Origin of the sequence: Hoeflea sp. (genome assembly GCF_039975035.1) — a bacterium.
GTDB lineage: Bacteria > Pseudomonadota > Alphaproteobacteria > Rhizobiales > Rhizobiaceae > Hoeflea.
In genome coordinates this window covers 1-57,385 of record NZ_JBDWHW010000151.1, presented here as the reverse complement: position 1 = coordinate 57,385, position 57,385 = coordinate 1, and the positions used below count along the sequence as shown (strand labels likewise).

The 57,385-nt window shown below is 60.1% G+C and carries 51 protein-coding genes, 2 tRNA genes and 1 other RNA gene (1 of these 54 cut by a window edge); 30 read left to right on the top strand and 24 right to left on the bottom strand.

The annotated features are described in order from the left end of the window. Together ABJN75_RS13475 and ABJN75_RS13470 are read left to right on the top strand one after the other, a co-directional pair. Window positions 1-806: the 3' portion of a type II secretion system F family protein gene (locus tag ABJN75_RS13475; RefSeq protein ID WP_348440103.1), read on the top strand. It extends 205 nt beyond the left edge of the window; only the last 806 of its 1,011 coding nucleotides appear in the window; its start codon lies beyond the left edge, outside the window; its stop codon occupies window positions 804-806. 13 nt (window positions 807-819) lie between these two features. After that, complete coding sequence (locus ABJN75_RS13470; protein WP_348440102.1) at window positions 820-1,833, top strand: type II secretion system F family protein; 1,014 nt, start codon at window positions 820-822, stop codon at window positions 1,831-1,833. Window positions 1,834-2,155: 322 nt separating this feature from the next. Here the strand turns inward: ABJN75_RS13470 and ABJN75_RS13465 are convergent, their stop codons facing one another. Continuing rightward, the gene (locus ABJN75_RS13465) at window positions 2,156-2,971 is read right to left on the bottom strand and encodes a tetratricopeptide repeat protein (protein ID WP_348440101.1); all 816 of its coding nucleotides are present in this window, start codon (window positions 2,969-2,971) and stop codon (window positions 2,156-2,158) included. Between the two features lie 143 nt (window positions 2,972-3,114). Between ABJN75_RS13465 and ABJN75_RS13460 the strand changes: the two genes are divergently transcribed. The 3 genes from ABJN75_RS13460 (at window position 3,115) to ABJN75_RS13450 (ending at window position 5,807) form a co-directional block, all read left to right on the top strand. Next, window positions 3,115-4,509, top strand: coding sequence for a leucyl aminopeptidase family protein (locus ABJN75_RS13460; RefSeq protein ID WP_348440100.1), 1,395 nt, complete (start codon window positions 3,115-3,117; stop codon window positions 4,507-4,509). A 73-nt stretch (window positions 4,510-4,582) separates the two neighbouring features. Then, complete coding sequence (locus ABJN75_RS13455) at window positions 4,583-4,945, top strand: MarR family winged helix-turn-helix transcriptional regulator (protein ID WP_348440099.1); 363 nt, start codon at window positions 4,583-4,585, stop codon at window positions 4,943-4,945. 1 nt (window position 4,946) lies between these two features. Then, entirely contained in the window at window positions 4,947-5,807 is an 861-nt protein-coding gene (locus tag ABJN75_RS13450; RefSeq protein ID WP_348440098.1) for an NlpC/P60 family protein, read from the top strand. A gap of 6 nt (window positions 5,808-5,813) precedes the next feature. On the opposite strand, the gene ABJN75_RS13445 is transcribed toward ABJN75_RS13450, so the two are convergent. The 6 genes from ABJN75_RS13445 to ABJN75_RS13420 all read right to left on the bottom strand — a co-directional run bounded on the left by ABJN75_RS13445 (window position 5,814) and on the right by ABJN75_RS13420 (window position 13,372). Continuing rightward, entirely contained in the window at window positions 5,814-6,779 is a 966-nt protein-coding gene (locus ABJN75_RS13445) for a glyoxylate/hydroxypyruvate reductase A (RefSeq protein ID WP_348440097.1), read from the bottom strand. Window positions 6,780-6,787: 8 nt separating this feature from the next. Further along, complete coding sequence (locus ABJN75_RS13440; RefSeq protein ID WP_348440096.1) at window positions 6,788-8,437, bottom strand: ABC transporter ATP-binding protein; 1,650 nt, start codon at window positions 8,435-8,437, stop codon at window positions 6,788-6,790. Beyond that, window positions 8,434-9,585 (bottom strand): ABC transporter permease, encoded by a 1,152-nt coding sequence (locus ABJN75_RS13435; protein WP_348440095.1) that lies wholly within the window; start codon window positions 9,583-9,585, stop codon window positions 8,434-8,436. Before ABJN75_RS13435 ends, ABJN75_RS13440 begins: the two co-directional genes overlap by 4 nt. Next, window positions 9,582-10,685 carry a microcin C ABC transporter permease YejB gene (locus ABJN75_RS13430; RefSeq protein ID WP_348440094.1) on the bottom strand — a complete coding sequence of 368 codons (1,104 nt, stop codon included), beginning with the start codon at window positions 10,683-10,685 and terminating at the stop codon, window positions 9,582-9,584. The genes ABJN75_RS13435 and ABJN75_RS13430 overlap by 4 nt, the downstream gene beginning before the upstream one ends. Window positions 10,686-10,844: 159 nt before the next feature. Then, on the bottom strand, window positions 10,845-12,650 hold the full coding sequence (locus tag ABJN75_RS13425; protein WP_348440149.1) for an extracellular solute-binding protein: 1,806 nt from the start codon (window positions 12,648-12,650) through the stop codon (window positions 10,845-10,847). Window positions 12,651-12,817: 167 nt separating this feature from the next. After that, window positions 12,818-13,372, bottom strand: coding sequence for a cytochrome c family protein (locus ABJN75_RS13420; protein WP_348440093.1), 555 nt, complete (start codon window positions 13,370-13,372; stop codon window positions 12,818-12,820). A 181-nt stretch (window positions 13,373-13,553) separates the two neighbouring features. Here ABJN75_RS13420 and ABJN75_RS13415 point away from each other — a divergent pair, with 181 nt between their 5' ends. Then, the gene (locus ABJN75_RS13415; RefSeq protein ID WP_348440092.1) at window positions 13,554-14,300 is read left to right on the top strand and encodes a 3-deoxy-manno-octulosonate cytidylyltransferase; all 747 of its coding nucleotides are present in this window, start codon (window positions 13,554-13,556) and stop codon (window positions 14,298-14,300) included. Window positions 14,301-14,329: 29 nt separating this feature from the next. Further along, window positions 14,330-15,214, top strand: coding sequence for a prephenate dehydratase (locus tag ABJN75_RS13410; RefSeq protein ID WP_348440148.1), 885 nt, complete (start codon window positions 14,330-14,332; stop codon window positions 15,212-15,214). 22 nt (window positions 15,215-15,236) lie between these two features. On the opposite strand, the gene nudC is transcribed toward ABJN75_RS13410, so the two are convergent. Both nudC and ABJN75_RS13400 read right to left on the bottom strand, forming a co-directional pair. After that, window positions 15,237-16,199, bottom strand: coding sequence for an NAD(+) diphosphatase (nudC, locus tag ABJN75_RS13405; protein WP_348440091.1), 963 nt, complete (start codon window positions 16,197-16,199; stop codon window positions 15,237-15,239). 3 nt (window positions 16,200-16,202) lie between these two features. Then, entirely contained in the window at window positions 16,203-16,607 is a 405-nt protein-coding gene (locus tag ABJN75_RS13400; RefSeq protein ID WP_348440090.1) for an HIT family protein, read from the bottom strand. 95 nt (window positions 16,608-16,702) lie between these two features. On the opposite strand from ABJN75_RS13400, the gene ffs reads away from it, so the two are divergent. From ffs to ABJN75_RS13360, 8 genes are all read left to right on the top strand, one after another. Next, window positions 16,703-16,799, top strand: an RNA gene (ffs, locus tag ABJN75_RS13395) — signal recognition particle sRNA small type. Window positions 16,800-16,907: 108 nt separating this feature from the next. Then, window positions 16,908-18,749 carry a DNA polymerase III subunit gamma/tau gene (locus tag ABJN75_RS13390; protein ID WP_348440089.1) on the top strand — a complete coding sequence of 614 codons (1,842 nt, stop codon included), beginning with the start codon at window positions 16,908-16,910 and terminating at the stop codon, window positions 18,747-18,749. Window positions 18,750-18,815: 66 nt separating this feature from the next. Further along, window positions 18,816-19,139 carry a YbaB/EbfC family nucleoid-associated protein gene (locus ABJN75_RS13385; protein ID WP_348440088.1) on the top strand — a complete coding sequence of 108 codons (324 nt, stop codon included), beginning with the start codon at window positions 18,816-18,818 and terminating at the stop codon, window positions 19,137-19,139. A gap of 28 nt (window positions 19,140-19,167) precedes the next feature. After that, window positions 19,168-19,773, top strand: a complete 606-nt coding sequence (gene recR, locus ABJN75_RS13380) for a recombination mediator RecR (RefSeq protein WP_348440087.1) — start codon at window positions 19,168-19,170, stop codon at window positions 19,771-19,773. 11 nt (window positions 19,774-19,784) lie between these two features. Beyond that, the gene (locus ABJN75_RS13375) at window positions 19,785-20,174 is read left to right on the top strand and encodes a RidA family protein (RefSeq protein ID WP_348440086.1); all 390 of its coding nucleotides are present in this window, start codon (window positions 19,785-19,787) and stop codon (window positions 20,172-20,174) included. Window positions 20,175-20,243: 69 nt separating this feature from the next. Then, on the top strand, window positions 20,244-21,482 hold the full coding sequence (locus ABJN75_RS13370; protein ID WP_348440147.1) for a lytic murein transglycosylase: 1,239 nt from the start codon (window positions 20,244-20,246) through the stop codon (window positions 21,480-21,482). 573 nt (window positions 21,483-22,055) lie between these two features. Beyond that, entirely contained in the window at window positions 22,056-23,501 is a 1,446-nt protein-coding gene (locus ABJN75_RS13365) for an aldehyde dehydrogenase family protein (protein WP_348440085.1), read from the top strand. 261 nt (window positions 23,502-23,762) lie between these two features. Beyond that, on the top strand, window positions 23,763-24,092 hold the full coding sequence (locus ABJN75_RS13360; protein WP_348440084.1) for a multidrug efflux SMR transporter: 330 nt from the start codon (window positions 23,763-23,765) through the stop codon (window positions 24,090-24,092). A gap of 65 nt (window positions 24,093-24,157) precedes the next feature. Here ABJN75_RS13360 and ABJN75_RS13355 read toward each other — a convergent pair whose 3' ends face one another. The 7 genes from ABJN75_RS13355 to ABJN75_RS13325 all read right to left on the bottom strand — a co-directional run bounded on the left by ABJN75_RS13355 (window position 24,158) and on the right by ABJN75_RS13325 (window position 32,845). Beyond that, window positions 24,158-25,585 (bottom strand): phosphomannomutase, encoded by a 1,428-nt coding sequence (locus tag ABJN75_RS13355; protein ID WP_348440083.1) that lies wholly within the window; start codon window positions 25,583-25,585, stop codon window positions 24,158-24,160. A 39-nt stretch (window positions 25,586-25,624) separates the two neighbouring features. After that, on the bottom strand, window positions 25,625-27,880 hold the full coding sequence (locus ABJN75_RS13350; RefSeq protein ID WP_348440082.1) for an AGE family epimerase/isomerase: 2,256 nt from the start codon (window positions 27,878-27,880) through the stop codon (window positions 25,625-25,627). 158 nt (window positions 27,881-28,038) lie between these two features. Then, complete coding sequence (locus ABJN75_RS13345; protein ID WP_348440081.1) at window positions 28,039-29,034, bottom strand: NAD(P)H-dependent glycerol-3-phosphate dehydrogenase; 996 nt, start codon at window positions 29,032-29,034, stop codon at window positions 28,039-28,041. 99 nt (window positions 29,035-29,133) lie between these two features. Continuing rightward, a complete protein-coding gene (locus ABJN75_RS13340) occupies window positions 29,134-30,474 on the bottom strand; it encodes an FAD-binding oxidoreductase (protein ID WP_348440146.1) in 1,341 nt (446 codons plus the stop codon). A gap of 5 nt (window positions 30,475-30,479) precedes the next feature. Beyond that, window positions 30,480-31,919, bottom strand: coding sequence for a UbiA family prenyltransferase (locus ABJN75_RS13335; protein ID WP_348440080.1), 1,440 nt, complete (start codon window positions 31,917-31,919; stop codon window positions 30,480-30,482). A 274-nt stretch (window positions 31,920-32,193) separates the two neighbouring features. Continuing rightward, window positions 32,194-32,269: transfer RNA gene (locus tag ABJN75_RS13330), tRNA-Ala, on the bottom strand. A gap of 171 nt (window positions 32,270-32,440) precedes the next feature. Next, complete coding sequence (locus tag ABJN75_RS13325) at window positions 32,441-32,845, bottom strand: TIGR02300 family protein (protein ID WP_348440079.1); 405 nt, start codon at window positions 32,843-32,845, stop codon at window positions 32,441-32,443. Between the two features lie 241 nt (window positions 32,846-33,086). Between ABJN75_RS13325 and aroA the strand changes: the two genes are divergently transcribed. From aroA to rpsA, 5 genes are all read left to right on the top strand, one after another. Further along, window positions 33,087-34,427, top strand: a complete 1,341-nt coding sequence (gene aroA / locus ABJN75_RS13320; RefSeq protein ID WP_348440145.1) for a 3-phosphoshikimate 1-carboxyvinyltransferase — start codon at window positions 33,087-33,089, stop codon at window positions 34,425-34,427. Then, the gene (locus ABJN75_RS13315; protein WP_348440078.1) at window positions 34,424-35,065 is read left to right on the top strand and encodes a 2-hydroxychromene-2-carboxylate isomerase; all 642 of its coding nucleotides are present in this window, start codon (window positions 34,424-34,426) and stop codon (window positions 35,063-35,065) included. The genes aroA and ABJN75_RS13315 overlap by 4 nt, the downstream gene beginning before the upstream one ends. Window positions 35,066-35,155: 90 nt before the next feature. After that, entirely contained in the window at window positions 35,156-35,803 is a 648-nt protein-coding gene (locus tag ABJN75_RS13310; RefSeq protein ID WP_348440077.1) for an FMN-binding negative transcriptional regulator, read from the top strand. After that, the gene (gene cmk, locus ABJN75_RS13305) at window positions 35,800-36,447 is read left to right on the top strand and encodes a (d)CMP kinase (RefSeq protein ID WP_348440076.1); all 648 of its coding nucleotides are present in this window, start codon (window positions 35,800-35,802) and stop codon (window positions 36,445-36,447) included. The genes ABJN75_RS13310 and cmk overlap by 4 nt, the downstream gene beginning before the upstream one ends. A 137-nt stretch (window positions 36,448-36,584) precedes the next feature. After that, window positions 36,585-38,291 carry a 30S ribosomal protein S1 gene (gene rpsA, locus ABJN75_RS13300; RefSeq protein ID WP_348440075.1) on the top strand — a complete coding sequence of 569 codons (1,707 nt, stop codon included), beginning with the start codon at window positions 36,585-36,587 and terminating at the stop codon, window positions 38,289-38,291. Window positions 38,292-38,354: 63 nt separating this feature from the next. Here the strand turns inward: rpsA and ABJN75_RS13295 are convergent, their stop codons facing one another. The 5 genes from ABJN75_RS13295 to ABJN75_RS13275 all read right to left on the bottom strand — a co-directional run bounded on the left by ABJN75_RS13295 (window position 38,355) and on the right by ABJN75_RS13275 (window position 42,759). Continuing rightward, entirely contained in the window at window positions 38,355-39,338 is a 984-nt protein-coding gene (locus ABJN75_RS13295; RefSeq protein WP_348440074.1) for an SDR family oxidoreductase, read from the bottom strand. 338 nt (window positions 39,339-39,676) lie between these two features. After that, window positions 39,677-40,300, bottom strand: coding sequence for a ribonuclease D (locus ABJN75_RS13290; protein WP_348440073.1), 624 nt, complete (start codon window positions 40,298-40,300; stop codon window positions 39,677-39,679). A gap of 231 nt (window positions 40,301-40,531) precedes the next feature. Next, window positions 40,532-41,524, bottom strand: coding sequence for a BMP family ABC transporter substrate-binding protein (locus ABJN75_RS13285; protein ID WP_348440072.1), 993 nt, complete (start codon window positions 41,522-41,524; stop codon window positions 40,532-40,534). Window positions 41,525-41,728: 204 nt separating this feature from the next. Continuing rightward, window positions 41,729-42,382, bottom strand: coding sequence for a peptide-methionine (S)-S-oxide reductase MsrA (msrA, locus tag ABJN75_RS13280; RefSeq protein ID WP_348440071.1), 654 nt, complete (start codon window positions 42,380-42,382; stop codon window positions 41,729-41,731). Between the two features lie 59 nt (window positions 42,383-42,441). Continuing rightward, a complete protein-coding gene (locus ABJN75_RS13275) occupies window positions 42,442-42,759 on the bottom strand; it encodes a hypothetical protein (protein ID WP_348440070.1) in 318 nt (105 codons plus the stop codon). Window positions 42,760-43,152: 393 nt separating this feature from the next. Here ABJN75_RS13275 and ABJN75_RS13270 point away from each other — a divergent pair. Beyond that, window positions 43,153-43,242 (top strand) — tRNA-Ser (locus tag ABJN75_RS13270). Window positions 43,243-44,218: 976 nt separating this feature from the next. Here ABJN75_RS13270 and ABJN75_RS13265 read toward each other — a convergent pair. Continuing rightward, window positions 44,219-46,069, bottom strand: coding sequence for an EAL domain-containing protein (locus tag ABJN75_RS13265; protein ID WP_348440069.1), 1,851 nt, complete (start codon window positions 46,067-46,069; stop codon window positions 44,219-44,221). Window positions 46,070-46,627: 558 nt separating this feature from the next. Between ABJN75_RS13265 and ABJN75_RS13260 the strand changes: the two genes are divergently transcribed. From ABJN75_RS13260 to ABJN75_RS13225, 8 genes are all read left to right on the top strand, one after another. Next, window positions 46,628-47,659, top strand: a complete 1,032-nt coding sequence (locus ABJN75_RS13260) for a BMP family ABC transporter substrate-binding protein (protein WP_348440068.1) — start codon at window positions 46,628-46,630, stop codon at window positions 47,657-47,659. A gap of 66 nt (window positions 47,660-47,725) precedes the next feature. Further along, the gene (locus tag ABJN75_RS13255; protein ID WP_348440067.1) at window positions 47,726-49,237 is read left to right on the top strand and encodes an ABC transporter ATP-binding protein; all 1,512 of its coding nucleotides are present in this window, start codon (window positions 47,726-47,728) and stop codon (window positions 49,235-49,237) included. Further along, on the top strand, window positions 49,234-50,370 hold the full coding sequence (locus ABJN75_RS13250) for an ABC transporter permease (protein WP_348440066.1): 1,137 nt from the start codon (window positions 49,234-49,236) through the stop codon (window positions 50,368-50,370). Before ABJN75_RS13255 ends, ABJN75_RS13250 begins: the two co-directional genes overlap by 4 nt. A 5-nt stretch (window positions 50,371-50,375) precedes the next feature. Beyond that, entirely contained in the window at window positions 50,376-51,647 is a 1,272-nt protein-coding gene (locus ABJN75_RS13245; RefSeq protein WP_348440065.1) for an ABC transporter permease, read from the top strand. A 60-nt stretch (window positions 51,648-51,707) separates the two neighbouring features. Beyond that, window positions 51,708-52,244: a hypothetical protein gene (locus ABJN75_RS13240; RefSeq protein ID WP_348440064.1), complete on the top strand. Its 537-nt coding sequence runs from the start codon at window positions 51,708-51,710 to the stop codon at window positions 52,242-52,244. After that, a complete protein-coding gene (locus ABJN75_RS13235; RefSeq protein WP_348440063.1) occupies window positions 52,165-52,356 on the top strand; it encodes a molybdopterin dinucleotide binding domain-containing protein in 192 nt (63 codons plus the stop codon). The genes ABJN75_RS13240 and ABJN75_RS13235 overlap by 80 nt, the downstream gene beginning before the upstream one ends. 199 nt (window positions 52,357-52,555) lie before the next feature. Beyond that, window positions 52,556-52,957, top strand: coding sequence for a hypothetical protein (locus tag ABJN75_RS13230; RefSeq protein WP_348440062.1), 402 nt, complete (start codon window positions 52,556-52,558; stop codon window positions 52,955-52,957). A gap of 84 nt (window positions 52,958-53,041) precedes the next feature. Next, the gene (locus ABJN75_RS13225; protein ID WP_348440061.1) at window positions 53,042-53,269 is read left to right on the top strand and encodes a hypothetical protein; all 228 of its coding nucleotides are present in this window, start codon (window positions 53,042-53,044) and stop codon (window positions 53,267-53,269) included. A 471-nt stretch (window positions 53,270-53,740) separates the two neighbouring features. Here ABJN75_RS13225 and ABJN75_RS13220 read toward each other — a convergent pair whose 3' ends face one another. Then, the gene (locus ABJN75_RS13220) at window positions 53,741-54,178 is read right to left on the bottom strand and encodes a hypothetical protein (protein WP_348440060.1); all 438 of its coding nucleotides are present in this window, start codon (window positions 54,176-54,178) and stop codon (window positions 53,741-53,743) included. Between the two features lie 172 nt (window positions 54,179-54,350). Next, window positions 54,351-56,303 (bottom strand): acetate--CoA ligase, encoded by a 1,953-nt coding sequence (acs, locus tag ABJN75_RS13215; protein WP_348440059.1) that lies wholly within the window; start codon window positions 56,301-56,303, stop codon window positions 54,351-54,353. 242 nt (window positions 56,304-56,545) lie between these two features. Here acs and ABJN75_RS13210 point away from each other — a divergent pair, with 242 nt between their 5' ends. Then, window positions 56,546-57,241 carry a DUF1013 domain-containing protein gene (locus tag ABJN75_RS13210; RefSeq protein ID WP_348440058.1) on the top strand — a complete coding sequence of 232 codons (696 nt, stop codon included), beginning with the start codon at window positions 56,546-56,548 and terminating at the stop codon, window positions 57,239-57,241. The last annotated feature ends 144 nt before the right edge of the window (window positions 57,242-57,385 follow it).

Below are 57,385 nucleotides of genomic sequence, written 5' to 3'. Positions count from 1 at the left end.
AATCCGTTCAGGAATCCCTGAAGACGCTGGAAGAGAAACACAAGGAAAATGACCGGCGCAAGTCGCCCCCGCTGAAGGACAGGATCGCCCAGGCCGGCTTGGGCATTTCAGTCAGGCAGTTTTATATTTTCTCCCTGTGTCTCGGCCTGATTGCCGGCCTCATGGCCTTTGTCGCCTATGGCAGCCTCTTTGTTGCCGGCGGTGTGATGGTCATTTGTGGAGCGGGTCTGCCGCGCTGGATCATCGGCTTCCTGCGCAGCCGCCGGATGAAAGCGTTCCTTGGCGAGTTTCCCAACGCGCTTGATATCATGGTCAGGTCCATCAAATCAGGCCTGCCGCTGAACGACGCAATCCGGATGATCGCGGCGGAAGGGCAGGAACCGGTCCGTACCGAGTTCAAACGCATAGTCGAAGCCCAGCAGATGGGATTGAACGTTCCTGATGCCTGTGCGCGGCTTTACAGCCGCATCCCGCTGTCGGAGGCAAATTTTTTCGCTATCGTGATTGCCATTCAGGCTCAGGCCGGCGGTAACCTCTCCGAAGCGCTTGGCAATCTGTCCAAGGTGTTGCGTGAACGCAAGAAAATGAAGGGCAAGATCAATGCGATGTCGATGGAGGCCAAGGCCTCCGCGGCCATCATTGGAGCTCTGCCTTTCATTGTGGCGACGCTGGTCTATCTCACCTCGCCCGAATACATCACGATTCTCTTCACCGACAGCCGCGGCCATCTCATTCTCGGTGCTTCGGCGATCTGGATGTCTATCGGCATCATGGTGATGCGCAACATGATCAATTTCGACATTTAGGGACGGATCAACCATGTTATCTGATATCGCGTCTTCCCTCACTGATCCGGCGTATCTGGTTCCCATCCTGGTGTCGGTGGCGGTCTTCGCCACATTGTTCACCCTCATGGCGCCCTATTTCGAACGCGGCGACCTCGACGCACGCATGAAATCTGCCGCCCTTGAACGCGATGAAATCCGCGCCAGGGAGCGCGCCCGCCTCAACGCCGAACAGGCGCGCGCCAGTGAAAAGAGCGCCGGCTTGCGGTCCCACAACAATGCCTCCGTGCGCGGTATCGTCGAGCAGCTCAATTTGAAAAACGCGTTGGCTGACGATGCCACCATCGCCAAGCTTCGTGCCGCCGGTTACCGCACCCAGAACGCGCTCAACATGTTCCTGTTGGCGCGGTTCGTCCTGCCGTTCATCTTTCTCTCCGGCTCCATCGTTTACGTCTTCGTGCTCGAGAACCTGACCGACAAGCCGTTTACCGTACGCATGCTGGCTTGCATTGTCGGGGCCTATATCGGGTTTTACACACCCAACCTGTTTGTTTCCAATCAGTCCAAGAAACGTCAGGCATCGATCAGGCTGGCCTGGCCCGACGCCCTTGATCTTATGTTGATTTGTGTTGAATCGGGTGTCTCCATCGAGGCCGCGATGAAGCGGGTGGCCGAGGAAATCGCCGTACAGTCACCCGCGCTGGCCGAGGAGTTCGTGCTGACAACTGCTGAACTGTCCTATCTTCAGGATCGTCGCGTGGCGTTTGAAAACCTGGGCAGCAGAACCGGCCTGGACGCCGTGAAATCGGTGACCCAGGCGTTGATTCAATCGGAACGCTACGGCACCCCCATAGCACAGGCGTTGCGCGTTCTTGCCCAGGAAAGCCGCGATCAACGCATGACGGAAGCTGAGAAAAAGGCTGCTGCGCTGCCGCCGAAACTGACTGTCCCGATGATCCTGTTCTTTCTGCCGGTGCTTATCGGCGTGATCCTCGGGCCGGCGGCGATCCAGGTCATGGACAATTTCTCCGGCGGCGTGCCGAAATAAATATATCAGACGCGAATTCGCCACGCTCTTCAGGCTTCATTTTGGCAAAAGCCCAAGTGAAGCCTGCCTTGCAGGCATTCGCCGGCACAGTCTTACGATTTTTGTGTTGGGTTGAGGAATTGCGGAGCCGGGTGCTTTCCCCGCGAAGGCTTTGGTTCTGGTCCCGGGCTCTGAGCGCAAATCAGCTCGGCGCCGATTGTTCTCTCTGGCTGGAAGCGCCGGAATTGGCGCCGGTCAGATATCCCATGAAGGAAAGCAGCCCGGCGCGGTTTTCGTCATGAGAGTAAAACGCCCGGAACCGGGGGGAACGCGCCGGCAGGGCTCAATTGGTGTTTTTGCGATCCGAATCCTTGAGCTTGTTCCAGGCGTTTTGCTGGGTCAGCATGGCTCGCAGGTAGGTCACATTGGCGCCTGCCTGTTCGGCGGAAATTTCGGCGCTGGCTATTTTCTCGGCCTCGGCGAAGCGGCCCTGAAGGCCAACGACAAGTGCCAGGTTCTGGCGAACACGACTGTCCGCGCCCGGCTGCCGAACGGCGGAGGCGAGATAGGATTCAGCTGTCTTCAGGTCGCCCTGAAGCACGTAGGACATGCCGAGATTGGACAGGATAGAGGGTTCATTGGGCTGCAGGTCGAGCGCCTTGCGGTAGCGTGCGCGCGCCGTGGCGGGGTCGCCCATCTGGTCGTGGATGGCTCCTTCGGCGGACAGCAGCTGCCAGTCCGGACGATCCGGGGTCTGCGCCCGCTGGATTGCATCGAGCGCCTTGTCGAACTGGCCTGCACCTGCCAGCGCCTTGCCATAGGCCGCGAGCACCGTTCGATCGGTGGGGTTGTGGATTGCCACCTGCTGCATCACGGCCAATGCCTGTTCCGCGCGGCCGCCCATGGTCAGGACGGACGCGTATTTCATTCCCACTGCTGCGTCTTTGGGGTTCTTGTCATAGGCTCTGCCGATGCTGTTGGCAGCGGAATGCAGTTCAGTCGTGTTCATGCGCTCAAGCGGCTTGTTCATCGCCGGAATTGATCCGGTGGTGAGCCGGCTCTTGGACGCGCACCCCGCGAGCGAAAGCCCGAGGGCGGCGATACAAGCCGCGCCGAGCAGCTGTCGTGAGAGAGTTGGGCGTGTTTGGGTCGCTGACATAGGCCTGATCCCGATAAGTGTGTGTCGTGGCGTCCGGCACGGATGGCGCCACAGTCTTCGCTCAAGCAATAATCTGTTAACCCTAATCAAGAGTTAACGACTGATTCCCGGTTTGCCGGCCGCGGAGGATCCAAGGAGAACCAATGTCACCCTACAGCCATACCAATCGCCCCTCCCCCTTTGCCGCGATGTCGAGCCAGAGTCTGCCCGTATGGGCCGTGTCCAGGGCGGATATTGACAGCGGAAATATTGACAAGACTGCGCTTGCTTGGGCGAGATCAGCCGGTTTCACGGCTGCGGAAGGGACCGTGCTGCTCGCGCCTGATCGCGACGGCAAGCTGGCAGGAGCGTTGTTCGGTCTTGGTGATGAGGCTGAATGCCATCCTTTCATTGGCGGCAAGCTCGCGCGCGTCCTGCCAAAGGGTGATTGGCATATAGAAACCTCGCCGATATCCGGATCGGTCATGGCACTGGCCTTTGGCATGGGGGCCTACCGGTTCGAAAGCTACCGCAAACAGACACCGGAAGGACCGCGCCTGGCAATTCCTGCGGATGCGGATGCTGACGCCATCAGACGCACGGTCGCGGCTGTTGGGCTTGCACGAGATCTGGTCAACACGCCGGCCAACGACATGGGGCCGGAAGCGCTGGAGGCGGCTTTGCGGGGATTGGCCGAGCATTACAAGGCTGAGGTCAGCGCCATTGTGGGTGACGACCTGATCTCCGGAGGCTTCCCCATGATCCATGCGGTTGGCCGCGCAGCAGAGCAGGCGCCGCGCCTGCTTGAGTTGCGCTGGGGAAAGACGGGTGAGCCGAAATTGACCCTGGTTGGCAAGGGCGTCTGTTTCGACACCGGCGGGCTCGACATCAAGCCAGCCAGCTCGATGCTGAACATGAAAAAGGACATGGGCGGCGCCGCCAACGTCATGGCGCTGGCGTTGATGATCATGGATGCCAAGCTGCCCGTCGACCTGCGTGTGCTGATCCCGGCGGTTGAAAATTCCATCTCGGCGTCCGCGTTCCGGCCCGGAGATGTGCTGACCAGCCGCAAAGGGTTGACCGTCCAGATCGACAACACCGACGCCGAGGGCCGGCTGGTTCTGGCCGATGCGCTGACCTATGCCTGTGAGGACAATCCGGACCTGCTTGTTGACATGGCGACACTGACCGGTGCCGCGCGGGTGGCGCTCGGCCCCGATTTGCCGCCGTTTTACACCGATGACGAAGCACTGGCCGCAGATCTGGCGATGGCGTCGAATGCGGTTGTCGACCCACTTTGGCGGATGCCGCTCTACAAGCCCTATGAAGCCGATGTCAAAGCCAGAATCGCCGACCTGACAAACGCCCCCTCGGGCGGCTTTGCCGGGTCGATCACCGCGGCGCTGTTTCTCAAACGCTTTGTGACGGCGCAAACCAGCTGGGCCCATTTCGATATCTTCGCCTGGTCGCCCAAAGACAAGCCGCACGCGCCGGTCGGCGGCGAAGCGCAGGGGATACGGGCCTTGTTTGATGTGATCAGCAAAAGGCACCCTGCCTGACAAAGCAGGCGGCTTGCGCCGCTCCGTTGTTTCGGTCAATGTAAAACGGAACCGAAACGACAAGGCGTGAGCGATGCCTCTTGACCTCCGGCCATCCGACGCGCTCGGATTGTGGCATGCCGCCACGCTCGAACATGTTCGTGTCATCGGGCCGGACCTGACCATCAGGCAGTTGGCGATCCTGTTGCACATATATCTCGCGCCTCCGCCGCACACTGTGCGCGGGCTCGCCGCCACGCTCGGCGTGACCAAGCCAGTGATCACCAGGGCGCTGGATACGATGGGACATATGGGATTGGTTCGCCGGGTGCGCGATGACCGTGACCGGCGTAACGTCATCATCAAGCGCACGGTTGAAGGCGCGCTTTTTGTCGAGAAAATCGGTGACATCATCATCGCCGAAGGGCGGAAACTGTCGTCAGCGGAGGGAACCTAGCATGACCGCGACTCTGGACCGCCGATCCCATGCCTACCGGCCGGATCTTGCCGATATCCGGCTCAAGGGGCAGGTGACGGCCGACCGCTACATCGAAGGCGCGCTGGCACATGTGAGCGTTCCTGTGGTGCATGTCAGCGCCAGGCCCGAGTCCGAATCAGGGATCGACACCCAGGCGCTATTTGGCGAGACAGTGAGAGTTTTTGACAGGTCTGACGGCTGGGCGTGGGTGCAGATGGAAGCCGACGGTTACGTGGGATATGTCCGCGAGGACGCCCTCGGGGAGGGTGCCAATTCCGCCACCCATATTGTCTCGGTGCCACGCAGTTTTGTCTATCCGGGTCCGGATCTGCGGTTCCCGTACACCGCCACCTTGTCGATGGGCAGCCTGGTGAAGGTAGCCGGAGCGGCTGAAACCAGAGGCACGGCATATGCGATTCTGGAAGATGGCACGGCGATGATTGCCGCGCATTTGCGGCCGGTCGGGGTGGCCGCCGCTGAAGACGCGGTGGCCGTCGCCACCAGGTTTCTCAACACTCCCTATCTGTGGGGCGGGCGCTCCGGTTTCGGTATTGATTGCTCGGGTCTGGTCCAGATGGCGCTGACCATGACCGGGAAACCGGCGCCGCGCGATTCAGACCAGCAGGCCGCAGGTCTGGGTGTCGAAATTGATCCCTCTCGCGATGGCTTGCAACGCGGTGATCTGGTGTTCTGGAAAGGCCATGTCGGTTTCCTGGAAGACGAGCATACGCTTTTGCACGCTTCGGGCGGAACCATGTATGTGACGCGCGAGCCGCTGCAGGAGGCGATAGACCGCATAGCCAAGCTCTACGGTATGCCAACTGCCTATCGACGTCCCTAAACCGGCTTAGTAACCGGCTTTTCGGTCAACCAGATTGATCAGCGGTTCCCCGCGTTCATAGGCATCCATCTGGCGCGCCATCGGCTCGATCAGCGAGTGCGGCATTGATGCGGCGGCTGCATGCGGTGTGATCGTCACCTTCGGATGGGTCCAGAATGGGCTTTCGGGATCAAGCGGTTCCTGCTGAAACACATCCAGCGTCACCGCCGAAAGCAGTCCCTCATCCAGCGCTGCGAGAATGTCTGCCTCGTTCTGCAATCCGCCGCGTCCGGCATTGATCAGCACAGGAGCACCGAGCGGGCCACGCTTGCTCATGCGCGTGAAAAGATCACGGTTGAGGATTTCGCGTGTTTCGGGCGTCAGGGGCAGTAACACCACGAAAATGTCGGCAGATGCCAGGAATGCACCGAGCCCATCCTCGCCCGCATGGCAGCTGACGCCTTCGACCTGCTTTTGCGTCCGCGACCATCCCGATACGCTAAAGCCCATGATGCGAAGCTTGGACGCCGCATCACGGCCCAGTTCACCCAGACCCATGATGCCCACGGTAATGTCGCTGGCAGCTTTCTGATTTTGATCTTCCTCCCAGATCCGGTCCGCCTGTTGTGCGCGGTAGCGCGGGCCGAGGCGGTGATGATCGAGCACCTGCCAGACGACGTATTCGCTCATTCGTGTGGTCAGATCTGGAGATACTACGCGCACGATCGGCACATCCGGCAGGCTGGTGTCGGCAAAGACATGATCAACCCCGGCGCCGAGCGAGAAGATAGCCTTGAGATTCGGCAGCTTTGACAGCAGGCCGGGACGTTGCTTCCAGACCACCGCGTAATGGATGCCTGGATCCGCCTCACCCTCCGGCTCAAGTGCCACCGGGCGATTCGGAGCGGCCTTGCCGAACTCGTTGATCCAGACCTCGGGTTCCCAGCCGGTGAGTGCAAGCAGCACGCGTCCTTTGCCGTTACTGTCTGTCATGTACCCGCCTATTCGCTGACCACGGCGCTGTCTGCGGCTTCCAGGTTGAATGCCGCGGCCATCAGCGCTTTGGTATAGTCCGTTTCGGGATGATCGAAAATCTTGTCGGCGGTGCCCTGCTCAACCACTTTGCCCGCCCGCATGACGATGACATCATTGGCCAGCGCTCGCACCACCTTCAGATCGTGGCTGATGAACAGATAGGCCAGATTGTGCCGCGCCTGCAGCTCCCGCAACAGGTCGACCACCTGCGCCTGAACGCTCATGTCCAGGGCCGAGGTCGGCTCGTCGAGCATGACGAAGCGCGGCTTGAGCACCATCGCCCGCGCGATCGCCACGCGCTGGCGCTGACCGCCGGAAAATTCGTGCGGGTAGCGCCAGCGGGTGGCGGCGTCGAGCCCCACTTCCTCCAGCGCCCCGGCAACACGGCTGTCGCGCTCGCGCGCGGAAAGATCAGGCGCATGAATGGCAAGTCCCTCGCCGACAATATCGGCGATCGACATGCGCGGGCTCAACGATCCGAACGGATCCTGGAACACCACCTGCATCGCACTTCTGAGCGGTCGCATCTCCTTGAAGGACCGGGCATGCAGGGGCTGGTCTTCGAAAAAGATTTCGCCTTCGCTGCGAATGAGCCGCATCAGCGCAAGCCCGAGCGTTGTCTTTCCCGACCCTGACTCTCCGACAACGCCCAACGTTTGTCCGGCTTTCAGCTTGAGCGACAGACCGTCCACCGCCTTGACGTGGTCGACAGTGCGTCTGAGAAAACCCTGCTTGACCGGAAACCAGACCTTGATGTCCTGGGCGCGCATCACATCATGCGCTGCCGGTTTGCGCTTGGGCGGTTCGCCCTTGGGCTCAGCGGCAAGAAGATGCCTGGTGTAGGCATGCTGCGGATTGGCGAAGATTTCGCGTGTCGGGCCGGTTTCGACGATTTTGCCGTCTGTCATCACGCAGACCCGGTCGGCGAATTTGCGCACGATGCCCAGATCATGGGTGATGAACAGCATCGCCATGCCATGCTGATGCTTGAGATCGCGCAACAGTTCCAGGATCTGCGCCTGCACGGTGACATCAAGTGCGGTTGTCGGTTCGTCGGCGATCAGCAGTTCAGGCCGGTTGGCCAGCGCCATGGCGATCATCACCCGTTGCCGTTGGCCGCCGGACAATTGGTGCGGATAAGACGCCAGCCGTGTTTCGGGATCTCGGATGCCGACCTGGGTGAGCAGTTCCAGCACCTGCCGGCGGGCTTCGTCCGGCTTGATCACCTGGTGCAGATGCAGAATCTCCGCAATCTGCTTTTCCACCGATTGCAGCGGATTGAGCGAGGTCATCGGCTCCTGGAAGATCATGGTGATGTCGTTGCCGCGCACATCCCTTATGTGAGACTCCGGCGCGCAGAGCAGATCCTGCCCCTTGAACAGGATTTCGCCGGACGGGTGGCTTGCCGACGGGTATGGCAGCAGCTTGAGCACGGAAAGCGCGGAAACCGATTTGCCGGAGCCGGATTCGCCCACCAGCGCCACCGTCTCGCCGCGCCGGATCTCAAACGAGATATGGTCGACAGCCGTGTGGCTTTCGCCGCCCTGATGAAACGCCACCGAAAGATCGCGCACCGACAACAGCACATCATCGCTTTTCGTCTTTGCGCCGCTCATCGAAATGTCTTTCGCGGATCGAAGGCATCACGGGTCGCTTCGCCGATGAAGATCAGCAAGGAAAGCATGATCGAGATGGTGAAGAATGCTGTCAGCCCCAGCCATGGCGCCTGCAGGTTGCGCTTGCCCTGCGCGATCAGTTCACCCAGCGAAGCCGAGCCCGGCGGCAGGCCGAAGCCGAGGAAGTCGAGCGAGGTCAGTGTGGTGATCGACCCCGACAGGATGAACGGCAGGAAGGTCAGCGTCGCCACCATGGCGTTGGGCAGAAGATGCCGGAACATGATGGTGCCATTGCCGACGCCCAGCGCCCGGGCGGCGTTGACATACTCGAAATTGCGCGCGCGCAGAAACTCGGCCCTGACGATGCCGACAAACGACACCCAGGAAAACAGCAGCATGATTCCAAGCAGGATCCAGAAGCCTGGCGGCAGCACTGCGGCGATGATCAGCAGGATGTAGAGCACTGGCATCGACGACCAGATCTCGATGAAGCGCTGCATCAACAAATCGGTCCAGCCGCCGAAATAGCCCTGGACCGCGCCCGCGGCAATGCCGATCACGGCAGAGAAAATGGTCAGGGTCAGCCCGAAAAGAACCGATATCCGGAACCCGTAGATCATCCGCGCGGTCACGTCGCGGGCCTGATCGTCGGTGCCGAGCCAGTTCATGTTGCCAAGCGTACATCCCGGATCCTCGTCCTTCATCGGATAGGCGGAGCAGCGGGTCTCCTTGTCCAGCATCCAGAATGGAGCCGTCGGCGCCGAGTGCGGGATATAGGAATTGGCGGTGGTGTAGGAGTAGCGGATCGGCGGCCAGATCAGCCAGCCGTTTGCCTTGATCTCGTCCTGGATGAACGGATCGCGGTAATCGGTACGGGCCAGGAACCCGCCGAATTTCTCCTCCGGATAATCAACCAGCACCGGGTAGAGGATCTCGCCCTTGTAGGAGGCCAGGATGGGTCGGTCATTGGCAATGAACTCGGCCAGCAGGCTGGCGATGAAAAGGAACAGGAAAATCCACAGTGACCAGTAGCCGCGCCGGTTCGCCTTGAAATTGGCCCAGCGTCGCTTGTTGGTCGGCGACAGCCAGCCTTTCGGCCTGCCGTTCGCATCATAGGCCGGCGAGAGTGTGGAAGCCGCGGTGCTCATCCGACATCCCTCTTTTCAAAGTCGATGCGCGGATCGACCCAGGTGTAAACCAGGTCGGAGATCAGTCCCACCACCAGTCCCATCAGTGAAAAGATGAACAGCGTGGCAAACACCACCGGGTAATCCCGCTTGATCACCGATTCGAAACCGAGCCGGCCCAGACCGTCGAGCGAGAAAATCGTCTCGATCAGCAGCGACCCGGAAAAGAAGGCTGAAATGAATGCACCGGGAAAGCCGGCAATGATGATCAGCATCGCATTGCGGAACACATGCCGGTAGAGCACCTGGCTTTCCGTCAATCCCTTGGCCCGTGCGGTGGTGACATATTGCTTGCGGATTTCGTCGATGAACGAATTCTTGGTCAGCAGCGTCGTGGTGGCGAAGGCGGCGAGTGAAAGCGCGATCAGCGGCAGCGCCAGATGCCAGAAATAGTCGACGATCTTTCCAAACAGGCTCAGTTCGGCGAAATTGTCCGAGGTCAGTCCGCGCAAGGGAAACCAGTCAAAGAACGATCCCCCGGCAAACATCACGATCAACAGGATGCCGACCAGAAAACCCGGCACCGCATAGGCGATGATGATGAGACCGGATGTCCACACATCGAACCGCGAGCCGTCCGACACCGCCTTCTTGATCCCCAGCGGTATCGAGATGATGTAGGACAACAGCAGGATCCAGACGCCGAGCGAGATCGAGACCGGCATTTTCTCCGCGATCAGGTCGATCACATCGATGCTGCGGAAATAACTCTCTCCGAAATCAAAACGGATATAGTTCCACATCATCAGACCGAAGCGTTCGAGCGGCGGCTTGTCGAAGCCGAACTGGGCTTCCAGCTTGGCGATGAATTCCGGATCGAGTCCCTGCGCACCGCGATATTGCGACGAGACGGAATCGCCAAAATCCTGCTGGGCGCTGCCAACCGTGTCACCGCCGCCGGCAATCCGGTCGATTGCCGAATCGCCCTGACCGGTCAACTGCGCGATGACCTGCTCCACCGGTCCGCCCGGAGCAAACTGGATCACCGCAAACGAAATCGCCATGATGCCGATGATGGTCGGGATCATCAAAAGCAGACGACGGAAAATATAGACGCCCATCAGGCTTCAATCCGCTTGTTCTTGGCGATTTGGCCGCCTTCGGTCCGTGATGATGTAGTCAATCTCAAATCCTTCAAGCCGGAAAAACCAGCTTCCGGCTGATTCGCCCGTCCTTCATACAGAATCGAATGTCGATGATGGTGCAAGGTCGAAATAGCGTCATTGAGCCGCGTTCATCCACCATATTTCCGGGAATCCAAGCCCGTAATACGGCAGTTCCCCGGGACGTGCGAGTGTGCTGCGGTAGGCCACCTTGACGGCATTGCTGTAAAACAGCGGGACCACGTAGTGATGGGCCAGAAGCACCCGGTCGAGGGCCCGAACTGCGGCTACCTGTTCCTCGCGGTCCTGCGCGAAGATCACCATCCTGATCAATTCGTCGATCGCCGGATCCGCTATGCCCGCGTAATTCCTTGATCCTTCGCGTTCTACCGAGTCCGAACCCCAGTAGCCTGCCTGCTCGTTGCCCGGGTTCAGCGATTGCGCCCATACCGCCCAGATCATGTCGTAGTCGAAGCTTCGCACCCGGTTGGTGTATTGCGAGGCATCGACGGTACGGATCCTTGCGGCGACGCCGATTTTCTTCAGGCTGCTGACATAGGGCAGCACCGACCGTTCGAATGAAGGACTGGAAAGCAGGATCTCGATCTCGAACGGTGCGCCTGTGCGGGAATCGACAAGTTGCGTGCCCTTCAGTTCATAGCCCGCTTCCTTGAACAGGGTCAGGGCCTGCCGCAGGTTGGCACGGGCCTTCTGCGGATCTCCACTGACCGGGTTGGTATAGGAAGTGGTGAACACTTCCGGCGGAACCTTGTCCTTCATCCCCTCGAGGATTTCCTTCTCCCGGCCCTCGGGAAGGCCAGACGAGGCAAGTTCTGTGCCCCAGAAATAGCTGTCGATCCGTTCGAAGGCATCAAAAGCCAGGTTGCGGTTGAGGTCTTCGAAATCGAAGGCGAAATTGAGCGCCTTGCGGACCCGTATATCCTTGAACTTGTCCCGGCGGATATTCGGCACCATGGCTTGCATGATGCCGACAGCGCGGAGCGGATTCTCGATTTCCTCACGCTTGATTTCTCCTGTCTCGACAGCGGGGAAATCATAGGCGGTGACCCATTTGCTGGCGGAATTTTCCTGCCGGAAATCGATTTTGCCTGCACGGAAGGCTTCGAACTCGACATTGGCGTCGGTGAAATAGGCATACTCGATCCCGCCGAAATTGTTATGCCCGACATTGACGTTCAGATCCTTGCCCCAGTAATCCTCGCGCAATTCGTAACGGATCGTCGATCCGGCGGTGAAAGAGGCAATCCGGTACGGTCCGGAGCCCATCACCGGTTCCAGGGTGGTGCGACCGATATCCCTCGTGTTGCCATCCTTGTCCTTTGCCTCCCACCAATGCTTCGGAAAAACCAGGATTTGACCGAGGATCTGCGGCAGTTCGCGGTTGTTGTTCTCGTCAAACACGAACGTCACATCGCGGTCCCCGGTCTTTTCGGCGGAGACCACGTGGGCGTAATAGTTGGCCTGCAGCGGATTGAGTTCCTTGGCCTTGGTGAAGCTGAAGACAACATCCTCCGGTGTCACCGGCTCGCCATCAGCCCATCTTGCTTCCGCACGCAACCGGAACGTGGCCTTTGAAATATCTTCGGGAAAGGAGATGCTTTCGGCGAGCAATCCGTAAGATGTGGAGACCTCGTCTTCGGCCGATTTCATCAGCGTGTCGAACACCAGGGAAAGTCCGGCCACCTGTTCGCCCTTGGTCAGAATAGGGTTGAAACTGTCGAACGTGCCTTCCTCCGACAATCTCAATGTGCCGCCCTTGGGGGCGTCCGGGTTCGCATAGTCAAACCGGGCAAACCCTTCTGGGTATTTCGGTTCCCCAATCATCAATGTGGCATGCCGCCACACGGGTTCCTGCGCCATCAATGCGGAGGCAAACATGATCAATGCGGCAGACGCCATCATGAAACGGGCAATGCGGGTGATCATCGGTGCGGGTCCTCCTGGGAAAAATGGCTTCGGGGGAGAATAGGCCAGTTCCGCCGCACTTGCAGGGCCTGACGCGAAAAACTGCGCGAAAATACGAAAAAAGCCGGGCGTGAACCCGGCTTCAGTCTCATCTGTCTCGCGATTTATTCGCCCGGAAGCGGCGCCGGCGTATCGCCCACTGTGCGGAGATAGGCGATGAGATTCGCGCGATCGTCAATCTTTTTAAGTCCGGCGAAGCCCATTGCGGTGCCGGGGATGTGCTTCTTCGGAGCAGCGAGGAATTCGCTCAGATGCTGGTAATCCCAGACAACCGTACCGCCCTGCGAGAATTCGGTCATGGCACCGGAGTATTTGAACCCCTCGTGCGCGGCGACCGGCCGGTTCACAATGTTCCACAGGCCGGGCCCGACCTTGTTGGCGTTTGACGCGTCGTTGGTGTGGCACGCAGCGCATTTCTTGAACACTGTCTCACCCTTGGCCGCATCGGCGCTTGCGAGCAGAGGCGCAATCTCTTCGGGTGCAGCCTCTTCGGCAGGTGCGCTTGCTTCGCCGCCGCCTTCGGCAACTTCGATCATGAAGCCTTCGGTTTCCGGTACCGGTGCTTCATAGATCCCCTCCGAAACGATCGAGAGAGTCATCACGACAAACAGAATGCCCAAAAAGGCGCCTGCTGCAGAGTTGAGATATGAAGAGTTCATGTTCCGTCGCTCCGTTTCAGTCCGGCTTCCGCCCAGTTTCCCGCAATATCCGAACCAGTCTTGAAATCGCGCGGAACCTATGTCTTTTGCAGGATCGTTGCAACACCGTTTGTAACAGTGGCAGTGAGACTTTTTGACATTTGTCGTCACTTGCGCCGCCCAACCGAGGAACAGAACCCAGATGGCCCACGCTCAAGAGCCCACGCTCGTCATCATTCCAGCCCGCCTGGCGTCGGCCCGACTGCCTGGAAAACCGCTTGCTGATATTGGTGGCGAACCCATGGTGGTCAGGGTGGCGCGCCAGGCGATGCTTGCTGATATCGGACGGGTGGCGGTGGCGACTGATTCGCTTGAAATCGCCAATGCGGTTGAGGCCGCGGGGTTCGAGGCGGTCATGACCCGCGATGACCATCAGTCCGGATCGGACCGGGTTTTCGAGGCAGCCCGGAAGATGGACCCCGATGGACAAGCCCGGATAATTCTCAATGTGCAGGGAGATATTCCCGCCATTGAGCCGGAAGCCATTCGCCGCGCGGCGATGCCGCTGGCGGGGTCGCCGGCTGATCTTGCCACGCTGGCGGTCGAGATTACCGACGAGGCGGAGAAAACCAATCCGAGCATCGTCAAGGTCATCGGCACGCCTATTGGCGAGCGGCTGTTGCGCGCGCTTTACTTCACCCGCACCACCGCGCCTTACGGTGAGGGGCCGCTGTATCACCACATCGGGCTTTATGCCTGGCGACGATCGGCGCTGGAGCGCTTCGTCTCGCTACCTGCCTCAACCCTCGAGAGGCGCGAATCACTTGAACAGTTGCGGGCGCTTGAAGATGGTATGCGCATCGATGTTGCAATCGTTGACTCCGTTCCTCTCGGTGTCGATACTCCCGCCGATCTGGAACGCGCCCGCCAAATTCTGGCACCGAAATAAACGCGCATCCCTCAACACGGACATTCATGATGACAGCTTCCACCAATCGCATCGCCTTTCAGGGTGAGTTTGGCGCAAATTCCGATATGGCCTGCCGCGACATGTTTGCCGACATGGAGCCATTGCCCTGCGCCACATTCGAGGACGCGTTCATCGCGCTTGAGCAGGGCGAGGCGGATCTGGCCATGATCCCGATCGAAAACACCATCGCGGGGCGGGTGGCCGATATTCATCATTTGTTGCCTGAATCGCGGATGCACATCGTCGGCGAATATTTCATGCCGATCCATTTCCAGTTGATGGCATTGCCCGGCGTCGACCGGTCCGAAATCCGTACGGTGCACAGTCATGTCCACGCAGTGGGCCAGTGCCGCAAGGTGGTGCGCGCCAATCGCTGGAAGGCTGTGGTGGCCGGCGACACGGCCGGCGCCGCCAGACTTGTCTCGCAGAGCAACGACCGAACCATGGCAGCACTTGCGCCAAGTCTGGCGGCTGAACTCTATGGTCTCGATATCCTTGAGGAAAATGTCGAGGACACCGAGACCAATGTCACCCGCTTTGTGGTGCTGTCGCGTGAGGCAAACATACCGCCGCGCCCGGTGGCGGACGAAGTGGTCGTGACCACATTTGTCTTTCGGGTACGCAATATCCCGGCGGCGCTCTACAAGGCGATGGGCGGCTTTGCCACCAATGGCGTCAACATGACCAAGCTGGAAAGCTACCAGATCGGCGGCAAGTTCTTCGCCACCCAGTTTTACGCCGATATTCAGGGCCATCCGGACGAGGCGCCGGTGGCCCGCGCGATGGATGAACTCGCCTTTTTCTCCAAGGAGTTGCGGATTCTGGGCGTCTATCCGGCCCATCCGTTCAGACTGGCGCAAAACGGGTCACATGCCCAGGAGGCCGAAGGCTGAGACGCTTCAGGTTGTCCGTACCCTACCGGTCCCAATCCAGCCAGTCGCGCATCAGCCGGTGAGCGATGGCGCCTGGCGGCGGCGCCGAGGCCTTGTCCTCGCCCAGGACATTGGCCAGCATGGCCTCGGTCTCGCCGCGGTCAAACCAGCGGCAATCCTCAAGCTCGGCAGTATCGCGGTCAATCGTCAGGCTTTGGGCTTCGGCATAGACCCCGATCATCAGTGAATGCGGCATCGGCCAGGGCTGGCTGGCGTGGTATCGCACGCGGCCGATCTTGATGCCGGATTCCTCGAGCGTTTCACGCCGGACCGCATCCTCCATGGTTTCACCTGGTTCGATGAACCCGGCCAGGCAGGAGTACATCCCGGGAGGAAAATGCGGACTGCGGCCAAGCAGACAGCGATCGCTCGCCTCATCAATCGTCAGCATGATGGCGACCGGGTCGGTTCGTGGAAACACCACATGGTCGCACACCGTGCAACGCCGCCGGTAACCGCCCGATTCAGGCGTCATGGACCCGCCGCAAGCACCGCAAAACCTGTTGGCAAGTGCCCAGGAAACCAGACTGGTGCCTTGCGCATAGGCGCCGAGAGTTTCCTCGTCCATCAGTGCCTGACGGTAAACCGAGCGGGTGTCGATGGCCTTGAACGGCTCCGGCAGGTCGTCAGGCGCAATTCCGACGGGGATGGCAATGCGGGCCGCGTCGGCCGCGTCCCAGCCAATCAGCACCGCATCCGCGTCGTGCGGCTGCATCGCGGAGATGTCGGCAGCCTCGAGCAGCCCCTGCGGCGCTTCACCGTTGATGCGCATTGCCAACCGGCCTTGCGTGATGGCGAAATAACGCGTTGCCGGATCATTGCGCGCATCGCCCAGTTCGTTTTCGTTGCGGTGCTCTGACCGGCGGTCAAGCCGGTTGGATGAAAACGCGACCAGACGGCTAGCCTCGCCATGAGGAGCGTCATGGTCAAACAGGGAAAAAGTCATGGATTAGAGTGCCTCGAGAAGTCTTTTGGTAAAGTCGTTGCGGGCATCCCGGTCCCAGGGCTTGGCTTCGCCATGACCCCAGACCGGTCCGGGCCAGGCCGGATCGCCCTCGTTGCGTGCGATGATGTGAAGATGGAATTGGTGCACCTGATTGCCAAGGGCTCCGACATTGATTTTCAGGCACGCCGATGCCTGTTTCAGTGCCTTGGCAGTGATGGCGGTTTCAAAGGTCAGCATCGTCTGGTCCAGCGGCGTCATTTCGAAAATTTCCGAAATGCCACTCCTTTGAGGTATCAGAAGCACCCAGGGCCAGCGACTGTCCTGCATCAGCCGGAGTTGGCATAACCCCAGCTTCATCACCAGCGTGGTATCGCGTTCAAGGCGCGGATCGAGAACAAAATCAGACATGGGCAAGACCGCCGGACAGGGTTGGATCAAGACTCTAGCAGTTTTTTTCGTGGTTGGCTTGCTTTTGCCTGTCCGATTGACGATATGTGCAAGCGGGAGGTTGGTGGTGGACGAGCCACTCGCCAACCGGGTCAGGTCCGGAAGGAAGCAGCCCTAACGAGCCCGGCACGGGTCACCGTGCCAGCCTCCCACCCTTTCGCCCGCGCCCGAAATGTCAGGCCCTGTCATTGACGGGTTTCAACCGGGGTGCGAATTTGGTGCAAACGGCCATCGGGCCAGCGCGAGGGCGGCACAGGAATCATGGAAGAAAATACCGGCACGAACACAGCGCCATCGGGGTCCGGCCCCGAGGCACCGGCGCCGTACCGGGTCCTGGCGCGGAAATACCGCCCCAAGGATTTCACGGACCTCATCGGCCAGGAGCCGATGGTCCGCACACTGACCAATGCGTTTTCCACCGGACGGATTGCGCAAGCCTGGATGCTCACCGGTGTCCGCGGCGTCGGCAAGACCACCACGGCGCGAATTCTGGCGCGGGCGCTCAATTACAAGACCGACGAGATTGATCAGCCAACCATTGATCTGACTGTGCCGGGTGAAAATTGCCAGGCGATCATGGAAGGTCGCCATGTTGATGTCATCGAAATGGATGCCGCCTCGCACACCGGCATTGACGATATCCGCGAGATTATCGAGCAGGTGCGCTATCGCCCGGTTTCCGCGCGCTACAAGGTCTACATCATCGACGAAGTGCACATGCTCTCCAATCAGGCCTTCAACGGCCTGCTCAAGACCCTGGAAGAGCCGCCGGCGCATGTGAAGTTCATCTTCGCCACCACTGAAATCCGCAAGGTCCCGATCACCGTGCTGTCGCGATGCCAGCGCTTTGACCTGCGCCGCATCGATTCGGGCCTGCTGGTCAAGCATTTCAAAAGCGTTGCCGGGCAGGAAGGCATCGCGATCGACGACGAATCGCTTGCCATGATCGCCCGGGCCGCTGAAGGCTCGGTGCGTGACGGGCTGTCGCTGCTCGATCAGGCAATTGCCCATGGCGGCGGAGCGGTTGATGCGGAAGCCGTGCGCTCGATGCTTGGCCTGGCTGACCGGTCGCGTATTGTCGAACTGTTCGGCTCGCTGATGAGCGGCGATGTCGCGGCAGCGCTGGCGAGCTTTCGCGACCAGTATGATTCGGGCGCAAGTCCTCCGGTGATTCTCAACGATCTGGCCGATTTCACCCATCTCGTCACCAGGCTCAAATTCGTGCCGCAGGCGGGTGAAGACCCCTCGTTGACACAAACCGAGCGCGAAAGCGGCGCAAGTTATGCCGGAACCTTGTCGACCGCCATTTTGTCGCGGGTCTGGCAGATGCTGCTCAAGGGCATAACCGAGACCGATACATCAAGCCGCCCTGCGGCCGCCGCCGAGATGGCGCTGATCCGGATTGCCCACACCGCCAGCCTGCCGTCACCCGAGGATGCGGTGAAGGCGTTCCAGAGCATGGGCGGCGCAACCGCTGGCGCAGCGGTTCAATCGCCAGGCGGCGGTCCCTCCGGTGGCGGCGCCACGGCCCGGGCCGTGGGCGAACGCCGGATGGCGCAGGGGTCCAGCGGCGGGCAACCGTCGATGCGGCTCGCCCATTCCGCCGAGCCTACGATTGCCGCGCCAGCCGTTGCAGAACCGGTTCAAGAGGTCGCCATAGGCTCGCTTGAAGACATGGTGGCGCTTGCCGAAAAGTATCGCGATATCGCCATGAAGGTGCAGATCCGCACCAATGTGAGACTGGTCCGGCTTGAGCCGGGACGGCTTGAAATCAGCCTGACACCGGATGCAAGTCCGAGTTTGCCCGGTGAACTGGTCAAGAAGCTGACAGACTGGACCGGGGCCAAGTGGAGTGTCGCGCTCAGCCGCGAGGAGGGGGCTCCGACGCTTTCTGAGCGCGAGACCGCCAAGCGCGACGCGCTTGTCAGCGATGCCCGCCAGGATCCTGATGTGGCGGCCATTCTGGCAAAGTTTCCCGGTGCGCGGATCACCGACGTGCGCATCGCCGTCACCGAGGAGAGCCTGGCCGAGGCCGCGCTGACCCCGTCCGAGGATGGCGACATCCTGCCAGATGAAACCGATCCCGACGATGACCGGGACTAGCCCGCGCTTACCGATGTGCGGGTCTGGATCAAGCCGGAAACAAACACCTTAGAAGGAGAGATCACGATGAAAGACATCATGGGCATGATGGGCAAGATCAAGGACATGCAGGCCAAGATGGAGCGCATGCAGGAAGAGATCGCCGAACTTGAATGCGAGGGAACCGCTGGCGGTGGCATGGTCACGGTACGGCTTTCGGGGAAAGGCGTGATGCTGGGAATGAGCGTCGATCCATCGATGTTCAAGGAAGACGATGTCGAGATCCTGGAAGATCTGGTCGTTGCAGCCCACAACGACGCCAAGGGCAAGGTCGAGGCCATGGTCGCGGAACGGACCCAGGAATTCACCGCCGGCCTGCCAATCCCTCCTGGCATGAAACTTCCGTTTTGAGATTGGCCGTCGGTAACCGGAGATCCAGATGCAAAAACGTGTAACCGGGCCGGAGATCGAGCGCCTGATCCAGCTGCTGGCCCGGGTTCCCGGGCTTGGGCCGCGCTCGGCGCGCCGCGCGGCCCTGCATCTGATCAAGAAGAAAGACCAGCTGATGGGTCCGCTGGCGCTGGCGATGAACGAGGCCTTTGACAAGGTCCGCATCTGTTCAACCTGCGGCAATGCCGACACCTCTGACCCGTGCACGGTATGTACCGATCCGACCCGCGACCAGACAGTGATCATCGTCGTCGAGGACGTGGCCGATCTGTGGGCGCTTGAACGGGCCGCTGCGATGAACGCGGGCTATCATGTGCTGGGAGGAACCCTGTCGCCACTCGACGGCATCGGCCCCGACGACCTGTCGATTTCCAAACTCGTCGACCGGGTGGCCGGCGGCGGGGTCCGGGAAATCCTCATCGCCGTCAACGCCACGGTCGAGGGACAAACCACCGCGCACTACATCACCGAGCAATTGTCCGGATTTGAGGTCAAGATCACCCGGCTGGCCCATGGCGTGCCGGTCGGCGGCGAACTTGACTATCTCGATGAAGGCACGCTGGCAGCGGCCATTCGCGCCCGCACGGCTTTCTGAGGGAACAGGGCATGCCACGTTTTTTCAATCCCGATACAATGCCACAACCGGCGTCCAATTATGTGCAGGCTGTGGAGATGGTGTCACCGGGCCGCCGCCTGGTTGTTTCGGGACAGATCGGCGTGACGCCGGCGGGTCAGATGCTGGAGGGATATCGTCCCCAGGCCGAACAGGCATGGCGCAACGCGCTTTCCGCACTGGCTGCCTGCAACATGCAGATCACCGATATCGTCGCGATCCGTGTTTATGATGTGGCGCCCGGCGCGGTCGGTATCTATCGGGAAATCCGGGACCTGATGCTGGAAGGCCATGCACCCGCCTCGACCTATGTCATTGTTGCCGGGCTGGCCCATCCCGATTTGCTGACCGAAATCGAGATCGAGGCCTTTTCCGAACACTGAGCGACCTCTTCGCGATGGGCCGTTTTCCTGACATGCCGCCCGGGTTAGTCTGGCGGCATGATTCGCACCCTGATTCTTTCGATCACTTTCCTGTTCGTCGTGACCACACTTGGGGTCATGCCATCCCGTGCTGCAACAAAATCCGGCGTCGAGGCACAGTTCCGGCAATGGCTCGAGGCCGATTTGTGGCCTGAAGCCAAACGCGCCGGTGTGTCCAAACCGGTGTTTGACCGCGCCTTTTCCGGCGTCAACCTCGATTGGGATCTGCCGGATCTGGCGCCGCCGGGATTTCCAAAGCCAAAGCAACGCGCCCAAAGCCAGGCCGAATTCCGCAGCCCCGGCGCCTATTTCAGCGAGAAAAGGCTTCAGGGTCTGGCTGCTTCGGGCCGGTCCCTGATGAAGCAACATGCAGGCCTGTTGCGCAGGATCGAGGAGCGCTACGGCGTGCCCGGGTCCATCATCGTGGCGATCTGGGGTCGCGAATCGGGCTTTGGCCGCGCCAAGATTCCCTATTCCGCCATTCAGGTCATCGCCACCAAGGCCTTCATGTCGACCCGGCCAGACCTGTTCCGCAAGGAAATACTGGCGGCACTGCAAATCCTTCAGCGCGGCGATGTTTCAGCCTCTGCGATGAAGGGATCCTGGGCCGGCGCCATGGGGCAGCCGCAGTTCCTGCCGTCGAGCTATCTCGATCATGCGGTTGATTTCGATGGTGACGGCAAGCGCGACATCTGGAATTCAACGGCGGATTCGCTGGCGTCTATCGCCAATTATCTGGCCCGGTCGGGCTGGGTGCGCGGCCGCGACTGGGGCTTCGAGGCGGTCATCCCCGAAGGCGTCACCTGCGCGCTGGAAGGGCCTGACCGGGCCCGGCCGATCAGTGCCCTGACGGACATGGGCATCATTCGCATATCCGGCCGGCCGTTTCCCGCTCACGAACGCCGTGCGCCCGGCATGGTGTTGGTTCCCGCGGGAACATACGGCCCCGAATTCGTCGTCACGCCGAATTTCTACGTCATCAAGGAATACAACAATTCCGATCTCTATGCGCTGTTCATCGGCAATCTCGCCGACCGCATGGCCCATGGTGGCGGCGCGTTCGTCACCCCCTGGGACAACACCGGTTCGATGTTGCGCTCCGATATCGCCCGGTTGCAATCATCGCTGGAAAAACAGGGCTACGATGTCGGCGGCGCGGATGGATTGCCCGGCTACAAGACAAGGCGCTCGATAGGGGAATGGCAGGCCCGAAACGGCAGCAAGGCCGATTGTTTCCCCACGCCTGCCTTGCTCAAGACACTTCGCTGAATTGCTGGTGCTGTCAGTGACCCGCTCCGGGTGAGATCATGCCTGCCGCTTGTAGGGGCCGGTGACTTTCCTGAAATGGTGCGCGAAATGTTTCGACATCATTTTGCCGAGGCCATGAAGCTGTTCGGTCAGCGCACGGGCATTGCGGCCCCCTCATCGGCCGCGCGATGGCGGAATAGGGTCCCGCCGGCAGCAACATTGTATCCGGGATCAGCCCGTGCGGCCGCCGTCTGAAAGGTGCTTTTCCTTCGAGACGTTAGAACCTGACGCTTTGGGCTTCAGTACAGCTTTGGAAGGCATCGGGCGGATTCCGGGGTCTGGTCAGCGGCGGCTACAGTCATCCGCAAGGCCGGCGGAAAACCTTCTTTGCCCGATTCGAGGTTGCAATCCTGCCCGGTCGACCCCTAATTGACGGAAGGGCAACGCACCGCGTTGTCGATTGGCCTTCAAATGTTTGGCTTTTTGGATCTTGTTTGCTGCGGGGACTTGCGTAAGTGCTGTTCGAAGCGGTGAAACACCTTTTATGCGCCCTGAACGGCGCGGCATTTGCGTCTTTGTATAGTGGAGAATGAAATGATCGAGAAACGCGAGTTTTACATCAATGGCGCATGGGTCGCGCCAGTTGCACCCCGTGACTGCGAGGTTATTGATCCCTCAACCGAGGAAACCTGCGCGGTAATTTCCCTGGGTGCTACGGCTGACACCAACGCCGCCGTCGCCGCCGCCAAGTCCGCGTTCGAGTCCTGGTCGCAGACCGATCCCGAAGTTCGGCTCGGATACGTCAAGAAAATCCGCGAAGTCTACCTTGAGCGCGCCGAAGACATGGCGCAGGCGATCAGCCTGGAAATGGGTGCGCCCATTGAGATGTCGCGCAACGATCAGGTCACGTCCGGAACCTGGCACATCGACAATTTCATCAAGGCGTTCAAGGATGTCGAATTCTTGCGCCCGCTTGGACCGCATGCCCCCAATGACCGCATCGCCATGGAGCCGATCGGTGTTGTCGGACTGATCACGCCGTGGAACTGGCCGATGAATCAGGTGACGCTGAAGGTGATTCCGGCCCTGCTGGCCGGGTGCACCATGGTGCTAAAGCCGTCTGAAATTGCGCCGCTTTCGTCGATCGTGTTTGCCGAGATCGTGCATGCCGCCGGTCTGCCGGCGGGTGTCTTCAACATGGTCAATGGCGACGGCGTCGGGGTCGGGACCGATCTTTCGACCCACAAGGATGTCGAGATGATCAGCTTCACCGGGTCGGCGCGCGCCGGCGCGGCAATCACCAAGGCTGCCGCCGACACGTTCAAGCGGGTTTGCCTGGAACTCGGCGGCAAGGGCGCCAATGTCATTTTCGCCGATGCCGACGCCAAGGCCGTCGAGCGCGGCGTGCGTCATTGCTTCAACAACACCGGCCAGAGCTGCAACGCCCCTTCACGCATGCTGGTCGAGCGCACGATCTACGATCAGACAGTGGAGAAGGCCATCGAGGTTGCCGCAACCGCCAAGGTCGGTCCGGCCAACCAGGAAGGCAGGCATATCGGTCCGGTCGTCTCGGCAGCACAGTATGAGAAGATCCAGGGCCTGATCCAGAAGGGCATCGACGAGGGTGCACGGCTGGTGGCGGGCGGTCCCGGCAGGCCGGAAGGCTTCAACCGCGGTTATTTCGTTCGCCCCACGATCTTTGCCGATGTGTCCAACGACATGACCATTGCGCGTGAGGAGATCTTCGGACCGGTGCTTTCGATCATTCCGTTCGATGATGAGGAAAATGCCGTCGAGATTGCCAACGACACGATCTATGGCCTGACCAACTATGTGCAGAGCCAGGACGGCGCCAAGCGGAACCGGATGGCGCGGCGGCTGCGCTCCGGAATGGTCGAAATGAATGGAAAATCCCGTGGTGCGGGAGCGCCCTTCGGAGGCGTCAAGGCATCGGGCCGGGCGCGGGAAGGCGGCGTCTGGGGAATCGAGGAGTTTCTCGAGGCCAAGGCGATCTCGGGCTGGGCCAGCGACGCCGACTGATCCTGGTCCGCACTTGATATGAAGATCACGGCCCGTCCCCGACCGGACGGGCCGTTCCTGTCTGAGCCCCGTACCGATCCATTCGAGACGATCCGACGGTTCGCGGCAAACGTGATTTGGAAATTTCATGCAGGCTTGCGCGGTCTGCTTTGACACGGCCTGTCGGGCAGCGTACTTGCGGATGAACAGGCTATCCGGGATACCTTGATAGCTCATCACCGGCGGAGCGACACAAGCCGGCCCAAAGGACACTGACCGCCCATGCCTTGGCTTTACCTCATTCTTGCGATCTTCGGGGAAGTGATCGGCACGACCGCCCTCAAGGCTTCCGACGGATTCAGCAAATGGAGCTATGGCGGCATTTCCATCATTGCCTATGGAATTGCGTTCTATTTGCTGTCGATCGTGCTGAAGACCATGTCCGTGGGCGTGGCCTATGCAATCTGGTCCGGTGTAGGGGTGGCATTCGTCACGCTGATCGGCATCGTGCTGTTTGGCCAGAAGCTGGATTTTTTCGGCTATCTCGGCATTGCCCTGATTGTTTCAGGCGTCGCTGTGCTCAATCTTCTGTCCGGATCCGCCACGCACTGAAGCGCCAACAGCGCGCCCAGCGCTTGCAGTGACAGCGAATCGTCCAGCCGGGCGCGCGGTTTCGATTATCCGGGGTAGGCACTAGAAAATTCGCGGACTCGCGCGGCTGTCCGCGCAATCAGGTCGCGAGCCAGTTCCCCGGTTGCCGCCTCGCTGTAAATCCGCATTTCCGGCGCATTTCCCGAGGGCCGCAGATGGACAATGCCGCCCTGGTCGAGTGTTACGCGCAGGCCATCGGTGAGGTCGATACCCGCAGGTCGCCCGACGGGTTCAAAGAACCGGTTGCGCGCAGCATCGTCATTCGACAGATCAGCAACGAGTGCCTGGCTTGTGGCCGTGGGAAAATTCTCGATCCTGTCGCTGGCCGCAACCGGCAGACCGAGACCGGCGACATGCTCGGAGAGGCTCTGATCCGCCATGCGGGCAGCGGCAAAGGCACAAAGGATCGGCAAAACGCTGTCGCGTGTCGGCAGGGCTTCAAGTCTGGAGGAGCCTGCCTCAATCAGGTTTCCGGTGAGCACGCCGCCATTGGCCTCGAAACCGATGACACGCTGCCGGCCCTGCCTGAGGGCGTCCGCCATGCCGGCAATCACAAAGGGTGATCCCACTCTGGTGCGATGAACTTCGGCCTGACAGCGGCTTTCGATGCCCGAATTGGAGGTGACCGGCGTGACGATGGCGTCGGCACCCAGATAGCGCGCCACGATCAGGCCCAGTGCATCGCCTCTGAGCACCTGCCCGGTCTCGTCGACGACCAGCGGCCGGTCGCCATCGCCGTCAGCGGAAACCAGTCCATCGAGGCAATTTGATCGGACCCATTTTGCCGCCAGCGTTCTGGTCTCCGCCGACACCGCTTCGGTGTCGACCGGGATGAAGACCTGCGATTTGCCGAGCCGGACCACCTCTGCCCCGGCTTCCTGCAGAATCGCGGCCAGCGCGTCGCTCGCTGACGAACTGTGTTCGTAGAGCCCGATGCGCAGTCCAGCAAACAAGCCATCGGCGGAAAAGCCGCGGTAGCGGGAGACGAAGGCCGAGGCGGCGATGGATGATTCGTCGCGCAAGTGCGATGGCCCCGCCAGCGGCCCGGCCTGAAATTCCGGTGCATGACTTGAAATCGCCGCCTCGTGCTGTTTGTCGATCTCGCCGTCGGGACGATAGAATTTGACCCCGTTGCGATCATCGGGGATGTGCGATCCGGTAATCATCAGTGCAGCCGCATTCTTGCCCATGGCGTGAAGCGCCAGCGCCGGGGTTGGCAGCACACCGCAATCAACCGGCTCCAGCCCTTCGGCAAGCAATGCCGACGCGCACTGCGCGGCAATTTCCGGACTGGAGGCGCGCATGTCCCGCCCCAGAAAGACCGGCGATCCCACGGAGGCTATCCCGGCCTGCTTGAGGTGTCGGCCAAACGCGCGGGCATGGGCCGCCGCGGTGCCGTCCGTCAGGTCTGCGACAAGGCCGCGAAGCCCGCTGGTGCCGAATTTTGCTGCCATCTCGACGTCTCTCCAATTGGTCCCGGCCGTGTCGCGCCCCTACTCGGTAAGGGGCAGCATGTCCTCGTATCTGAGATACTCCACCAGGGCGCAGAACACGTGGTAGAACGTGCTTGCCGGCATGTCTTTCGAGATCACCCGGCCGTTGGGGTCGATCTGATCATACCAGCCGCCCGGTGCGGGGGTCGTCAGGTAGCGGTTGAAAATGACATCCAGCATCCGGATGAACAGCGTCTCATCACCCGGCAAGCCCTCGGCGCGCGCCAGAAGCCCCGCCTTGAGAGCCTCCGTCTGACACCACAATCGAGCCGTTCCGACCATTGCGGAACCGTCAGGCGCCATCGAATCGCACACCGCATCGGTGCCGCGGGCATGGCCGAAGGCGTGGCTGGTGGCATAGAGCTTGCGGCAGTATTCCTTCAGCTCCGGCTGATTCGCGAACCTGGCCTGTCGCAGCAACAGCCACACCCATTCATAATGATGGCCAGGTTCGACGCGAGCCGGCTTGTCGTGGCGCACCGACCAGTCGCGCTCGAAATGTTCGGTCACACTCCAGCTTTCGGGATCGAAGAACACCGATTTGAACAGATCCACGGAAGTCTGGGCCCGGTCGAGAAATGCCTTTTCGCCAGTCACCTCATACCAGGCCTGCATGGCCTCGAGATAATGCATGTGCGGATTGGCCCGGCGGTAATCAAGACGCAGGCTGGATTCATAAAAGCCGCCTTTGGCGTGATCGATCAGATGGGCATCCATATAGGCGATCGTGCGTTCGGCCCATTCGCGCGCTTCCGGCCACTTCGTCGCGCGCCACAACCACGCCAAAGCCAGCAGGACAAAGCACTGGTCATAGGTGTCACGCTGGGGATCCCTGACCGTGCCGTCGGTGTTCCACAAATGAATCCACCCACCATCGGGATGCCACCCGGTGGTGGTCAATGTGGTGAAGCAATGGGTCAGGGCTTCCCGCGCGTCGCCATCCCATCCCAGCAATTCGGCATTGGCAAAGCAATAGATCTGCCGGGCCAGAACCCTGAGCCGTTTGAAGCCGAGATCGGCCGGGCTGCCATCATGATTGAGCGCTTCGTGAACGCCGCCATGAACCCTGTCAACGCCGGCGCCGGTCCAAAGCGGCAGCGCGGTCTCGAACAACCATTTGCGGATTACCCGGGTTGAGGGCACCGGACGGCCCGAATGAGCCACGGCCAGCGGCGGCCATTCGCCGGTTTTCTTGACGCTTGTGGCAATGTCCTTGACCAGATGGGACTTGTCGCGATGAACGATCAGAAGCGCATCGGGCTGGGAGACGACAATGATGTTGTCGAGGCCTGCAACAGCGAGGAGCCGGTCTTCGGACCGCAGGTAGCTGTTGCTGACGTCAATCGTCAGTACATCGCCAAAGCGCGCATTACCGGCTTCATCAAGCGGTGAGCCGTCATGCAGCTGGTTCCATGATCCCAGATCGTTCCAGTCGAAACTGGCCGCGACGACACCGATACGGCTGGCGTTTTCCATCACCGCATAGTCGATTGAAACTTTCGGGCTTGCGGCGAAGGCGTCCGGATCAAGCCGGTAGCACTTGCCTTCGATCTCTGCGCGTTCGACGGCAAGTTTCGCCTGCGCCCAGACTTCGGGTTGCTGGCGGGCGAGTTCGGCGCCCATTTCGCCGGCACGGAACATGAAGATGCCGCCGTTCCAGAAGAAGCGTCCGGATTGAAGGAAGGTTCTGGCGGTCTCGAGATCGGGTTTTTCGCGAAACCGCGAAACATCGTAAACCGGGCCATCGGCATCGCCGCGTTCGATGTAGCCATACTGGGTTTCCGGCCGCGTCGGCGTGATTCCGATGGTCATGATGCCGCCGCGACGGGCAAGGGCTTCCGCACCGGTGCGGATCACATCGAAGAAGGCTGCCACATCGGAAATCTGATGGTCGGACGGCAATACCAGCACCATTCGCTCCGGATCGGTTTCCACCAGATCGACGATCGAGGCGGCGATTGCGGCAGCGGTATCGCGAATCAGTGGCTCAAGCACATAACGTTCGACCTCGACGCCCCCGGTTTCGCCCTGCTCCGTCAGCAAGGATTCGAATGCGATTCCACCAACGATCCGGGTGGGGAGATAGCGCAGGCCTTCGCCCCTGTAGTCGACGCGTTCCAGCGTATTGGTCAGCAAGGTCTTGTCGTTGACCAGCCGATGGAACTGCTTGGGTTTGGAATCCCGCGACATCGGCCAGAGCCGGGATCCAGCTCCGCCGCACAGGATAACAGGCGTGATGGTATGGATTGAGCCCATGAAGTGTTCCGATCCGCGCCGCCTAACGGCGGTCATTCCAGGTTTGGTGATTAAACCGCGAAAACATGAAAATTCCTCTCATGCAACAAATGGTATGTCCGTATAGTCCAGAACCATGAAAACCCCCATGCTTCCGGTCCAGCAAACCGCGCCCTGCTTCATGCCGGGTTTGCCGGGTTTTCCGCCTTGACCGGGCGCGACATCAGCGCAATGCGCGCCTCAGCCGCCGACATCTCGCCAGACAGCACCAGGTCCGCCGTCTGCATCACCGGGCAGGAAATCTGGTGTTTCGCGGCGATTTTATTGGCAATCGTGACGGTAAAGACCCCCTCGGCCAGTTTTAGTCCGGACACATCCCGGCCACTGCCGACCGCAATCCCGTAGGAAAAATTGCGCGACAATTCGGATGAACAGGTCAGCACAAGGTCGCCCAGGCCCGACAGGCCCATCAGGGTTTCGGCGCGCGCGCCCATAGCCACACTGAGCCGCGTGAGTTCCGCGTAACCCCTCGTAATCAGGGCGGCCTCGGCACTAGCGCCCATGCCGCCGCCACGGCAGATCCCGACTGCGATCGCCATGATGTTCTTGAGAGAGCCGCCGATCTGCACGCCGACGACATCATCGGATGCATAAAGCCGGATGGCGTCGCCCGACAGGGTTTGCGCCAGTGCTTGCGCATCCGCCTGCCGCGGCATCGCCAGGGTAACCGCCGTGGGCAAGCCTCGCACCACATCGGCGGCGAAACTCGGACCGGAAAGCACGCCAACGGAGTGATTCGGCAACACCCCCGAGATGACGTCGCACTGCAACTGGCCACTGCGATTGTCGATGCCCTTGGCGCAGGCAATCAGCACGGCTGTGGCGGGAAGGTGAGCGGCCGCCAGCGCCGCAACTTCGCCGGTTGATTGCGCGGGCGCGGCGAACAGCACGATGTCGGAGTTCTCAAGCGCTCTGGCCATGTCAGGCGTGGCTTCAAGCGCGTCAGGCAGGCGGGCATCGCCAAGATAGGCGTGATTGGTGTGAGTCCGTGTGATTTCTTCACAGGTCGCGGCATTCCGGCCCCAGATCCGCACCTCATGGCCCTGCCGCACAAAGGCGGCAGCAAGTGCTGTTCCCCAGGCGCCGGCGCCGAGAATGCAGATGCGGGACATCATGGGGCGGTCCTTCATTGTTGGGCTTGGGCCGGGATCAGCCTGAACCATCAAGCGTCATCCAATACTGGCCGGTGTCGATGGTGGCAAGCGAGTGACGTGTCACCGGGCGCTGACGGCCCGTGTCCGGGAAGCCCTGGTTCCATCGAGCGCCATCGCCGTACGACGCCACAAATCCGACATCAAGGTCGGGTCACGCATGGCTTCAAGCTCCCGCCATTGCGGGAACGAAGCCTCGAACATTTTGGGCGACATGCGCTGATCCTTGTAGGGATTGAGCGCGCCGCCGGCCTCAAGCACAATGCAATCAAGGGCGTCGAGCATTTTCAGCGTCCGCTCACCGGAATTGGCAAAGTCGAGTGTCAGCGTGAAACCCGGTCGCGGAAATGACATCAGGCCCGGCGAGGGCACGTCCCCAAAGCGCTTCAATACGGTGAGGAACGAGGCCGCACCATGTTTTTGAGCACATTCGATCAGGGAAATCGTTGTTTGCCGTGCGGTTTCCGCCGGGTAAACACTTTGGTGCTGAAACAGGCCGCGCGGACCGTATAGCCGGTTCCAGCCGGTGATCGCATCCAGGGGATGGAAATAGGACGACCAGCCAACAAGGCCGGTCTCGGGCTGTTTGGGGGCGCGGCCGTAATACAGCCCGTTGAAGGCCTTGAGCGTCAGACGGTTGAGCAGATTGACCGGCGGAGCGAAAGGAACCGCCAGTCTGGGCGGCGACGGTGCCCGCGCCGGTCCGCCATCCTCGGCATGATCTCCGGCCAGCATCACGCCGCGCCCGAGACGCGCGCCGCTGGCAAGCTGATCGATCCAGGCCACGGAATATTCATGTGCTGCGTCGATTGCGTCGATTGCGTCGAAATAACCGTCAATCGAGCCGAACCGGAACGCCGTTTGGCGTACATTGGCTGAAGCAACCGGCATCAGCCGGATGGTGGCGGATTCGATGATCCCCGTCAGTCCCATGCCGCCGATGGTCGCTTCAAACAGCGCCGGGTTTGTCTGAGGTGAGCAGGCTTTGCTTTCGCCGTCACCGCCAAGCAATACGAACGTAACCACCGATCTCCCGAAAGTTCCGCGACGGTGGTGATTCTTGCCGTGAACGTCATTGGCGATGGCGCCGCCCAATGTAACCTGTGCCGTTCCCGGAGTGACCTCGAGAAAGAAGCCGTGCGGCATCACCAGCGCCAGAATATCCGACAGCAGCACGCCTGCATCAGCGGTCAGGATCCCGGAGTCCGGATCGAAGGCGCGAATGGCGGCTCCCGGCTGCATCGGAATCAGCCGTCCGCGGTCGTTGTGGCAGCTGTCGCCATAGGAGCGGCCATTGCCGAAAGGCAGGAATCCGTCCGCCGCACCGCCTGTCAGATCTGCAACTCCGGCCTGGACGCGCGGATGGCGGACAACCCTGCCCCAACTGTCAAACTTCGCGGTGATCGGCATCACATTTTCCAGGCGGCCAGGAGCACCAGGCAGGCGCCGACTATCGTGGTGAGCTGGCTGCGCCAGTCACGCATGATGAACACCACCGGATCCTCGTGCATCTGGGAGCGGCGTGCGAGAATCCAGATTCGCAGCAGCATGTAGAGAATCAACGGACACAGCGGCCACAGCAGCGCGGGCTGGGGATACATGGAGGCGACCTCTTTGCTGTCCACATAAAGCGCCAGAACCATGGCTGCCGAGAATGCCGAGGCGATCCCCGCCTGACCGATCATATCCTTGTCGGAGCCAATATAACTGCGGCCCTTGAGCTGCGTTCCCGCATCGTCGGCAAGCTCGTCAAGTTCGACATACCGTTTGACCAGTGCAAGGCTGAGAAAAAAGAAGATCGAAAAGGCCAGCAACCAGAATGAGAGATCGACACCGGTTGCCGCAGCACCCGCCACGATACGCACGGTGTAAAGCGTCGCCAGGGTGAACACATCGACCAGCAGTTTGCGCTTGAGCACAAAGGTGTAGGCCGTGGTGATCACCGCATAGGCGGACAGGACCAACCAGAACTGCGGCGGCAGCAGGCTCGCCAGTCCGATCGAGGCAACCACAAGCACCACCGCTGTGACCGAGGCCGCCGGGATCGACACTGCGCCGCTGGCCAGCGGCCGCAGCCGCTTTCGCGGGTGATGCCGGTCATTGGCAAGGTCGGAAATGTCATTGATGACATAGACTGTGGAAGCGAGAAAACTGAAGGAGAAGAAGGCTGCAATCCCGGCCAGAACCAACCCGACATCGGCATATTCATGATTGAGCACAAGCGGAACCGCGATCAGCACATTCTTGAGCCATTGATGCACACGTATGGATTTGAGAATGGCCAGGGGCGAGTCCTTTTCCAACGGAAGCATCTCCGCGTCGTGGCTCGCGCCCCAGCGTGTGGCTGCCATATCCGGAGCCACGATGATGGCGCGTCGCGCGGCATCGAAAACCGTGATGTCGTCACGACTGTTGCCGGCGTAGTCGAAACCGCCATCCCCACACAGAGCCACCAGCCGGTCGCGTTTGCGGCGCGCTGTGAGATTTTCGCTGCCTGATGAATGCAAGACCCGGTCAAACAGCCCGAGATGACTGGCGATGACACTGGCGGTCGATTCGGCTGCACCCGTGACCAGCCAGACCGGCTGACCTGATTTGCGCGCGAGCTCGATTCGGGCGATGACCTCTGCACGGTAGGGCCAATCACCACCCTTGCTCTGATACCGGGCGGCGATTTCGCGTTTCAGCACCGCTTTGCCGGCAATCGCCCAGGCAAAGACTGCAAAGATCAGCCATGGCCGGCGGATCAGCACCGAAGCCAGCCCCTCCCAAAGCGTGTCGGTGGCGACCAATGTTCCGTCAAGATCAATACAAAGCGGCACGCGCCGATTGTCGCTCACAGCATCCATGATTGTGTCCTCGCCTCAGTCAAACGCGACTTTTGCAGAAAAACACTTCAATTCAGGTAAAAGACCCTGGATTATCCCCCATGCAGGACATCAGCAGCCGCGATTTTCCGAAGTGTGGTTATCAAAACCTTGCACGAACGGCGGTTCGTTCCGGCATATGCGCCCGCAGCACTTGAGGATCCACCCGGATCCCGGACGAACATTCCGGATCAAGCCTTTATCCGCCAAGCCGAACCAGCGCATTGGCGGATGGCGTGCGGTGAAAACAGGAAAATGGTGGAGCCAAGCGGGATCGAACCGCTGACCTCCTGCATGCCATGCAGGCGCTCTCCCAGCTGAGCTATGGCCCCGGGACGCAAGAGATTGATACAAGACCTCAATCCCTGCGAGTAACCAGCCACTCATCCGTGGCGGGCAGGTGCGGCTTCATACTTCTGCAGCCGCACAAGATCAAGATGAAAATTCAATCCTTGTTGCGGTTTTGGAAACCAGACGGGTTCCGGACCGGGATCAAATTTGTCTTACTGGTCGTCATCGTCGTCATTGACGCCGATAATGTCGCTGACGTCGTCATCATCATCATCGTCGTCATCGGCCAGGAACGTATCGTCGTCGTCATCATCGTCGATCTCGACATCATCATCGATGTCGGGAAGGTCCTCGGATTTGCCGGTACTCGTGGCATCCTCGTCGGCCTCTTCAAGAGAAACGATTTCGACGTCAGCCGAATCACCATCGGTTTCCGCGACTTCTTCCTCTTCCTCTTTCACTTTCTCGATTATGGCAACTTTTGCCGTCTCTTCGAAATATGAAGTCGGGTATTCCTTGCCCGTATAAGGCGATACGATTGGATCTTTGTTCAGATCATAGAATTTGCGCCCGGTTTCGGGGCAAACGCGTTTTGTTCCAAGTTCCGGTTTTGCCACTGTCGAAGCCTCTTGAACTGGCAGGAAGGTTTAGGGCGGTCTCGCCCGGCTTCCCGTTTCGGCGGTCCGGTCCCCATAATGATGTTGAACGCGGCTGTCAAAGCCATTCTCAATGAAATTTGAACCAATCCGGATGACGCGCCCCCTGAGGCTGTGGTACTCACCCGGTCACACGAAGCCGGGCCTCCGGCCAATCCCGACCAGACCAGCCGGAAATCAGTCCATGGGCCACGCCACCACAATGCTTCATCCCGCCACCGCCACAAGGAGTGCAGCGCTCAAGGGCGACATCCGCATTCCGGGCGACAAATCGATTTCGCACCGGTCTTTCATGTTTGGCGGCCTTGCCGAAGGCGAAACCCGGATCACCGGCTTGCTCGAGGGTGAGGATGTGATCAACACCGGCAAGGCGATGCAGGCCATGGGTGCCTCTGTTCGCAAGGACGGCGACACCTGGATCATCAATGGTGTGGGCAACGGCTGTCTGCTGGCGCCGGCAGCGGCGCTTGATTTCGGCAACGCCGGCACCGGATGCCGGCTGACCATGGGGCTGATGGGTCCTTACGATTTCGAAACCACCTTCGTCGGCGACGCGTCGCTGTCGCGCCGCCCGATGGGCCGCGTGCTGGATCCGCTGCGGCAGATGGGTGTTCAGGTCAAATCCGAAGCAGGCGACCGGTTGCCGGTGACGTTGCGTGGTCCACGCGCGCCGGCGCCGATCAACTACCGGGTGCCGATGGCCTCGGCCCAGGTCAAATCCGCCGTTCTGCTGGCAGGTCTCAACATCCCCGGCATCACAACGGTGATCGAGCCAGTGATGACCCGCGATCATACCGAGAAGATGCTGAAGGGCTTTGGCGCGGCGCTGGACGTGGAAACCGATTCTGCCGGTGTCCGGACAATCCGGCTGGAAGGACGCGGCGTGCTGAGCGGACAGACCATCGATGTCCCCGGCGACCCCTCGTCGACCGCTTTCCCGCTGGTGGCGGCGCTGATCGTGCCGGGATCCGATGTCACCATCCGCAATGTTTTGATGAATCAGACCCGAACCGGACTGATCCTGACGCTGCAGGAAATGGGGGCCGACATTGAAGTCCTCGATCCGCGCCAGGCCGGAGGCGAGGATGTCGCCGATCTCAGGGTCCGCTCATCGGAACTCAAGGGCGTGACGGTGCCAGCCGACCGGGCGCCGTCAATGATCGACGAATATCCGGTGCTGGCGATTGCCGCCAGTTTCGCCAGCGGCGAAACCATGATGCCGGGGCTTGAGGAGTTGCGGGTCAAGGAAAGCGACCGGCTTGCCGCCGTGGCGCGCGGGCTGGAAATCAACGGCGTTGATTGCACCGAGGGAGACGACTGGCTTTCGGTGCGGGGCCGTCCGGACGGCAAAGGCCTTGGCGGTCGATCCAAGGATGCCGTCGTCGCCACCTGGCTTGATCATCGCATCGCCATGAGCTTTCTGGTCATGGGGCTTGCCAGCGAGCATCCGGTCAATGTTGACGACTGCTCGATCATCGCCACCAGCTTTCCCGAATTCATGGACATGATGACCGGCATGGGCGCGGAAATCACGCAGACATGACCCACAAGACAATCGAGTTTCACTACGATCTGATTTCGCCCTTCGCCCATGTGGCGCTGAAGCGGTTTGGCGAATTGCCGGGGGATGTGACGGTCAGGCCGGTTCCGGTGCTTCTCGGCGCCATCCTGACGCATTGGGGCCAGCGCGGGCCGGCCGAAATTTCGGCCAAACGGATGCACACCTACCGGCTGTCGGTTTTCCTGGGTCAAAAATACGGGCTCGACATGCGGTTTCCGCCGCGCCACCCGTTCAATCCGCTCAAGGCGCTCAGGCTGCTGGCCGGTGTGGATGCGGATCTGGCCACCGTGCAGCGCGCCTTCGACCTCGTCTTTGAACAGGGCCGGGCTCCAGACACCGATGATGAGCTGGCAGCCTTTGCAAATGCGATCGGGGTACCGGTTGCCCTGGCAAGCGATGACGCGGCAAAGCTTGCACTGCGCGCCAACACCGATCAGGCCATCGCCCATGGCGTCTTTGGTGTGCCGAGTTTCGTCTGTGAAACGGCCTCGGGCCATGAGGTGTTCTGGGGCGTCGACGCGTTCGACATGCTGTTGGCCTGGCTGGACGATGACACACTGTTCGAGCGCGAACCCTATCGGCATCTGGGTGCGGTGACTGTCGGGATCGAGCGCAAATGAACGGCCGCCACCTGCATGCTTCCGGGTACAGTCCGGTCGGCCCTGAACCACTCTGTGTGCGTGTGCAATTTCCAGCCGGGGTCTAGGCCGATGTACCTGCCGCCGCAATTTGCCGAAACAGACGGGACCGTGCTGCGGGCGTTGATTGCCGCGCATCCGCTGGGTCTGTTGATTTCGACTTCGCCGACAGGTTTGCTCGCCAATCCGGTTCCGTTTCTGGTCTCCTTCAAGGATGGCGTCACCACGCTGCGCACCCACCTTTCCAGAGCCAATGAGCAATGGCGGCATGTCAGCGATGGCTCGGACGTGCTGGTGGTGTTTCAGGGAGCCGACAGCTATGTGACGCCATCGTGGTATGCGTCCAAGGCCGAGCACGGCAAGGTGGTGCCGACCTGGAACTATGCCATGGTGCAGGCCCGCGGAACGGCCACTGTTCACGAAAGCTCAGACTGGCTCGCTCCGCAGGTGAGTGAGTTGACCGACCGGCATGAAATGGACCGCAAGGACGCCTGGAAAGTCGATGATGCGCCAGAAGCGTTTGTGGCAGCGCAATTGCGCGGCATCGTCGGCATCGAAATCGCAGTCACCGAATTGAGCGGCAAATGGAAAGTCAGCCAGAACAGGACGGAAGCCGACCGGCACGGCGTTCAGGCGGGCCTGGCGGCGCAGGGCGATGCGGCGATGGCCCGGCTGGTCGGGCATCATGGCAGCCTGCACAACACCAAGGAGAAGCCATGACATCTCAAAAACAGCACTTCGTGATTGCCGTTGACGGACCGGCGGCAGCCGGCAAGGGCACGCTGTCGCGCAAGCTGGCAGAGCATTACGGGCTCCGGCATCTCGACACCGGGCTGACCTACCGCGCCACGGCGAAGGCTCTGATTGATCGCGGGCTGCCGCTTGATGACGAGAGCGTGGCGGCGGATACTGCACGCGGTCTTGATCTGTCTGGGCTTGATCGCACAATACTCTCAGCCCACGAGATCGGCGAGGCCGCCTCGAAGGTCGCGGTGATGCCAAAGGTGCGCAAGGCGCTGGTCGAGGCGCAGCGGGCCTTCGCAAGGGCCCCGTCAGGTGCGGTGCTCGATGGCCGCGATATCGGCACCGTCGTGTGCCCGGATGCGCTGATCAAGTTCTATGTCACGGCAAGCCCCGCAGTGCGGGCCAGGCGGCGCCATGACGAAATCACCGGCAAGGGCGGATCAGCCGATCTGGCCTCGATTCAGGCCGATATTGAAAAGCGCGACGCCCGTGACACCGAACGCGCCGACTCACCGCTCAGGCCCGCAACCGATGCGCACTTGCTAGATACCACCGAAATGGGTATAGAAGCCGCGTTCGAAGCTGCCCGGCGTCTCGTGGATGCTGCGCTCGAACACTGAAGAAAGCCAGCGAGCCTGTCCCGCGCCGTACTTGTCCCACCTCCGAGAGGTTTGGGACAGACAGGCATCGCCGGTCCGAACAACACCAACCAGGCGCATCCGACCGAACGCCACGTGCGCGGTCACCAGGAGAATTCATGTCTAACACTGAAACCATGACAGAGGATTTTGCATCCCTGTTCGCCGAATCCATTGCCACGCAGGACCTTGCTGAAGGCTATGTCGCCAAGGGCATCGTGATGGCCATCGAGAAGGACGTCGCGATCATCGACGTCGGTCTCAAGGTCGAAGGCCGCGTGCCGCTGAAGGAATTCGGCGCCAAGGCAAAGGACGGCACGCTCGCTGTCGGAGACGAAGTCGAAGTCTATGTCGAGCGCATCGAAAACGCACTTGGCGAAGCCATGCTGTCGCGCGAGAAGGCTCGCCGCGAGGAAAGCTGGGTTCGTCTGGAAGAGAAGTTCAACGCGCAGGAGCGTGTTGAAGGTGTCATCTTCAATCAGGTCAAGGGCGGCTTCACCGTCGATCTGGACGGCGCCGTGGCCTTCCTGCCGCGCAGCCAGGTCGACATCCGTCCGATCCGCGACGTTTCCCCGCTGATGCACATCCCGCAGCCGTTCGAAATCCTCAAGATGGACAAACGCCGCGGCAACATCGTGGTCTCGCGCCGTACCGTTCTCGAAGAGAGCCGTGCCGAACAGCGTTCGGAAATCGTGCAGAACCTCGAAGAAGGCCAGACCGTTGAAGGCATGGTCAAGAACATCACCGATTACGGTGCGTTCGTTGATCTTGGCGGCATCGACGGCCTGCTGCACGTCACCGACATGGCATGGCGCCGCGTCAACCATCCGTCCGAGATCCTGTCGATCGGCCAGACCGTCAAGGTCCAGATCATCCGCATCAACCAGGACACACACCGCATCTCGCTGGGCATGAAGCAGCTGGAAAGCGATCCGTGGGATGGCATCGGCGTCAAGTACCCTGCCGGCAAGCGCATCACCGGTACCGTGACCAACATCACCGACTACGGCGCATTCGTCGAGCTGGAGCCGGGCATCGAAGGCCTGATCCACGTTTCGGAAATGTCCTGGACCAAGAAGAACGTGCACCCCGGCAAGATCCTGTCCACGACGCAGGAAGTTGACGTCGTCGTTCTCGAAGTCGACCCCAACAAGCGCCGCATTTCGCTCGGTCTCAAGCAGACGCTGGAGAATCCTTGGGAAGTGTTCGCACAGAGCCACCCTGCCGGCACCGAAGTCGAAGGCGAAGTCAAGAACAAGACCGAATTCGGCCTGTTCATCGGCCTCGAAGGCGATGTCGACGGCATGGTTCACCTCTCCGACCTCGACTGGAACCGTCCGGGCGAGCAGGTCATCGAAGAGTACAACAAGGGCGACATGGTCAAGGCCGTCGTGCTTGATGTCGATGTCGACAAGGAACGCATCTCGCTGGGCATCAAGCAGCTTGGCAAGGATTCCATCGGCGACGCAGCCGCTTCCGGCGAACTGCGCAAGAACGCTGTCGTTTCGGCCAAGGTGACTGCAATCACCGACGGTGGTCTCGAAGTGGTTCTGGTTGATCACGAAGACCTGTCTTCGTTCATCCGCCGTTCGGACCTGTCGCGTGACCGTGACGAGCAGCGCCCGGAGCGTTTCTCGGTCGGCCAGACAGTCGACGCCCGCGTCACCAGCTTCTCCAAGAAGGACCGCAAGGTCGGCCTGTCGATCAAGGCGCTGGAAATCGCCGAAGAGAAGCAGGCAGTCGCACAGTTCGGTTCATCCGACTCGGGCGCTTCGCTCGGCGACATTCTCGGCGCAGCCCTGAAGAAGCAAAGCGGCGACGAATAAATCGCACTCGCTTCAAGAGACCTGAACAAACGAACCCGCCGGAGCTATCCGGCGGGTTTTTTGTCAGTAACCACCGATTACGGGCAGGATTTCGCCGGTGATGAAGCTGGCGGTTTGTGGGGATGCGAGGAAGACGAAGGCGGGCGCAATCTCTTCCGGTTGGGCCGGGCGGTTCATCGGAGCCTGTTTGCCGAACTGCCTTACCTGCCCGCTCGGCCGGTCTGAGGGGTTGAGCGGAGTCCATACCGGTCCCGGCGCGACGCAATTGACCCGAATCCCCCTGTCCATCAGGTTGGAGGAGAGAGCCCGCGTAAACGCGTGTATGCCGCCCTTTGTCATCGAATAGTCGACCAACTCGCCCGACCCGTCGATTCCGGTGGTTGATCCGGTGTTGACGATGGCGGACCCCTTGCCCAGATGCGGCACGGCCGCCTTGCACATGTTGAAATAGCCGTACAAGTTTGTCTTCAAAGTCTCGTCAAAATGCGCGTAGGTCAGGTCTTCGAAATTGAAGGCGTGGTACTGGAATGCCGCATTGTTAACGAGGATATCCAGCCCCCCGAAGGCTTCCACCGTGGTTGCGACCGCCGCCTCGCATTGTGTATTGTCACGAACATCGCCAGAGATGATGATACAGCGGCGACCCTCTTTTTCGACCATAGCCTTGGTGTCTTCCGCATCCTTGTGTTCAGCCAGATAGAATATGGCCACATCGGCGCCTTCGCGTGCGAAGAGGACAGCAACGGATCGCCCAATGCCTGAATCCCCGCCTGTGACGATCGCCGTCTTGCCCTCGAGCTTACCCGAGCCGCGATAGAACGGCGCGTCGTAGAGCGGCGTGGGATCGAGCGTATGTTCAGATCCGGGTTTGTTCTGGTGCGCCTGCGGGAACGGCGGGACCGGGTACTCCCTGGCCCCTGCTTGCATCGCCTTGGGGGCCTGGGCCTTGGCTTCCTGACTGCCGGAGTTTGCATCGGCCGCATCGACCTGGTCCTGGATCGCACGCTGGGTGCGTACGGCGTCTTCAACGGATCGGTTCTCGGTCATCGCTGTCTCCTGAAAGATACATCTTTCAGACAACGGAGTTGACGCGAGATTTGTTCCCGGATCCTTTTTGGGCGTCTTCGTCAGGTGACGAATGGGATTTAAGTCGTCTCCCGACAAGCCCGTCTATATGGACTCCCCGCCGCCGGGCGGCAGCACGAGCACGAAGTTCACCGCCCGCAAACCGGTTGCAAATATCTGACGCCCGCAAGAGCGGGCGTCCCGGACCGAAACCGGAAAAAGGCCCGGTTATTCACGCCGGTTATGTCCGGTTGTCATGCGGGCGGCTTTGATAAAAACGCATTTTGGGCCCGAACGGTTCCCTGTCGATTTGGGCCCGCTCAGCTGTGCGCGAAAATGTCGGTCTCTTCCCAGCCCATCAGGTCGAGCTTGGCCCGGGTCGGCAGAAACTCGAAGCAGGCCTTCGCATGGGTTTCACGTCCGTCGCGCACCAGCCGGGCAGTCAGCTTTTCGGTCAGCGCGTGCAGGTGCAGGACATCGGACGCGGCATATTCGAGCTGCGCGGGGGTGAGCGTTTCGGCGGCCCAGTCCGAGGATTGCTGCTGCTTCGACAGGTCAATGTCGAGGAGCTCCTTGGTCACGTCCTTGAGCCCGTGCCGGTCGGTATAGGTACGGCAAAGCCGCGAGGCGATCTTGGTGCAGAACACCGGCGTGGTGGTCACCCCGAACGCATTGAAGAGCACTGCGATATCAAAACGGCCGAAATGGAACAGCTTGCGCTTGTTCTCGTCTTCCAGCAGCTTCACCAGGTTGGGCGCGCTCGTTTGGCCAGCGGCGATCTGGATCACATCGGCTGATCCATCGCCCGGCGACAATTGCACCACGCACAGCCGGTCACGGCGCGGCACAAGGCCCAGTGTCTCGGTGTCGATGGCGATATCGCCTTTGTAAAGCGCCATCGCGGTTTCGGAAATGTCGCCCTTGTGGGTCCGTATTTCGGCCATTGGTGATGTGTCCTCGTTTCGATTGTTCCCGGCTATAGCCCGGGGACTTGCTGTCGCGCAAGAAAACGGCCGGGCAAAGCCTCGCCCGGCCGTCCTGATCAATCTAGCGCGCGTCGCAGTCAAATGGAGTCAGGCGACGCGCGTCAGCTCTTGGGTTCTGCATGTCGTTATCGCAAAACCGCAGGACACTTTTGCGCGACATGCATCAGCGGCCCGCAGCCCTTCTGTCCCTTAGTAGGGGCAGGCGTTGTCCGACATGTAGTCGTGGACGGTGATCTTGCCGGCGATGATGTCAGCCCTGGCGGCTTCCACCGCGGCCTTCATTTCTTCGGTGACCAGCGGCGCGTTGTTGTCGTCCATGGCGTAGTCAACACCGTCTTCGGCGAGGCCGAGCGAGCTGAAGCCATAGGAGAACTTGTCATCCATGGCGTCCTTGAAGGCGTTGTAGACAGCCACGTCGACACGCTTGACCATCGAGGTGAGAACCTTGCCCGGCTGCAGCCCGTTCTGGTTGGAATCAACGCCGATGCCGAGCTTGCCGGCGTCAGCGGCAGTCTGCAGCACACCGATGCCGGTGCCGCCGGCTGCCGCATAGACCACGTCGGAGCCCTGATCGATCTGCGACTTGGTGATCTCGCCGCCCTTGACCGGGTCGTTCCATGCATCCGGCGTGGTGCCGGTCATGGCTTCCAGCACCTTTGCGTCAGGGTTTGTGGCCAGCACGCCGCCCTTGTAGCCGCAGGAAAACTTGCGGATCAGCGGAATGTCCATGCCGCCGATGAAGCTCACCGTGCCGGTCTCGGAGGCCTTGGCGGCCATCACGCCGACCAGGAAGGAGCCTTCCTGTTCCTTGTAGACAACCGAACGAACGTTGGGCTTGTCAACGACCATGTCGATGATGGCAAAATTGGTATCCGGATATTCATCGGCAACCTTTTCGAGCGCAGCACCCCAGGAGAACCCTGCCATGACGATCGGGTTGTTGCCGTCCTTGGCGAAGCGGCGAAGCGCCTGTTCGCGCTGGGCGTCGTTGGCGATTTCGAAATCCCGGTAGTCAATCCCGGTCTCGGTCTTGAACTTTTCGGCGCCGCCATAGGCAGCCTCATTGAAGGATTTGTCGAACTTGCCGCCGAGGTCGTAAATGATTGCCGGCTTGATGTCGGCGGCCATGGCGGTCGCCGACATGGCGGCCATAGCGAGGAAGCTCAAAAGCGTGCGTTTCATAGTGTGCAGCCCTGTAGGTTATGTGTTGATCTTTATTGGTCCTCCCGCAGCCCGGGTGGGCAGACCTGCGGAGTTTGCCGGCCGAGCGAGGCCGGAAGCAGATATCCTTGCATGGCTTTGGGCAGAATCCAACGCCGATTTTGAACCCCGGCAGGAGAAACTGTCTGCCGCCGTGTCATCTTGCGAGTGTCCACACGTCAGGTGTTACGCCTGTTTGGGAAAAGCAACGCCGGTTCCCTTCAAGCCGGATTGGGCATTTGGATTTTTGACCGCGTGTTGCTGGTGATTGGCTTCAGCATAATAGAATTCCGTGGCCGGCGTGATCGCGGTGACGATCCGGCCGCTGTGTCCGGCTGCCGCGAGCGCTTCCTGATAGGCATCGAGGGCGGCCTCGGCCTGCTCGCGTTGCAACTGGGTCGTGGTGAAGATCGCCGAGCGGAAAAATGTGCCGATATCGTTGCCCTGCCGCATGCTCTGGGTCGGGTCGTGCCTTTCAAAGAAAATCTCCAGAAGCGTGCGGTAGCCGATCCGCGCCGGATCGAACACCAGCATGACTGTCTCGGTGTGGCCGGTGAGCGCCGTCATCAGGTCCTGGTAGGTCGGATTGGGCGTAAACCCGCCGGCGTAACCGGCCGCGGTCACATGAATCCCCTCGAGCGGCCAGAACAGCTTCTCGGCAGCAGAGAACCGTCCCATGGCGAAATAGGCGATTTCCATCGCGCCGGGGAAGGGGCCCTTGAGAGCCCGGCCATTGACGGCATGGGCGGGCGCCGTTTCGATCGGGTCGGGGCGCCCCGCCAGCGCTTCCGCCCGGGTTGGCATGGTGGTCTTCCGCTGAAACATCTCGACGAGAAACATGCTGGCTCCTTCTACAACGCGCGCCGGTTTGGCCCCAGACCGCTCCCGCACTCAAATGCTCAAGCCGCGAAACGGCCCGCCGGTCTGGCCCGGCGATATCCTGCCAGATAGAAGATCAGCGAAAGCACCAGAAACACGGCGAATGCAGGTTGCGCCAGCACCCATGTGACGCCCGGATCCCAGACCCAGGATGGCAGATGGGCAGTGAACAGTCCCTCAAACTGCGCCAGCGTATCGGGACTGTTGCCGGACCAGGTGTCGATCAGCGGGGTCAGCACCGGTTGCCCCGCGGCAACGGACTGGATGGCGTCGACCAGCCCGGCGATAACCGCGAACACCAGAAAAACCATGCTCAGCACCCGTACCACAAACCGCATGCAATCCTCCGGAACGACAAAAGCCCAAGGGCCAGCCATGTAAGCCAAGCCATTGACATAAAGGCCGGAAAACATTCATGCAATGGCCAGGTCGCAACGCCGCCGCCGGCTCGCTCGAAATGACCCATTCCGCAATTCGGTGACCGGAAAAATTAGCCTGCGAAAAGAGATTGTTAGCCCAATATTCAGGTCCAGGTGTCACTCAGAACCGCTGGCAGCGCAACAATGTCGTCTCAAGCGCCAGATAGCGGTTGCCAAGCAAGGCGTCTTGGCTATAGTGCCGCCCGATCCGGACCGGAGATCGACGGCGACACACTGCCGGCGTTTTCCGGCAGCGCGACAGCCTTGACAATGGCCGGCATGTCCGGGTACTTGCCCGTCGGACGGATATGCGGAGAGGTGGCCGAGTGGTCGAAGGCGCACGCCTGGAAAGTGTGTAGGCGGGGAACCGTCTCGAGGGTTCGAATCCCTCTCTCTCCGCCATCATCTGCGCTAACGCATTGAAATTTGGTTCGTTCTATATCGACCAATGTCGAGCCCACATTCAGCCCCGCACTTTGTCTGCCGTTGGCCGTGCGCTTTTATGATACAGCTTGAGAGATCGTGCGACAGTTCTCGATCAATTGAGGCGAATCGGTACGGTTCGAGTTCGCGCATGACGTGCTAGTTTTTATCCTCTGACTGGGGCGGCTAGGCATAATACGTGGGAATGTAACCCAATCTCAAAACCTCGATCATTTCCCCGAACTGGATGACGCATCAGTCCGACCCGGTGTGGAATCGACAGGTAACGTTTATCATAAAGACCAGTTGCCTAAACTGACCTGAGCAACTGTCTTCACTGCTGATAGCTCATACCGTTTCTGGTCATCGCATGATTCTGACAAGGAGGCGTCTCGCCACAGCAATAATCGCGGTCTTCGCAGCTTTGCCATCATTACGCATTTGCTGATAAACGACCTTCCAGTGGTGATCCCATCGGATTGCGACGAGAGCAGCCATTTACATTGCACGCCTGACTTACTTCTGCCGCCGTGAATTTTGCGTTTTCCCTTGTAAAGTCCTGACTCGCGAGCATGGGGATCTAATCCCGCAAGGCTTGCAATCTGTCGGCGGTCTACTTGGCCGAGTTCCTGTATGGATGCCATCAAGCGACAGGCGACTTGCGGTACAACACCGGGAGCCGAACTGCAATTGCCGGTTCTGTGTTGCCAGGTCCAAGTTAGCGTTAATGTGGGCATTGATCTGCCTTTGCAACGAATCCCTGCGTTTTATCAACGACCGGATCGAAGCCTTCAGATCCCTGCAAATGAAGGCATCGGTTGCAACGGAAAGGCGGTTATGAGACCGCTCGCCCGGATGTCAGGCTGGGGCGCAATTCCGGCTCCGGCAGCCGTACCGGCCCTGCCGGGCCAACTGCGGCGGCCTGCAGCAAGGGCCTGGCAGCCGGCTGCGGCGGTCACGCCAGTTTGCGCGCAGACGTCGCATCAACTGTCCGCTTGCCGGACTTGCCATCGAATGAGCGAAGCAATGTCGAAATGGTATCACCGTCGACCGGGCGGAAATAGTGATAGCCTTGCGCCAAGGGACACCCGATCTCCATCAGCCGGGCTGCCTGATCGGTGGTCTCGATGCCTTCCGCGATGATGCCTATCCGCATTTTGTGCGCCATGCTAATCAACGCCTCGACAATGGCGCTGCAGGCGGTGTCCGTCAGCAAGCAATCGACAAAGGACTTGTCGATCTTGATATAGTCGAGCGGAAAATCCTTGAGGTGACTCAAGGAGGCATATCCGGTCCCGAAATCGTCGAGCGCGACCTGTATGCCCCGCGCTCTGAGGCGGACAACCTGGCTGGTCACCTCCTGATCCATCAGAACATTCTCGGTGACTTCAAGCTGGAGATAGCTCAACGGCACATTGTGAGCCGCGAATGGTCTCCGCAGACGTTCTTCGAGATTACCGCGCTGAAAATCGACCGTGGACAGATTGAGCGCGACATGACGCAGCTCCAGCCCCTGATCCATCCAGTCGCGCATGGCGCTGGCAATCTGCTCCAGCATGCATCCGGTCAGGCGAAACGCATTCTTGGAGTCGGTGAGCCCCATGGCAAAAGCACCGGCACTGATCACCTCCCCATCCGGGGTACGGATCCGGGCCAGCGCTTCAACACCGACGATCTTTGCCTTCTTCATGCAAACCACCGGCTGAAAATGGGCAAACACCCGGTCTTCGTCCAGCGCCTTGTCCAGCAGGGCGATCTGCTCGACACGGCGCTGAATGGACGTCCGCAAGCCGGGGTTGAAATGGATGTATTCACCTCTTGCCGTCTGCTTGGCGTGGTAGAGAGCCAGATCGGCATTCTGACGCAGGATATCAGCGCTGGCGCCATCCTGGTCACTGACAACTCCACCAATGGTCACCTGCGGAATGATGGTGTTTCCTTCGCATTCGTAATGCCGTTCCATCTCGCTAAGCAAACGGTCCGCGAGTTCGGCCAGAGACGGTGCGTTCCTGCATTTGTGGCAAATGACCGCGAACTCATCACCTCCAAGCCGAAACACACCGGCATCCGCATCGACATTGGCAAGGCGGTGGCCCACCTCCCGGATCAGGCCATCACCGACCGAGTGACCCATGCTGTCATTGACCTGTTTCAGGTTATCGATATCCAGCAACAAGAGCCCGAAACTGTGCTCCGGGGCGGCCATGTTTCTTGAAACCACCTCATCAAACGCATAACGATTATGCAGCCCGGTCAGTTGATCATGATAGGCCAGATGCTGCAGCCGCCGGCTGACTTCGGCCCGTTCCATTGCGATGGAACAAAGATGCACGCAGGTATCGACGAGCTGACGCTCCATCACACTCGGTCCACGGGAGTTGAGGTAGTAGAATGCGAATGTGCCAACGACCCTGCCCTCCGGCGATTTGATCGGGCTGGACCAGCAGGCCTTGAGCCCCATCGGAAGGACAAACTCCTTGTGGTCCGCCCAGCGCGGGTCGGTGGCGATATCGACAACTTCAACCGGCGAGCCGAAATAGGCTGCGGTGCCGCAGGAGCCGACCTCTGGCCCGATTGTCAACCCGTCGAGAGCCTCTCCATAGCTTGCAGGCAGGCTGGGTGCGGCAACCGGGTGGAGCAATCCTGCCGCATCAACCGAAGCGATTGTGCAATAGACACCCGGCGCCAGAGCCTCGGCGCGACGGCACAGGCTGTCCGCGATCCGGACAAACGCGACGCCCGTGGCAACAGCTTCCAATATCTCGTTTTGAAGTACCGACAATTCGGATTCACGTTTGGCGCGCATCGACTGTTCCCCGTGTGCAACCCCGACACCAGAACACAAGCGGATTTCGATTTTCTTTCCGAAGGCCTGAAACACCCGCATTGCGAGCAACAGGCCCAGGGAAGGTGTCACAATGGTTAATGCTTGCTTGCCACAATGGTGAAGCAAACTCACGGTCACTCGGCGGATAACGCACATATCACGACACAGACTGAATTATCAGCCACGCCCCTAACTGCGTGCCTTTGAAACACTCTTTCGGCTGACGCTTCTGCGTTCCGGCCATTGCATTGACCATCCCAATGCAGCGCTCCAACGAACCGGAGCGTCCTGGCATCGCAAAATCGTCAATGCTGCGTTAACCGAATATCTCTGTGACCGCCCGCCAGAGGGCGGCTGCCAGAGCATCGAACGGTAGCATCTGCGCGAATGTTTCAACCAATTGATCCATGTCAATGGGTCGTGAAAATCTAACACTATCCTTTTGAACTGGAACCTGCTGAAAATGAACGGCAGTGCTGGTCGAGGGACGCTTGGCCAATTTCTCCTTGGTATTGCAAACCCAACCCGGAGGTCATCATGAGCATTATATGGAACAAGACCGGCCACATCGCTGCCGCCATGGCATTCTTTCTCGCCTCGGCAACGGCCGCCTCGGCATTCACCGCCTGTCAGGTCACCGACACCGGTGGCATTGACGACAACAGTTTCAACCAAACCGCCTGGAAGGGCGTTCTCGACGCCAAGGAGAAGCTTGGCATTGAGGGCCGTTATCTCGAATCCCAGGCCGAGACCGACTATGAAGCCAATATCAATTCGTTGATTGGCGGCGATTGCGATGTGATCATCACGGTGGGCTTCCTGCTGGGCGATGCCACCAAGACCGCCGCGCTGGCAAATCCGGAGCAGGAATTCTCGATCGTCGATTTTGCCTATGATCCGGCTGTCCCCAATATTCTGGGCCAGGTCTACGCCACCGATGAAGCTGCGTTTCTCGCCGGCTATCTCGCTGCAGGCATGAGCAAAACCGGTGTGCTGGGTGTCTTTGGCGGCATCAACATTCCGCCGGTGACGATTTTCATGGATGGCTTCCATGCCGGCGCTGGCTATTACAATGAACAGAAGGGCACTTCGGTTTCCGTTCTCGGCTGGGATCCGAAGTCCCGTGAAGGGCTGTTCACCAATAACTTCGATTCGCTTGACGATGGCCGGGCCTTTGCCCAGAACCTTTACGATGAAGGCGCTGACATCATTGTTCCGGTCGCGGGTCCGGTGGGGCTTGGCTCTGCCACGCTGGCCTCGGAACTTGGCCCGGACAAGCTCAAGATCATCGGCGTTGATGCCGATCTCTATTTCACCGATCCGGAGCACAAGGAAGTCTATCTGACGTCGATCACCAAACGGATGGACGCAACCGTGTTCGACGTGATCAAGCAGTCCATGGACGGCAAGTTTGAAGGTGGCATCCTGCTCGGATCGCTGGAAAATGGCGGTGTTGATCTGGCGTCGTTCCATGACATGGAAGATGCGGTGCCTGCAGAGTTGAAGCAGGAACTCGAGACCATTCGCGCCGGCATTATTGACGGCTCGATCAAGGTCGCTGCGGAGTAATCCGCTTCGCTTGAAGACTGCGGTGCAGGAATCATCCCTGCGCCGCAAAGTGCCAGGGAGCGTGACATGGATGTTGAACTGCGCGGGATCACCAAGCGCTTCGGGCCGGTGGTGGCCAATTCGGGTGTCAATTTGACAATCCGCAGCGGCGAAGTGCTCGGGCTCCTGGGTGAGAACGGCGCCGGCAAATCGACATTGATGAATGTGCTGTGCGGTCTTTACCGTCCCGATGAGGGCGAGATCCTGATCGATGGCAAGCCGGTTCGTTTTGACGGGCCCGGCGAAGCAATCGCGGCTGGCATCGGAATGGTGCATCAGCATTTCATGCTGGTACCGGTTTTCACCGTGGCTGAAAACGTGGTGCTGGGCGTCGAGCCTACCGGCAAGCTGGACTATCTGGATCTGGATACGGCCCGTGCTCAAGTGCTCGACATTCGCGAGAAATACGGTCTTGCCGTGGATCCTGACGCGCTGATTGAAAACCTGCCGGTCGGCGTTCAGCAACGGGTGGAAATCATCAAGGTGCTGTTCCGCTCCGCCGAGGTGTTGATCCTTGACGAGCCGACTGCGGTGCTCACGCCTCAGGAGGTCGAGGAGTTCTTCGAAATCGTCAAATCCCTGCGCGATGCAGGCAAGGCTTTGGTGTTCATTACCCACAAGCTCAATGAAATTCTCGAGATCGCTGACCGGATCAGCGTGTTGCGCGGCGGCAAGATTGTTGGCGAGGGCGATCCGGCAACGGCGACCACGACAGATCTGGCGGAGATGATGGTCGGTCGTCCGGTCAGCTTCGACGTGGTCAAGCAACCTTTCCAGCCGGGCCCTGTGCTGGTGGAGGTCGATGACCTGGTGGTGCTCAATGAGAACGACACTGTATCCGTCGATCATCTGAGCTTTTCGATTAAAAGCGGCGAGATCGTCGGCATTGCCGGTGTGCAGGGCAACGGCCAGACTGCGCTGGTAGAGGCTCTTGCGGGTGTGCGCGAGGTTGTCGGCGGTTCGATTCGTTTCGCAGGCCAGGACATTACCCGGGCTTCGCCACGCGCGCGGCACAGGATGGGCATCGCCCATATTCCCGAAGACCGCCAGCGGACCGGGATTATTCCCGGTTTTACTGTCGCCGAGAACATGGTGCTCGACACCTATTATGACGAGAGGTTTTCCTCGGGCATGCAGATCCACTGGGACAAGGTCCAGGAGAATGCGGCCCGGAATTCGGCGGAATTTGATGTTCGAACCCCGTCCGTGTTCACCGCCGCCGGAAATCTATCGGGCGGCAACCAGCAAAAGCTGGTGATCGCCAGGGAGATGTCACGCGACACCAAATTCATGATCGCCGCACAACCGACCCGTGGTCTCGATGTCGGATCGATCGAATACATCCACCAGCGGCTGATCGATGCGCGGGACGAGGGCGACGGTGTGCTGATCGTGTCCTCCGAGCTTGACGAGATCATGGCGCTGTCGGATCGGATTCTGGTGATGTTCAAAGGCAAGGTGGTCGCAGAATTTGATGCCAGCAAAGGGGCGGTGGACAAGAATGCCGTCGGATTGGCGATGGCGGGGGCAGTGGTATGAGCGACAGCAAAACCGACATCATCATCCAGAATCTGTTGAAACGTGCAGCACCCGGTCGACACGAATTTGAAGACCTGGTCATCGTGCCGTTGTTCGCAATTGTTGCGGCGCTGGTGCTTGGCGCGCTGACCATGCTGGCGACCGGTGTGGATCCGGCAACGATCGCCCGGTCCTATCTGGCGCTGTTGCAAGGCTCGGTTGGATCGATCAATGCGATTTCGGAAACACTGACCGCGGCAACCCCGCTCATCCTCGCCGGACTGGGGTTGGCGCTCGGTTTTCGCGCCGGGCTTTTCAATATCGGCGCCGAAGGCCAGATCCTGATGGGCGGAATGGCGGCGGTGGTCACCGGATTCAGCTTTTCCGGGCTTCCGGTTTTCGTGCTTTTGCCGCTTTGCCTCTTGAGCGGGGCATTGGCGGGAGCATTTTATGCGGGGATCGCCGGTTGGCTTCGCGCTGCCACCGGTGCCCATGAAGTCATTTCCACGATCATGCTCAACCTGATTGCCTACCGGTTGATCGACTATATGCTGCGGCTGCCGTTTGTGCAGCGCTCGGGACGCAACGATCCGATTTCCAAGTCGGTTCCGGACCACGCGGAATTGCCGCGATTGCTGGACTGGATTGATCCCAACCTTCGCGTTCATGCCGGCATTTTGCTGGCGCTCGCGGCGGTTGTTTTCGTCTATTGGCTGCTGTTCAAGACCAAGATCGGGTTTGAATTCCGGGCCAGCGGCGCAAGCCCGGACGCGGCACGCTTCGCCGGCATGCGATCAGGCCTGACAATTGTTCTGGCGATGGCTTCGGCCGGCGCGCTGGCCGGTCTTGCCGGGACAGTGCAGGTGCTCGGTGTGCTCGACAGGGTGACGCCGGGCTTTTCCGCCGGCATCGGCTTTGACGCCATTGCGGTGGCGTTGCTTGGCCGGTCGCATCCCGCCGGTGTGCTTCTCGCCGGGCTTTTGTTTGGCGGGCTCGAAGCCGGCGGCCGGCAAATGCAGGTCGACGCCGGGGTCAGCATCGATCTGATCGGCATCATCCAGGCGCTGATCATTGTCTTCATCGCAGCACCGCTGCTGGTGCGTGCAATATTCCCCTGGGGCTTTCGAAAGCCCGCAACAGATCAGGGTAAGTAACAGTCATGGCGATGACCGATCAAACGACTTCCACCTCTGTGTCTGCCCTCGACATCGGCAAGCAGAAACATGCCAGAATTGTCGGCGCCGTGCTGATTGCACTGGCTGTGCTGGTGGCGCTGGTTTTCGGAGCAGGCAGCGATGGCAATGCGGTGTTCCGGCTGTCACGGCCAACCGACGCGCTTGTGCTTCCCAATCTGAGCGTACCGGCGATGCAGTTCAATTACATCATTGCCGGACTGCTGGCGTTTCTGGGCGTGCGCCAGTTTCTTCGCGGCGGTGTGCGCTGGTCGTCGCTGTCGCTCGGCATCGGTCTGGCATTGGTGGTTGTGACCTTCCTGGTCTGGGCAACCGCAGGCAAGGCGTTTTCGCTCACCGGAATGCTGCAGGCAACGATGGTACGCGCGGTGCCGATCGCGCTCGGCGCCCTTGCGGGTGTGCTGTGCGAGCGCGTTGCGGTCGTCAACATCGCGATCGAGGGCATGTTGTTGGCTGGCGCATTTGCCGGAGCCTTGATCGGATCGCTGCTGGGCGGAATTGCCGGACTGGCGGCTGCTGTGGTGGTTGGCGGATTGTTCGGATTTTTTCTGGCTGCACTGGTGGTCACATACCGGATGGACCAGATCATTGCCGGCGTGGTGATCAACCTGTTTGTTCTCGGATTGACGTCCTATGTCAGCAGTCAGGTGTTTCAGGAATACCGTTCGCTGAACAACGCACCGGTGTTCCGGGCGATCAAGATTCCGCTGCTCGGCGATATCCCGGTGATCGGCCCGATGCTGTTTTACCAGAATATTTTCGTTTATGGCGCGCTGATCATGGTGGCGGTGGCAACCTATTACCTGTTCCACACCCGGAGCGGGCTGAGGGCGCGGGCCGTGGGCGAGCATCCGCGGGCTGCCGACACGCTTGGCATCGATGTCTACAGAACCCGCTTCATTCACGTCACACTCGGCGGCATGGTGGCGGGTTTTGGCGGGGCATGGTTCACGCTTGGTTCGGTTGGCCGGTTTGATGAAAACATGACCGGAGGGCGCGGCTACATCGGACTTGCCGCGATGATCTTTGGCCGCTGGCACCCGGTGGGGGCGCTGATGGCTGCGCTGGTGTTCGGCTTTGCCGATTCCATGCAGCAGAAGCTGGCCTTGCTGCAAACCCCGATCCCGTCGGAGTTTCTGGCGATGTCGCCCTATATAGCGACGATCATCGTCGTGGCAGGCTTTGTCGGCCGGGCGCGGGCGCCGGCAGCCGATGGACAGCCCTACATCAAGGAATAGGTGCACGCCCGGTGGCATTGTTAACAGCGTCGTCACTTAAAAACTCAGCAGAATCACCGATTGGCGCAAGAGGCTTGTTTAGGCGGTGTGTGCAGCCGCTTCCATCCGCTGGTCGCGGCCGGCTGGCCCAGAACATGTCGGGAAATGGGAAACACATCCTATGCGGACCAGTTCAAGCGGTATGACTGGCAGACCGAGGAAGACGCCTTCATGGACGGCTACAAGGGCAATCCGGAAGTCACCTACGACCGTTTGCGTGCGATGGGCAACAACGGGGTACAGGAACCCGTCACAGGCTTTGCCGACGGCGAACTCATCGGCACCGAGCGCCTCTATACCGACGGCAACTTTACCAGGCATGGCCGCGAGGACAAGAAAGCCCTGTTCTGTGCGGCCAGATGGCGAGGCTGGCAGGCTGCTGGAAAGGCGCGCGAGAAAGAGAACCACAACTTCTGGATCAACAATGTGCGCGCCAACATCTTTTGGTGGAATCAGTTCCTCGATCAGGATAACGACTTTGTCCAGGACCGGTTTCCTTACCCCGTTCATCGAAACGAACGGCGAGAACATGGCGGAACTCAGCATCGGAGCTGGTGATCTTATCGAGATCAGCAACGAGAACGGTGCGACTCAGGGCATGGCCTATCCGACCGATACGGCCAAGCGCGGACATGTGGCGATGGTGTTCGGATCTCCTGCCGGCAGCTAGGGCAATGTGGTCAATCTGGGCGTCAATGAGTCCTGCCCGACTACAAGCACACCTTGGGCAATATTCGCAAAATCGCCAATGCGACGCCTCGGTCGAAGAATACGTCCTTCAAGTCGAAGGAATACCGATCGGCCTGAGTCCCTGCAATCAGGCCCGCCGCGGGCAACCGCGGCGGGCCGCTTCGTTTCAAGAGATCGTCATGGCCATCAATGCCGAAACGCGAAGCCCACCCATTTCTCAATGTCCATCCGTAAAGCGGGGACGGGTTGTTTGCGTCGATATCGCTTCGAAGAAGGCGATAGCGGCGGCCCGGACGGTTGCAGGCATCGAGGCAGTGAATTTGAATGATGCTGTCGGCCGGATTTGCGCGCGACCCGTCCTGAGCGTTCTCGACCTGCCGTATTTCGCCAATTCGACCATGGATGGCTACGCGCTCAACCGGCAAGAATTGACCGAGGCCGGACCCTGGACCCTGCCGGTCTCCGGACAGCTTGTTGCCGGCGCTGCAGAGGTGCCGCGGCTTGCCCCCGGTTCGGCCATACGGATCATGACAGGAGCACTGATCCACAATGGAGCGGACTGCGTTGTCATGCAGGAATAGTGTGAACGGCAGGGCGACAAGATCACCTTCCGCGAAAAGCCTCCACACGGCAGGCATATCCGCCTTCCCGGCGAGGAAGGCCACATGCTTGACGTGCTGCAGCGCGAGACGGCTGAACTCGAAGTGCTGATGGTTGCGATGCGCCCGGGCAAGCCTGTGACGGTGGGCAGATTGGGCTCTGCACTGTATTTCGGGCTTCCCGTAAATCCGTATGCCTGTGCCATAACCTTAATGCAGATCGCATGGCCGGCAATCCGCAAGAAAGCTGGTCTTGAGCCGGACACGGGGGAAGGCTTTGAAAGGCGTCGCTGATTTCGGCTATACCTGCAGACAGGGCCGTATCGAGTACCTTGCGGTATCCTGGTCCCGTACCGATGAATTCGGGCGCCCTTTGCTTGAACGCCTCGGCTGGGGGGCATCCGCCAGTCTTCTGCCATTTGCGATGGCACAGGCTATTGCGACCGTGCCCGCCGATATCAGCGAGGTTCGGCCTGGCGATATTCTTGCCCTGCAGCCGGTTGATTTCAGATCGCACCGATTGCAGCCATGTGCCGGTGCCATCCGGCCCGCGCCGTTATCGTGCACAGACCGCGGCATTGGGGCGCCAATCAAAAAGGCCACCCTTTGAGATGGCCTTCGTGAATTCCAGCGCCGGTTGGACGCCTGCCCGATCGCTTCGCGAAGGATCGGGACTTGTCAGTATCACCGGCTCTTCAGAGGCTGCTCCGAAGTCCGGCAATCCGAATCGTACGAACCGGCTTATGGGAATCACTCGACATCGGATCACCTCCTTTCACTTGTTAAAGACAACCCAGTCTGTATCGGGATCTGACTGATTGCAAGGGGCAAGTGGCATTCAGGGACCAGCCGCCCAGCTGGATTTTGCAACTCGCCTTCAGCGGCGCCCAGTTGAAAACGATGCCGCCGGACCCGGCATTGATGGCGAACTTCACCTCGAAGCAGCGCTTGATCGTGGCCATCGCACCGAGGCGGCTTTGACGGCCTGGCCTTGAAGCGGCCGCTCACGCTGCCGCCCTTGCGCACGACCATGTAAGACACCGTTCCGGGTATGCTGGTGAAGCTCCAGGCGGTTGATTTTTCAGGCGCCGGACAGGCGGTGGACGCCGGTGATTTGATCGCGAACTGCGCGGATTTGACAATCATCGGCCCGTCCTGCGGCGCGGAGATGGCGATGGCGCTCAGTATCATGGTGGCTTTCATCGTGGCGTATGCCTTTTCCCGAATGGGATGATCCGGTCTTGCACCACATCAGCTGAATCCTTGCAGCCCCCGTGCTTCATCCGCCCTTCATGAAAAAGCCCGCCTGAATTGATCGGGCGGGCTCCATGTTGAGTTTACGGCAAATCTGTCGCCCGGTATTCCGGGTGACAGGTCAGCCCTTCTTGTTTTGACGGTTGGCGATCAGATCATCGACAACGCCGGGATCGGCCAGTGTCGAGGTGTCGCCCAGCGCGCCAAATTCGTCTTCGGCGATCTTGCGCAGGATCCGGCGCATGATCTTGCCTGAGCGGGTTTTGGGAAGACCTGGCGAGAACTGGATCTTGTCGGGCGAGGCGATCGGGCCGATTTCGTGGCGAACATGGTTCACCAGAGCCTTCCTGAGATCATCGCCGCCTTCCTGGCCTTCCATCAGGGTGATGTAGCAGTAGATGCCCTGTCCCTTGACGTCGTGCGGATAACCGACCACCGCGGCTTCCGAGACGGAATCATGCGACACCAGCGCACTTTCCACTTCCGCCGTGCCCATGCGGTGGCCCGACACATTGATCACGTCATCGACGCGCCCGGTGATCCAGTAATAGCCGTCTTCATCGCGGCGGCAGCCGTCGCCGGTGAAGTATTTGCCCTTGTAGGTCGAGAAGTAGGTCTGGATGAATCGGTCATGATCTCCATAGACCGAGCGCATCTGACCTGGCCAGGAATCCGTGATGCACAGATTGCCTTCTGCCGTGCCTTCCAGCACATCGCCGTCGCTGTCAACCAGTTGAGGCTCCACGCCGAAGAACGGCCGCGTTGCCGATCCGGGTTTGAGAGCGGTGGCGCCCGGCAGCGGCGTGATCATGATGCCGCCGGTTTCGGTCTGCCACCAGGTATCGACAATCGGGCATTTCTTGTCGCCGACGACGTTGTAGTACCATTCCCAGGCTTCGGGGTTGATCGGCTCGCCGACGGAGCCCAGCGTTCTCAGCGATTTGCGCGAGGTCTTTTGGACATGCGCGTCTCCGGCCCCCATCAGCGCGCGAATAGCCGTTGGCGCGGTATAGAAGATGTTGACCTGATGCTTGTCGACCACATCCCAGAACCGGCTCGGCGAGGGATAGTTCGGCACACCTTCAAACATCAGTGTGGTCGCGCCATTGGCGAGCGGCCCGTAGACAATGTAGGAATGCCCGGTCACCCAGCCGACATCGGCGGTGCACCAGTAGATGTCGCCTTCGTGGTAATCGAAGACATATTCATGGGTCATCGAGGCATAGACCAGATAGCCGGCGGTGGTGTGCAGCACGCCTTTCGGTTTACCGGTCGAGCCTGATGTGTACAGGATGAACAGCGGATCTTCGGCCTTCATCTTCGCAGGCGGGCAATCCGGTTTCGCCGCGGCAACAGCCTCATGGTACCAGATATCCCGCGCATCGAACCATTCGATCTTGCCGGCGGTGCGCTGAACAACCAGCACGTTCTTGACGATAACGCCATCGCGTTCGGCGATCTTGATGGCAAGATCGGCATTGTGCTTGAGCGGAACTTTCTTGCCGCCGCGAAGGCCTTCATCGGCGGTAATGACGAAGGTTGATTCGCAGTCGCTGATTCGGCCCGCCAGCGCATCGGGCGAAAATCCGCCGAAAACAATCGAGTGAATTGCGCCGATACGCGTGCAGGCGAGCATCGCATAGGCCGCTTCGGGAATCATCGGCATGTAGATGGTGACCCGGTCACCCTTTTTAACGCCACTGGATTTCATCACATTGGCAAGGCGGCAAACCTGGTCGTAAAGCTCGCGATAGGTGATCTTCTTGTCATCATACGGGTTGTCGCCTTCCCAGATGATCGCCACCTGATCGCCGCGCTTTTCAAGGTGACGGTCGATGCAATTGTAGGAGACATTGGTCAGCCCGTCTTCAAACCACTTGATCGCCACCTTGCCGTTAAAACTGGTGTTCTTGACCTTGGTGTAGGGTTTGAACCAGTCAATCCGCTTGCCGTGCTTGTCCCAGAACTTGTCCGGATCCTTGATGCTTTGCTTGTACCATTTCTGGTATGTCTCATCATCAATCAACGCTCTGGATTTTGCGTCTTTCAGGACTTTGTACGTTTTCTGTGACATGTGAACCTCCTCACTAACGGGCACGCGCTTCCGCGCCATCTTAAGCCCAACCCGGCTTTCATGGCGACCATTAATACCAGCGAAGTCCGTCGCGGCAATTAGACATTGGGCCGGTTTGCGAAACCATGCCGCGCCAATTGCAATTGGCCGGGCTTGCGGTTATAACGACGCCGATTTCCCGGAAATGGTGGTTTCATCCACGGCCCGCGCCCCCGGAGCGGACGGACAGGAGGATTGTATTCATGGCACAGCAGCTTCTCATGCCTAAGGCGACCGCCGTCTGGCTTGTCGACAACACTGCATTGAGCTTCGATCAGATCGCGCAATTCTGCAAGCTTCACCCGCTTGAGGTGAAGGCTATTGCCGACGGCGAAGCCTCGCAAGGCATCAAGGGTCTCGACCCGGTGGCGACCGGACAGCTTGCGCGCGAGGAAATTTCTCTCGCTGAAGCCAATCCCGAGCACAAGCTGAAACTGTCCGAGCCGAAGGTTCACGTGCCCGAAGCCAAGCGCAAGGGACCCCGCTATACTCCGGTATCCAAGCGGCAGGACCGGCCCAACGCCATTTTGTGGCTGGTTCGCAATCACCCTGAACTCAAGGACGCGCAGATCTCGCGTCTGGTGGGCACCACCAAGTCGACCATTGAGCAGATCCGCGGTCGCACCCATTGGAACGCCGCCAATCTGACGCCGATGGATCCGGTCACGCTGGGTCTGTGCACGCAGATCGACCTTGATCTGGAAGTGGAGCGCGCCTCCAAGAACCGCGGCGCGGCCTCGGAAGCCGAGCACGGCAGTGTGCTGGTCTCCGCCCGCGAGACTGAATCCGCGCATCTGGCAGGGGAAGATGACGGCGAGAAGGAAATCGATGCCGATGCGGTCTTCGCCAAACTGACCTCGATGAAACGCAGCGAACCGGAAGACGACGACGAAAGCTGAGAACCTCTCAAGGCAGAACCGCAAGGGCCCGGCAGTGCCGGGTCCCGAAATCCGACAAACCTCCAGCGCCAGCCGGAGGTTTTTTTGTTTCAAGCTTATAGGGTGCGGCACAACAGCAGCCAGGCACCATGATCCTTGAGACAG

Bases quoted from the DNA above. Each gene is read 5' to 3' on its own strand.
- ABJN75_RS13470 (WP_348440102.1), top strand. From the start codon at position 820: ATGTTATCTGATATCGCGTCTTCCCTCACTGATCCGGCGTATCTGGTT.
- ABJN75_RS13465 (WP_348440101.1), bottom strand. From the start codon at position 2,971: ATGTCAGCGACCCAAACACGCCCAACTCTCTCACGACAGCTGCTCGGC.
- ABJN75_RS13460 (WP_348440100.1), top strand. From the start codon at position 3,115: ATGTCACCCTACAGCCATACCAATCGCCCCTCCCCCTTTGCCGCGATG.
- ABJN75_RS13455 (WP_348440099.1), top strand. From the start codon at position 4,583: ATGCCTCTTGACCTCCGGCCATCCGACGCGCTCGGATTGTGGCATGCC.
- ABJN75_RS13450 (WP_348440098.1), top strand. From the start codon at position 4,947: ATGACCGCGACTCTGGACCGCCGATCCCATGCCTACCGGCCGGATCTT.
- ABJN75_RS13445 (WP_348440097.1), bottom strand. From the start codon at position 6,779: ATGACAGACAGTAACGGCAAAGGACGCGTGCTGCTTGCACTCACCGGC.
- ABJN75_RS13440 (WP_348440096.1), bottom strand. From the start codon at position 8,437: ATGAGCGGCGCAAAGACGAAAAGCGATGATGTGCTGTTGTCGGTGCGC.
- ABJN75_RS13435 (WP_348440095.1), bottom strand. From the start codon at position 9,585: ATGAGCACCGCGGCTTCCACACTCTCGCCGGCCTATGATGCGAACGGC.
- ABJN75_RS13430 (WP_348440094.1), bottom strand. From the start codon at position 10,685: ATGGGCGTCTATATTTTCCGTCGTCTGCTTTTGATGATCCCGACCATC.
- ABJN75_RS13425 (WP_348440149.1), bottom strand. From the start codon at position 12,650: ATGATGGCGTCTGCCGCATTGATCATGTTTGCCTCCGCATTGATGGCG.
- ABJN75_RS13420 (WP_348440093.1), bottom strand. From the start codon at position 13,372: ATGAACTCTTCATATCTCAACTCTGCAGCAGGCGCCTTTTTGGGCATT.
- ABJN75_RS13415 (WP_348440092.1), top strand. From the start codon at position 13,554: ATGGCCCACGCTCAAGAGCCCACGCTCGTCATCATTCCAGCCCGCCTG.
- ABJN75_RS13410 (WP_348440148.1), top strand. From the start codon at position 14,330: ATGACAGCTTCCACCAATCGCATCGCCTTTCAGGGTGAGTTTGGCGCA.
- nudC (WP_348440091.1), bottom strand. From the start codon at position 16,199: ATGACTTTTTCCCTGTTTGACCATGACGCTCCTCATGGCGAGGCTAGC.
- ABJN75_RS13400 (WP_348440090.1), bottom strand. From the start codon at position 16,607: ATGTCTGATTTTGTTCTCGATCCGCGCCTTGAACGCGATACCACGCTG.
- ABJN75_RS13390 (WP_348440089.1), top strand. From the start codon at position 16,908: ATGGAAGAAAATACCGGCACGAACACAGCGCCATCGGGGTCCGGCCCC.
- ABJN75_RS13385 (WP_348440088.1), top strand. From the start codon at position 18,816: ATGAAAGACATCATGGGCATGATGGGCAAGATCAAGGACATGCAGGCC.
- recR (WP_348440087.1), top strand. From the start codon at position 19,168: ATGCAAAAACGTGTAACCGGGCCGGAGATCGAGCGCCTGATCCAGCTG.
- ABJN75_RS13375 (WP_348440086.1), top strand. From the start codon at position 19,785: ATGCCACGTTTTTTCAATCCCGATACAATGCCACAACCGGCGTCCAAT.
- ABJN75_RS13365 (WP_348440085.1), top strand. From the start codon at position 22,056: ATGATCGAGAAACGCGAGTTTTACATCAATGGCGCATGGGTCGCGCCA.
- ABJN75_RS13360 (WP_348440084.1), top strand. From the start codon at position 23,763: ATGCCTTGGCTTTACCTCATTCTTGCGATCTTCGGGGAAGTGATCGGC.
- ABJN75_RS13355 (WP_348440083.1), bottom strand. From the start codon at position 25,585: ATGGCAGCAAAATTCGGCACCAGCGGGCTTCGCGGCCTTGTCGCAGAC.
- ABJN75_RS13350 (WP_348440082.1), bottom strand. From the start codon at position 27,880: ATGGGCTCAATCCATACCATCACGCCTGTTATCCTGTGCGGCGGAGCT.
- ABJN75_RS13345 (WP_348440081.1), bottom strand. From the start codon at position 29,034: ATGATGTCCCGCATCTGCATTCTCGGCGCCGGCGCCTGGGGAACAGCA.
- ABJN75_RS13335 (WP_348440080.1), bottom strand. From the start codon at position 31,919: ATGGATGCTGTGAGCGACAATCGGCGCGTGCCGCTTTGTATTGATCTT.
- aroA (WP_348440145.1), top strand. From the start codon at position 33,087: ATGCTTCATCCCGCCACCGCCACAAGGAGTGCAGCGCTCAAGGGCGAC.
- ABJN75_RS13315 (WP_348440078.1), top strand. From the start codon at position 34,424: ATGACCCACAAGACAATCGAGTTTCACTACGATCTGATTTCGCCCTTC.
- ABJN75_RS13310 (WP_348440077.1), top strand. From the start codon at position 35,156: ATGTACCTGCCGCCGCAATTTGCCGAAACAGACGGGACCGTGCTGCGG.
- cmk (WP_348440076.1), top strand. From the start codon at position 35,800: ATGACATCTCAAAAACAGCACTTCGTGATTGCCGTTGACGGACCGGCG.
- rpsA (WP_348440075.1), top strand. From the start codon at position 36,585: ATGTCTAACACTGAAACCATGACAGAGGATTTTGCATCCCTGTTCGCC.
- ABJN75_RS13295 (WP_348440074.1), bottom strand. From the start codon at position 39,338: ATGACCGAGAACCGATCCGTTGAAGACGCCGTACGCACCCAGCGTGCG.
- ABJN75_RS13290 (WP_348440073.1), bottom strand. From the start codon at position 40,300: ATGGCCGAAATACGGACCCACAAGGGCGACATTTCCGAAACCGCGATG.
- ABJN75_RS13285 (WP_348440072.1), bottom strand. From the start codon at position 41,524: ATGAAACGCACGCTTTTGAGCTTCCTCGCTATGGCCGCCATGTCGGCG.
- msrA (WP_348440071.1), bottom strand. From the start codon at position 42,382: ATGTTTCTCGTCGAGATGTTTCAGCGGAAGACCACCATGCCAACCCGG.
- ABJN75_RS13275 (WP_348440070.1), bottom strand. From the start codon at position 42,759: ATGCGGTTTGTGGTACGGGTGCTGAGCATGGTTTTTCTGGTGTTCGCG.
- ABJN75_RS13265 (WP_348440069.1), bottom strand. From the start codon at position 46,069: ATGCGCGCCAAACGTGAATCCGAATTGTCGGTACTTCAAAACGAGATA.
- ABJN75_RS13260 (WP_348440068.1), top strand. From the start codon at position 46,628: ATGAGCATTATATGGAACAAGACCGGCCACATCGCTGCCGCCATGGCA.
- ABJN75_RS13255 (WP_348440067.1), top strand. From the start codon at position 47,726: ATGGATGTTGAACTGCGCGGGATCACCAAGCGCTTCGGGCCGGTGGTG.
- ABJN75_RS13250 (WP_348440066.1), top strand. From the start codon at position 49,234: ATGAGCGACAGCAAAACCGACATCATCATCCAGAATCTGTTGAAACGT.
- ABJN75_RS13245 (WP_348440065.1), top strand. From the start codon at position 50,376: ATGGCGATGACCGATCAAACGACTTCCACCTCTGTGTCTGCCCTCGAC.
- ABJN75_RS13230 (WP_348440062.1), top strand. From the start codon at position 52,556: ATGGCCATCAATGCCGAAACGCGAAGCCCACCCATTTCTCAATGTCCA.
- ABJN75_RS13225 (WP_348440061.1), top strand. From the start codon at position 53,042: ATGCTTGACGTGCTGCAGCGCGAGACGGCTGAACTCGAAGTGCTGATG.
- ABJN75_RS13220 (WP_348440060.1), bottom strand. From the start codon at position 54,178: ATGAAAGCCACCATGATACTGAGCGCCATCGCCATCTCCGCGCCGCAG.
- acs (WP_348440059.1), bottom strand. From the start codon at position 56,303: ATGTCACAGAAAACGTACAAAGTCCTGAAAGACGCAAAATCCAGAGCG.
- ABJN75_RS13210 (WP_348440058.1), top strand. From the start codon at position 56,546: ATGGCACAGCAGCTTCTCATGCCTAAGGCGACCGCCGTCTGGCTTGTC.